Genomic DNA, 56,580 nt, shown 5'->3' on the forward strand with positions numbered 1-56,580 from the left:
ATGAACTTCGTGCTGAGCAATTGCCGTCAACACGTTAACTGCTTGCTGACGGCACTCATCATCTCGGCGCAAATCAAGTTCCTTGGTCGCCAACAGCATTTTAGTACGTTCAATATTTGTTTGAGCTTGTGCCGAAAGCGCTGTGAGTTCGTCAGCACTCTCCAAACCTACCCGTTTAACCTGATGCGTAGCCAACGCAGCAGAACGGTCAACTAACACACTCTGGCAATTAGTGATGTTGGTTTTCAACTGTTGAAAAAATTCGCGTTCATTGCGTATCCAATCCATATCATGTGCCAACAAAACACGTAATCTGGGAATATCCCTTTCGCTAAGTGCTTTCGTTGCTAAAGTGTGGGCAGATTGCCGCTTGTCAGACAAAATCTGAGCTTGTTGCAAATGGGTAATAGCTTGCGTCTGTGTGTGACTAAGTTGCTGATGGAACGCCTGCTGCTTACTGAACGCTTGACGAGTAGAAGAAATGTTGCTGCTTAACGCTAACTCAACTGCCTCCACAGCCCTCCCCTCAAACAGTTGCTGACGCTCAGTTTGCTTGGTTTGTAATTCCAGTGTGAGCGCATCGAAACGGCTACGTGCTTGTGCAAGCAATGCCTGCGTATTTTCAGTTAGCACATGCGCTTGCTGAAAATACGCCTGAGCTTGCAAATGGGTATGACTGGTATGCCCGTGAGAAGCGCGTTTTAGCTGATGGATTCGTTGTGCATCCTCCAGTTCACGACTCAATTCTACTTCTACTTCGGCCGCCGCCCTTCCATCAAATAATTGCTGACGCTCGGTTTGCTTGGTTTGTAATTCCAACGTAAGCGCATCGAAACGGCTACGTGCTTGTGCAAGCAATGCCTGTGTACTTTCAGTTAACACATGGGCTTGCTGCAAATTCGCCTCAGCTTGCAAATGTGTGTGACTAGCTTGCCCGTGAGAAACACGTTTTAGCTGATGGACTTGTTGTGCATCCCTCAGTTCATGATTAAATTCTGCTTCTACTTCTGCCGCTGCCCTTCCATCAAATAATTGCTGACGCTCAGTTTGCTTGGTTTGTAATTCCAGTGTGAGCGCATCGAAACGGCTACGTGCTTGTGCAAGCAATGCCTGCGTATTTTCAGTTAGCACATGCGCTTGCTGAAAATACGCCTGAGCTTGCAAATGGGTATGACTGGTATGCCCGTGAGAAGCGCGTTTTAGCTGATGGATTCGTTGTGCATCCTCCAGTTCACGACTCAATTCTACTTCTACTTCGGCCGCCGCCCTTCCATCAAATAATTGCTGACGCTCAGTTTGTTTGGTTTGTAATTCCAGCGTAAGCGCATCGAAACGGCTACGTGCTTGTGCAAGCAACGTCGTAGATTGCGCAGATTCTGCTGCCAACGCATTGCTTTTTATTTCTAGTGTTCCGATCTCCACATTTAGCCTACTCGCCGCTTGTTGCTGCTCTTGCCAATCTGACGCCTCCACTTGGCGGGCGCAATAAAAGGCCTGAGCATCAAGCATCCAATCCATTCTCCAATCAGTATTGGAAAATGCAGCATCCAATGCAGCTAGACGTTCTTCACACTGTTTTTCTTGCTCCGCGACAGTGCTTGATAACGCATCGTAGGCATGTTCCGCCTGTTGCCGCGCCTGTAACGCTTCATTGAGTAAATTTTTAGCTTTACCATGCTCATCATTGGCTTTGTTGACGACCTGTTGAGCAGCATCACGCTGTTGGGCGGCAATATGCAAAGCTTCTTCTTGCTCAAATAACGTTGCCAAAGTTTGTTCTGTAAGACTTTTATTGGTGTTCAGCCATTTGAACCAATCTCGATCCGTATCTTGATTTTGAGTGGCGACTCGAACAAGCTCGCGATTATTCCAATCAGAATCCTGAATTTCAATTTCACGATCCAACGCTATTAACGCCTCAGTACGGAGCATGTGATCTGCTTGAATAGACGCTAATTGCACCTGATATTTCGACAACTGTGCCTGTACAATATCACGCTCATGGCGACAACGGGTTGCATCGCTGCGCAAATTTTCTAGTAGCGCATCAAAATGCGGATTCATTTGCACATAAGGGTGTTCGGTTGCACCACAAACCGGACAAGGTGCATCCGGCGTCAAAACGGCGCGTAAACTTTCAACATTTCCATGACAAGCCAATTCAGCCAAGCGCAGTGAACGCTCAACTTGTAGCAACACCTGCTCTACAGCAGGTTGCTGCGCGACCGCAACACTATGTAACGCTTCAGTAGCAACACGTGTTTCTGTTAATTTTTGTAGTTGTTCAGTCATTAATGCGCGATTGCGCGTGATTTCATCAAGTTTTTTCCAACACTGAATGGTGTCGATGATTTGGTTGTACTGTCGTTGATGCAACTGCTTGCGCGTAACTAAATCGGGTGCATTAAATTGATTATACCCTGCACTCGCAGTATCAAGAGCCTCTTGAGCTTGCTCCAAACTCACATTGCTATTGGTCTGACGCAATTGTGCCGCATTAGCAGCTTCACGAGCTCGTTGCAGCACACCCTGCGACAATCTCAACTGTCTTTTATTACTAAGCAATGAATGCTGAATGTTAGCTGCTTGGGTGAATAAAGTATCCCAGCGCCCCCAATCCTTGCCCAATAATACTAAATGCGAATTATCTACCAACCATGCATTTGTTTTGGCAAGTTCCACTACCGTTTGCTGGAGAGCAATTTGTTGCAATTGTAAGGCTTGCTGAACTTGCGTACTTACGATGTGTGCATCATCAAATGCCTGTTGCGCTTGTTCAAGATCAGGCAAGCTGGCAGCAATCAATGCATCAAGCGTCTTTGCTTGTTGTAGAAGGGGCTGCGCAAGTGCCTGCGTTTGTTCTGCTTGTTGTTGCCGTTGCTCGGCTTGTTGCAACTCAATGGTGGCTTGTTTCAGGGCTGCTGTGGCATTTTCCAACTCCCCTTGACATTTGGTAACAGCTAAACACCTGCTTTCCCAATCAGCACGGCAATGCTCAAGTACTTGTTTCGCTTGCTCAAGGTCAGGCAGGCTGGCAGCAATCAATGCATCAAGCGTCTTTGCTTGTTGTAGAAAGGGCTGAGCAAACGCTTGTGCTTGGTCTGCTTGTTGTTGCCGTTGCTCGGCTTGTTGCAATTCAATACTGGCTTGTTTCAGGATTGCTGTGGCATTTTCTAACTCCCCTTCGTATTTGGTAACAGCTAAACATCTGCTTTCCCAATCAGCACTGCAATGCTTAAGTACTTGTGTTGCTTGCTCAAGGTCAGGCAGGCTGGCAGCAATCAACGTATCGAGCGTCTTCGCCTGTTGCAAATGAGGCTGAGCAAGCGCTTGTGCTTGTTCTGCTTGTTGTTGCCGTTGCTCGGCTTGTTGCAACTCAATGGTGGCTTGTTTCAGGGCTGCTGTGGCATTTTCCAACTCCCCTTGGCATTTAATAACAGCTAAGCATCTGCTTTCCCAATCAGCACTACAATGCTCAAGTACTTGTTTCGCTTGCTCAAGGTCAGGCAAGCTGGCAGAAATCAACGTATCGAGCGTCTTCGCCTGTTGCAAATGAGGCTGGGCAAGCGCTTGTGCTTGTTCTGCTTGTTGATAATGCAGTTCAGCACGTGTTAAATCAGCCTCAGCCTGTGTCAGTGCAACAACCGCTTGCTCCCACTCGCCTTTAAACCGGATAACATCAACTTGGCTGATTTCCCATGCACGACTCGCACGATCAAGTTCATCCAATTGAGGGCGCAATAACTGAACTGCTTCGACACCTTGAAAGTGCAATTCACGCTCTGCTGCGGATTCTTTATCAGATAGCGCATATTCCAATGCGGCTCTAGCACTATCTTCAGCCTGTTTGAGCTGCTTCCATGTTTCATGCCAACGTAACTGCGCATTAATATGGTCATGCTGCTGAATGTGTTGCTGATTTTCCAAACGAATAACATCACGCTCAGATTCAAGCGTCAACCGTTCATCAACATCCAGCGGTTTAAGATCACCCAGCTTAGCGTGTAAACGTTGTTTAAATTCACTTTCTTGCTTTGCCCGTTGATAAGCATTTACTGAAAGCTGGCTAAATTGATCCGTACCTGTCAACGTTTCCAGTAATTCAGCACGTTCATCATCTGGGGCTTTGAGAAACGCCGCAAATTCGTTTTGCGCCAGTAATACCGCACGGGTAAACTGAGGAAAAGTCAACCCAATGCGTACTTCAACAGCGGGCAACACCTCAGTTTTTAGCTTACCACTAACAGGTGTCAAATCGGGCAAACGCAATAACGTCATTTCTACCGCTTGCAACTTACCATCGGCTCTTCCGCGAGCGCGGCGCACACTCCATCTGGAACGGTAAGCGACTCGATCATTACCAAGAAAATCAACTTCCGCAAAACCATCACCGGCACCGCGCCGCAAAATAGTGCGAGGATCACGTGATGCAATGGATTCGCCCACCACATCTGGCAAATTGCTATTTCTAGCATTGGCGTGTAGTAGACGTGGCGTGTTGTCGTATAAGGCTAAACACAAAGCATCCAATAAGGTGCTTTTACCCGCTCCCGTTGGGCCTGTAATTGCAAAAATACCGCTAGATGCCAGTGGTTCAGAACAAAAATCCACTGCAAATTCACGAGCTAGCGACGCCAAGTTCTTTCCACGAATAGCCAGAATTTTCATGCTTGCATCTCCGTATGAGCAAGTAATTCAGCAAAAGCAAGCTGTAAGGTTTCCGGTAACTCACTAGCGTATTTTTGTCGGTAAATCTGCTGAAAAATGTCCTCTGGAGTTAAGGCATTCAAAGCGTCCAATGACAAGTCGGGGCTAACATCTGGAACATTAGAAGAAGGTGTAGTAATTTCGATTTTTGCTAAACGTACTGGTTTACCTTGCAACGCCACCTCGATACGAGCGCGTAAATTAGGTTCGGGTGCTTCCAACAGAACCCGCACTGTCAAATAAGGCCAACGACTCTCCGCTACCTGAGGCAAACTCAGTTGAGCAAGGATGCCTTCAACCAGTATCAACGGCATTGGTTTAGCAGGAATACGTAATAACTCAATAGCTCTTGGCACAGGAATAGGCTGTATCGATACCAATTTCTCGCCAACAATATCTACCCGCAAAACCTGATGAGGATAGTTGATTTCGGAAAAAGATAAAGGCAGAGGGCTGCCACTGTAGCGAATGTGTTCATGACCACCTACTTTTTGAGCAAGGTGTAAATGCCCCAACGCAACGTAAGCAAGCTCAGGGTTAAACAGATTCGCAGACAAGGCTTCTATATTACCAATGACAATGCGACGTTCTGACTCCACTGACACCTCCCCACCAGTCATGTGACAATGCCCCATCGCCACCAGGGCATCTCCCTGTTGACGCAGCGAACAAGCATATTCAAAGGCTTGTCGGTAAAGGCTTGCGACACCTGCGGCATAGGTATCACCACTTGTTTCCACTTTTGGCACATCAGAGGGGCGCAAAAACGGAACCACCAAGCACCATGCCTGCACCTTCCCTGTACGGTCTTTCAGCGGAACAACCAAACGCGCCACATCCACACTACCATCTGGCAAACGACTAACTTGTCCGACCACCACCGCATCAAACCACGCAAGCAATGGGTCTGATGCCTCCAATCGCCCCGCAGAGTCATGATTTCCTGCTATCAGAACAATATTAAGATGCGGAATACGTAAACGTGCATCACTCAGAAAGCGGTAAAGCTGGCGTTGTGAAGCTGCTGAAGGATTGGCATTGTCGAAAATATCCCCTGCTATCAACAAGGCATCCACCTGTTCTTGCTCAAGAGTATTCAGCAACCAAGCCAGAAAATCAGCGTGTTCTGCGGTACGTTCAAAATGGTGTAAGACTTGACCTAAGTGCCAATCAGAAGTGTGCAATAGACGCATCGCCAATGTATTCCTGTGGTGTAGACTACACCGCAGCTTACGTGCGAGAGGCTGAAAAATCCATCATTTTATGAGCTATCATTATTTTAATTTATTAAAAAATTACTGAGACTTAGAGCCTTGTTGTCTTTTTCATTGATAGCGGGGAAAGCCTCTCTTCCCCCGCCACATAAATACTTAGATGTCGCGCAACAACTCGTTGATACCCACTTTACTGCGGGTTTTCGCGTCAACTTTCTTCACGATCACTGCGCAATACAGGCTGTATTTGCCATCACTGGATGGCAGGTTGCCGGATACAACGACCGAACCCGCTGGAACACGCCCGTACATGACTTCGCCGGTTTCACGATCATAAATGCGTGTGCTTTGACCGATGTAAACGCCCATTGAAATCACTGCGCCCTCTTCCACGATCACGCCTTCCACCACTTCAGAACGTGCGCCGATGAAGCAGTTGTCTTCGATAATCGTCGGGCCTGCTTGCACTGGCTCTAACACGCCGCCGATGCCTACGCCGCCGGACAAATGCACGTTCTTACCGATTTGTGCGCAAGAACCGACCGTCGCCCAGGTATCCACCATTGTGCCGCTATCCACATACGCGCCGATATTCACGTAAGATGGCATCAATACACAGCCGGGAGCAATGTAAGAGCCACGCCGCGCAATCGCATTCGGCACGACGCGCACGCCACCCGCAGCAAATTCATCCGCGCTCATGCCCGCAAATTTGGACGGCACTTTGTCGTAGTAATTGGTGCAACCGCCGTCCATCACTTCGTTGTCATTCAAGCGGAATGACAGCAGCACGGCTTTTTTCAGCCACTGGTTCACTTCCCAGTTACCCACGCCGTGTTGGGTAGCAATGCGCAATTTACCGGCATTCAGCAATTCCAACGCCTCATTGACGGCATCACGGGTTTGCGCTTCAGCATTGCGTGGGTTGATGTCGGCGCGGCGCTCGAAGGCTTCTTCGATAATGCTTTGCAGTTGGCTTACGTCTGACATTCTTTTCTCCATATTTTTAGGAAATACTCAAAGGGTTTCAACGACGCGCCGGATACGTTGCGCCGCTTCAATACATTCATCCAACGGGGCAACCAAGGCGAGGCGCACTCGCCCCGCACCCGGATTCATACCATTCGCCTCCCGCGACAAATAACTGCCGGGGACAACATTTACATGCGCTCGTGCAAACAATTCGCGGGTAAAAACGGTGTCATCCACTGGCGTTTGCGGCCACAAGTAGAAACCTGCCGCTGGTTGGGAAACCTCCAGCACCGGCGCGAGTATCGCCATCACCGCCGCGAATTTTTCGCGATACAAGGCACGGTTGGTTTGCACATGGGTTTCATCCGCCCATGCAGCAGCACTCGCTGCCTGAAACGGGGGTGGCATCGCACAGCCATGATAGGTGCGGTACAGCAAAAATTGTTTGAGGATTTCCGCATCGCCTGCCACAAAACCGGAGCGCATTCCCGGTGCATTGGAACGTTTCGACAAGCTATGAAAGACCACACACCGCTTCCATGCCGTGTTCCCCATCTGCGCTGCGGCTTGCAGTAAGCCCGCTGGTGGCTGGGTTTCATCGGCATACAGTTCGGAATAGCATTCATCTGCCGCGACAATAAAGTCATAGGTTTCCGCGAGTTGCAGCACTAATTGCAGCGTTTCCAACGGCATGAGCGCGCCCGTGGGATTACCGGGGCTGCAAATGTAGAGCAATTGGCAACGCTGCCACACTGCTGCGGGTACGGCGGCAAAATCGGGGATAAAACCATTCGCAGCGGTGCAATTCAGAAACACGGGTTCTGCCCCGGCTAGTAACGCCGCACCTTCGTAAATCTGGTAGAAGGGATTGGGCATCACCACCGCTGCATCGCCAGTGCGCGTCACCACGGCTTGTGCAAACGCAAACAGCGCTTCGCGGGTACCATTCACGGGAATGACGTGCTGTTCGGCATCCACCGATCCCACCGGAAGTTGAAAGCGTTGTGTCAGCCAAGCAGCAATGCTGTCGCGCAACGCTGCTGAGCCTTTGGTGAGCGGGTAATTGGCTAAACCACCCAAATTTGCCGCAATCGCTTCATGAATGAAAGCAGGGGTTGGGTGCTTGGGTTCCCCCATTGCCAACGAAACCGCAGGCAAATCAGCGGGGCTGATGCCTTGCAGCAAGGTGCGGATGCGTTCAAACGGGTAAGCTTGCAAGCGGGCAAGATCAGGATTCATGGAGCGCGGCTATCCCAAATTGGCTGAAACGCCAGAGTATACCGGAAAACCCAAAAGCGTCACAAACTCCAGCAATCCCGCTATTTTTTCTGCATCTTCGCTTTCAAATCGGCAAACGGGTTATGCGTTGCTGCCGCAGGGCCACTGGTTCCGGCAGAACCGCCGTGCTCGGCTTCGATTAACTTTTGATGTTCATTATCGTGACAGTACAAGCACAACAGTTCCCAGTTGCTGCCATCCTGCGGGTTGTTATCGTGGTTGTGATCGCGGTGATGCACGGTCAATTCGCGCAAATTGGCGTGCGTGAACTCCCGCGCACAACGCCCGCAAATCCACGGGTACAGCTTCAAGGCTTGTTCGCGGTAGCCTTTGGCGCGTTCGTCGGCATTTTTACGTGCATTCAGTACAATTTTGGCGTGGTCGGCCTTCATGGTGGTTCCTCTTGTTAGTGGATGATTGGGCTATTGTATACAAATTTGGGTGGGTAATCTCGACAACTGACTGTGGGTCACTTACAATCCCCACAAACAACTGACCAGCAGTCATTTATATGCAAATCCGTGCCACCAACCCCGAAGACAAAGAACTACGCCGCGAAGCCATCCTTGATGCTGCCGAACAACTTTGGCTCACCCACCCTGAACGCCTGTGCAATGTCGCTGACATCGCCACCGCCGCAGGGCTTGCTAAAGGCACAGTCTACTTATATTTCCGCAGCAAGGAAGAGCTATTCCTCGGCATTCACGAGCGGCACGTTGGCACGTTTTTCAGCCGCATGAAAACACGCGCCCAACAAGCCACACCGATGACCCTAGACGATTTGTTCAGCGTCAATCGGCAATTTCTGCTGGACTTTCCCGCTTTCCTGCCACTTGCCACGCTGTGTCATGGGCTATTAGAACGGCAAATCCCCCTAGACATCGCCTTTGCCTTTGAACAACGGACTTACACCAAACTCAATGAAGTCGTTGAGGTGTTACGTAACCATTTCCCGCAAACCACGCAAGCATTAATGCTACAAAGCTATGCCCTCTTCCTCGGTTTATGGCAATTAATGCGCCCAACGCCTCTGAAAGAACTGATGAAAGAGCGCTCACTGCTATGCGCTTGCACCGACGATTATTTACAAATGCTCGAATCCGCCCTGACATCCCTTTGGCGCGGCGCACTCACCCCGGAGATTCATTGATGAAACCCACGTTACTATGGTCAAGCATTGCACTCCTGCTCACCGTGAGTGCCTGTAAAGAGCCAGAAACCACCACCACCGTAATCCGCCCCGCCCAAGTTTGGACAGTCACTGACACGCACACCGCCAACACGCTAACCTTTTCCGGCGAAACTCAAGCACGTCTGGAAGCCGATCTCGCTTTCCGTGTCGGTGGCAAAGTCATCAAACGCCAGGTTGACCCCGGCGATACCGTCAAAGCCGGGCAAGTCCTCGCCAGCCTCGATACCTCGGACGTAGCGCTGAATCTGAGCAGCACCCGTGCCAATCTCGCCGCAGCAGAAGCCGACCTCACCAATGCCCAAGCAGAATTAACCCGCATCCGCGAATTGCACCGCAAACAATTCATCGGACAATCTGCATTAGATAACGCCCAAGCTGCCCATGATGCGGCTAAGGCACGAGTCACCGCAGCCCAAGCCCAACTCAAACTCAGCGGCAATCAAGCAGGCTACACCGAACTCGTCGCGGATCAAGACGGCATTATCACCCAAGTCCACACCGAAGCGGGGCAAGTCGTTGCCGCTGGCACACCCGTTGTACACATTGCTTACGCAGGCGAACGCGAAGTCCACATCCGTGTCGGTGAAACCACCGCACAAACCTTGCAAACCGGCACGCTGACCGACATTACCCTATGGTCACAGCCTGATAAGGTATTGCAAGGCAAAGTACGCGAAATTTCCCCCGCCGCCGATGCCACCCGCAGTTTTCTGGTCAAAATCAGCTTGCTGAATCCGCCTGATGCCTTGCGTTTAGGTGTCACCGCCGATGTGAAACTGCCCATCAGCGCCATGCAAGCCGCTCGCTGGTTGCCCGCTTCCGCCTTATTTCAGCAAGCGCAACAAACAGCGGTGTGGGTCGTAGGCGCGGATAATCAAGTCACACTACGCCCCATCACCGTGCTGGCGTATCAGCATGACGGCATTAGCGTCAGCGACCTCCCCGTTGGCACGACAGTGATTGCTGCCGGGGTTCACAAACTCAGTGCTGGGCAAGTGATCAACCCGATTCCTTACGATGGGGCAGGCTCATGAGCAGTTTCAACCTCTCGGCTTGGGCGTTACGCCACCGCAACTTCGTGCTGTACCTGATGGTACTCACATTAGGGCTGGGTGTTTTCGGCTACACCAAACTGGGGCAATCGGAAGATCCGCCATTCACTTTTAAAGTCATGCTGGTGCAAGCCTACTGGGCGGGGGCAACCGCACAGGAAATCGAGTCACAAGTCACCGAACGCATCGAAAAAGTCATTCTTGAAACCGCGCATGTCGATATTGTGCGCAGCTTTTCACGCCCCGGCGAAACCAATATCTTCGTGATTGCCAAAGATGATGCGCCTTCTGCCGCCATGCCCGATATGTTTTACGACATTCGCAAACGGGTGAATGACATGCGCCATACCTTGCCACAAGGCGTGGTGGGGCCACTGTTCAACGACGAATTCGGAGAAACTTACGGCAATATCTTTGCCCTGACGGGTGACGGTTTTAACTTTGCGCAATTACGCGACGCTGCGGATAACATTCGTAAAGAACTGCTATTGGTCAAAGACGTGGCAAAAATCCTCAGCATTGGCGAGCAAGAAGAGCGCGTCACCATCACCCTTGCCAACAGCAAGCTGGCAAACCTCGGTTTTAGCGTGCAACAACTGGTCGATGTGCTGCAAGCTCAAAACGCCATCGCTGCCGTCGGTGCTTACAACACCGCTACCGACCGCATTTACGTGCGCCCAGCCGGTACATTCAGCGACCTTGAAGACATTCGCAACTTACCGATCACGATTGGCAATCGCACTCTGCGCTTGCATGAAGTCGCCGACGTCACACGCGGCTATGCCGACCCGCCCCATTCCACGTTCCGCTATCAAGGGCAGGAGGCATTGGGAATTGGTATTTCCATGCGCAAAGGCGGCGACATTATTGCACTGGGGAAATCGCTGGATGCGGCACTGGTACGCATCGAAAGCCAATTGCCGGTGGGCATGGAATTGCACCGCGTCAACGACCAACCCACGGCGGTGAAGCGCTCCATCAATGAATTCCTCAAAGTCGTGGCGGAAGCGGTGATTATCGTATTAGCAGTCAGTTTTTTAAGCTTGGGAATGCGGGCAGGGGCAGTCGTGGCTCTCTCGATTCCGTTAGTATTGGCAGCCACGTTTTTCGTCATGCACTTATTCGGGATTGGCTTGCACAAAATCTCATTGGGGTCGCTGGTACTCGCACTGGGCTTGCTGGTGGATGATGCGATTATTGCCATCGAAGTCATGCTGGTAAAAATGGAAGAAGGCTGGGATCGGGTCAGAGCCGCCAGCTTTGCCTACACCACCACCGCGTTTCCAATGTTAACGGGGACGTTAGTCACTGCCGCCGGGTTCTTGCCGATTGCTACCGCACAATCGTCCGTGGGGGAATACACGCGCTCGATTTTTGAAGTAGTGACGATTGCCTTGGTGATTTCGTGGTTTGTGGCAGTGATCGTGATTCCGTATTTGGGGTATAAGTTGTTGCCAGAAAAGCAGCACCAGCACCATGAATCCAAACTCGCCACCCGTTTCTATCGTTGGTTTCGGGGCTTGATCAAAGCCTGTGTTGCCTATCCATTAATCGTTATTGTGCTGACGGTTGCGACCTTTGCCGGGTCAATTTTCATGTTTCAGTTCGTGCAGCAGCAGTTTTTCCCCGATTCCACCCGCATGGAATTGGTGGTGGATTTGAAATTGCCCGAAGGTTCTTCGCTGCAAGCCACCGAAGCCGAAACCCGCAAGCTGGAGCAATACCTCAATACGCAACAGGAACATATCGAAAACTTTGCTGCGTATGTCGGCAATGGCTCGCCACGTTTCTATCTGCCGCTGGATCAGCAATTACCTGCCGCCAGTTTTGCGCAATTCGTGATTACCACCAAAAGCATCGCCGACCGCGAAGCGTTGCGCAGCAAACTCATTGACCTGTTGGACAATAGCCCCACCTTTGGCTTAGCTCGCGGGCGGGTGATTCGTTTGGAAAATGGCCCGCCGGTTGGCTACCCCGTGCAATTCCGTGTATCCGGTGACGATTTGTGGCAATTACGCGAACTCGGCGAACAAATCGCCACCGTCATGCGTGCCAATCCGCACTTGGTGAATGTGCATCTCGACTGGAACGAGCGCAGCAAAGCGATTCGCCTGAAACTCGATACCGCCAAAGCCATCAGCCTTGGGGTCACGCAATCCGCGCTCTCGCAATTGCTGCAAAGCACCTTGAGCGGCACACCGATTGGCGAATTCCGCGAGCAAGATCAAACCATCCCGATCCTGTTACGCGGAACGGAAGGCGAACGTGATTTGCTCTCGCGCCTTGCGGGGCTGAATGTACCCACCAACACCGGCAACACCGTTCCGCTCTCGCAACTGGCAACCATCGACTACGTGCAGGAAGAAGGCATTCTCTGGCATCGTAACCGCACCCGAACCATCACGGTGCGAGGCGATATTTACAGCAAGATTCAAGCACCGACAGTGACAACGGAAGTTGAAGCGCGTTTGGGTGAGATTCGTGCCAACTTGCCACTGGGCTACAAACTCGAAATCGGCGGCGCGGTGGAAGAAAGTGCTAAAGGCAACGAATCCATTGGCGCTGGTTTTCCACTCTTCATCATCGTGGTGCTAACACTGCTAATGATTCAACTACAAAGCTTCCAGCGCGTCATTATGGTGGTGTTGACTGCACCGTTTGGTTTGATTGGGGTTGCGTTGTTCTTGCTGCTGTTTGATCGCCCGTTCGGGTTTGTTGCCATGCTGGGGACGATTGCGCTTTCTGGGATGATTATGCGCAACTCGGTGATTTTGGTGGATCAAATCGAGCGCAATATTGACGCAGGCTTTGTGCCGCGTGAAGCCGTGATTGAGGCAGCCGTGCGCCGTTTCCGCCCCATTATGTTGACCGCATTGGCAGCGATTTTGGCGATGATTCCCTTATCGGAAAGCGTGTTCTTTGGGCCGATGGCGATTGCGATTATGGGCGGATTATTGGTGGCGACGGTGCTAACGCTGCTGTTTTTACCAGCGCTGTATACGGTGTGGTTTAAACTGAGCAAGGGCAAAGCGGCGTTTGATGAAGCCGTTCAGCCCAGCGTGAGCGGATAAAGATCATCACACGCCAATGCCGCCCGGCAATCTGCCAAACTGCGCCCATCCGGTAACACCCGATGCGGCGCAAGATCCAGCAACGGCAACACCACAAACGAGCGTTCGCCGATACCGGGGTGAGGAACACACAAATCAGGCGAGTCAATCAGCGCATCGCCGTACAGCAATAAATCAAGGTCAAGGGTACGCGGCCCCCAACGCAACGTTGCATTCCGTACCCGCCCGTGCGCCCGTTCCACCGCGAATAAGGTTTGTAATAAAGCGTGGGCGGGAAGCTGCGTCAATACACTAGCCACCGCATTCACGTAATCCGGTTGGTCTTGCGGCCCCATTGGTTTGCTAGTGTAAAAGCGTGAAACACCGCGCAATTCCACGCCTTCTGCATCCGCCAATTGCTTCAGTGCCGAGTGCACATTCGCCACCGGATTACCCAGATTGCTGCCTAAACCAATGTAGCAAAGCACCGGTGTCATGAAGCGGGTGAAGCGGATTTACTGGCTGTGGTCGGTTTACGACGTTTTTTACGGCGGCGCAAACTGCCTTTAATGGCTGCACCTTTGCACATGGCTTCACGCTCTTCGTGCGTGGCGCTCTGGAAGGCTGTCCACCATTCGGCATCATCCTCCACCGGCTCACCGGATTGGGCGCGTAAACACAGAAAATCATACGCTGCTCGAAAACGCGGATTGCTCAACAACGTTGCGGCACGGCGAATATCACGGTAACGGAAACGCGACTGCAACAACCAAATTTCGCGGGTAATATTGCTGTAACGGCGTGGCACAGCGGTAAAATCCACCTGATCGTGCAAGGCATCGCCGGACGCCTGTGTCATTGCCTGAAGTTCCGGCATTCCACGCGCCTGCAACTCTTCAGCCACCACGGAAACCTCGTGCCACAATAACACCGCGTACAAAAATGCGGGCATCACCGACTTGCCTTCTGCCAAACGCTGATCGGTATTCTGTAGCGACAAGGTAATCATGCGCTCGAAATTGCCGGTGTCATCGTCCTCAAGGCTTTCGTAAGTCAGCGGTAATAAGTATTCCAATAAAGCGTATTCGCGCAATAACAGGAAGGTGTTCCAGCCATAACCACTGTGCAATAGCTTGATGATTTCATCGAATAAGCGGGCGGACGATACGCCTTCCAGCAAAATCCCCATCGGACGCACACACGCCAAGGTAGCTGGTTCAATCTCAAAACCTAATTTTGCCGCAAACCGGATGGCCCGCAGCAAGCGCACCGGGTCTTCACGAAAGCGCTGTTCCGGGTCGCCCAGCAAACGGATTTTGCCGTTACGCAAATCATCCAAACCGCCGACAAAATCCAGCAACTCATCGCCAATCGGGTCGTAAAACAAGGCATTAATGGTGAAATCGCGCCGCCACACATCCTCTTCCAAGGTGCCGTAGACGTTATCGTTGATAATGCGCCCCGCATCATTGACCTTGCCGCCATCCTCACTGTCATCGTGGGGTGCGCGGAACGTCGCCACCTCCAGATAATCGCGCCCGTAATAAATGTGCGCTAAGCGGAAGCGTCGCCCAATCAAACGGCAGGAATTGAATAAACGCCGAATCTCTTCAGGGTGCGCACTGGTCGCAATATCAAAATCTTTGGGGACTAAACCCAGCAATAAATCGCGGACGCAACCGCCCACTAAATAGGCTTCGTAACCCGCTTTTTGCAAACGCCGAATCACATCTTTGGCACGCCCGCACACTTTATCAGCGGGGATATGATGCACGGCAGGCGGTACATGCACCGCGTTGTCTGGAATCAGCATTGCCACTGACCCTTAAAATTCCGTTTTACCCACACGTTCACTCAAGCTCCTGCCATAAAAGCGGCAATAATACTACTACAAAGCGGCAATACCTACCCTATCCGCAACTTTTTTACAACACGTTAGAATAGCGTTTTTGCCATGACCATGCCATCTTCACGCCCAAACTCAGTTTGGTAATAGCCTTTACGTAACCCGATCTCGTTAAAACCCAGGTTTAAATACAAGCGAATTGCTGCAAAATTTGACTGGCGCACTTCCAAAAAACAGGTTTCCGCATGGGCTGTCCGCCCAATGTGTTCCAACGTTTTCAAGAGACGGCTGCCCAAGCCTTGACCTTGATGCTCAGGCGCAATGCAAATATTCAGCAAATGCATTTCATCCAACACAAACATCAGCATGGCATAACCGTGTAACTGCCCATCTTGCTCATATAACCAGCCGGAGTAGCCGTGTTTTAAGCAATCGCTGAAAATAGCGCGTGTCCACGGGAAGGGATACGCCCGCAACTCCAGCGCCATAACCACATCCAAATCGTTCAAGGTCATCGGGCGTAGCGGCAAAAAATCCGACTCAATTGGGCTGGACATGACGGGTAAAAACCTCGTGGGCAAACAGTAAATCCTGCCAGGCTTTACGCTTGTCAGAGGGTTGGCGCAATAAATACGCTGGGTGATACGTCACCACGACTGGTGTGCCGCTAACCGGCGCTCGGTGTTCTTGCCCACGCAAACGCGCCAAAGGTGCGGTGGTTTGTAACAGGTTTTGCGCAGCAATACGCCCGACCACCAGAATTAACGCGGGGTTCACTAGCGCAATTTGACGTTCCAAATAGCCTCGACAATTGGCAGCTTCGTCGGCTTGTGGGTCGCGGTTATTCGGCGGGCGGCATTTAAGCACATTGGCGATATAGACGGTTTCACGCGGCATTCCAATCGCCAGCAACATATTGTTGAGCAATTGACCGGCTTTGCCCACAAACGGTTCACCTTGACGGTCTTCTTCCGCACCGGGGGCTTCGCCGATGACCATCCACGCAGCTTGTTGATTACCCGCGCCAAACACCGTTTGGGTGCGGGTTTTGCTGATGGCGCAACGGGTGCAAGATTCGACGGCAGTGCGGAGGTCTTGCCATGAGAGGGTGGAGAAGTCGGAAGCCCCCCCCATCCCCAGCCCTTCCCCCGCAAGGGGTGAAGGGAGCGAAGAAGGAGAAAGAAGTGCGAAGTTAGTAGTAGGTGCCACCTCTTGTTCCTTCCCCCCCTGCGGGGGAAGGTTAGGATGGGGGGAATCTTCGACGGCGAAGCCGCGCATCTCTTTCGGCATCCACACCGGAATCCCCATTGCGTGCATGTAGCGATTGCGTACCTGCAAATCCACCCGCGTTTACACTCCCTGATGGTGCTGGGGGTGTTCGCGCAGCGCTTGGCTGGCGAGTTTGTTCCAAGCATCCACATAGGCTTTGGCGGAAGCGATTACGATGTCAGTATCCGCGCCGTGACCGTGGATAATACGCCCGCCTTTATCCAGTCGCACGGTCACTTCGCCTTGCGCATCTGTGCCGCTGGTAATGTTGTTGACGGAATACAGCGCCAGTGTCGCGGTTTCCCCGACAATGCTTTCGATAGCTTTGTAGACCGCATCGACCGGACCACCACCGATAGCCGTGGCAGTCTGTTCTTTGCCGTGAGCTTTTAGGGTAACACTGGCGTTTGGTGCTTCGCCGGTCGTGGAGCAGACATTCAGCGAAATCAGTTCATACGCCAGATCTTCTTGCGCAGAACGCGCATCCATCATCAACACCATGATGTCTTCGTCGAAGATGTCGTGTTTGCGGTCAGCCAAGTCTTTGAAGCGCGAGAAAGCGATATTGAGTTCTTCTTCAGACTTCAGCTCGATATTGAGTTCCTGCAAGCGGGTTTTGAACGCATTGCGCCCGGAATGCTTGCCCAACACGATTTTATTGTCTGACCAACCCACGTCTTGTGCTCGCATGATTTCGTAAGTTTCGCGGTGCTTTAATACACCGTCTTGGTGAATGCCGGATTCGTGTGCAAACGCATTCGCGCCCACAATGGCTTTGTTGGGCTGTACCGGGAAGCCGGTGACGCTGGAAACCAAGCGTGAGGTTGGCACGATATGCGTGGTATCAATGCGGGTTTCAACGGGGAATACGTCGGGGCGTACCCGAATCGCCATCACCACTTCCTCCAAAGAAGCGTTACCGGCACGTTCACCCAAACCGTTGATCGTACACTCCACCTGACGTGCGCCTTGCATCACTGCTGCCAAGGAATTACCCACCGCCAAACCGAGGTCATTGTGGCAATGCACCGAGAAAACCGCCTTGTCAGCGTTCGGAATATGCGTAATCAAACGCCCGACCATATCGCCAAACACCGAGGGAATCTGATAGCCCACCGTGTCGGGAATATTGATGGTACGTGCCCCCGCATTAATCGCAGCTTCAATCACGCGACACAGGAAATCGAACTCAGAACGCCCTGCATCTTCACACGAAAATTCCACGTCATCGGTGTAATTCCGCGCACGTTTCACCGCAAATACCGCCTGCTCAACCACCTGATCGGGTGTCATGCGCAGCTTGTTTTGCATGTGGATTGGGGAGGTGGCAATAAAGGTGTGAATACGCCCGGAATTCGCGGGTTTAATCGCTTCAGCCGCACGGTCGATGTCCTTTTCCAACGCACGCGCTAGACCGCACACGGTGCTGTCTTTGACGAGACGGGCAATCGCCCTGACCGACTCGAAATCGCCAACGCTGGCAATCGGAAAACCACCTTCGATCACATCCACGCGCATTTTTTCCAGCATCAGGGCAATGCGGATTTTCTCTTCTTGCGTCATGGATGCGCCGGGGCTTTGTTCGCCGTCACGCAAGGTGGTATCAAAAATAATCAAACGGTCTTTAGACATATTCCTGCTCCTAAAACACGGCTGCGCTGGGTGTGTGGCTGGCAACCGTTGTATCAATCTGAAAGTGGGAGTAATGATAGCGCGTGTTGCGCCGTAGAGCGTAGGAATTTACTCTACTTCAAGCGTCGACGCCTTTCTTACGCCGCTGAAACTTCCGCCAGCGCCGCCAAACCCAAAACAACGGCCCCGACAACGCATACAATAAAAACACCCCAAACAACACTTTAGGCGGGTCAATCGTGGTCAACGCCAACACCAGCACTACCGCCAAAACCACCACGAATGGCACACGATTACGCAAATCGAAATCTTTGAAGCTGTAAAAACTGATATTGCTCACCATCAGCAACCCCACCGCCAAGGTCAGCAACAACGCCGGGATTTGCACATTGCGCCCCATCACATCGAGGTCATGGAACACCCACACCATGCCCACCATCACCGCAGCAGCAGCCGGGCTAGGCAAACCCACAAAGAAACGCTTGTCGACTTTGCCGATTTGCGTATTAAACCGCGCCAACCGCAAGGCAGCACACGCCACGTAAATAAAAGCAGCTAACCACCCGGCTTTCCCCCACGCATCACCGGACGTTTGTAAATGCACCAATGCCCATTGATACATCACCAGCCCCGGCGCAACGCCAAAGGAAATTAAATCCGCGAGACTGTCATATTGCGCCCCGAATTCTGTCTGGGTATTGGTCATACGCGCAACACGCCCATCCAACCCATCCAAAATCATGGCGATGAATACCGCGATAGCGGCAGCCTCAAACTTGCCCTGCATGGCGGCGACAACCGCATAAAAACCACCGAACATTGCGCCGGTGGTCAACAAATTGGGCAGTAAATAAATACCCCTACTGGGTGGTGCTTTGGTGTTTAGTTGTTGCTCTTCCACTGAATACTTCCGTTTAGCTACTTATCGGTGCATAGTAGCCAGCATTGTGCCACAGTGGAATGCGTTTATGTTACCACAACCTATTCACCCGACTTTTTAACAAACACCCATGCAAAGTAACCCATCATTCCCAACACAAACAGAATGACTAACAGACTTAAGATACCCATCCAACTTCCAAATAATAGCTCAGACATGGCAACCTATTCTCCTACACTAATGCCAATAAACGTGTACAATCCCAAGTCTAGGCGAATACGCTTGCATTGTTTTGATTTACATCAAAAAACATGAACTTAGATGGCAAGAGAGACCATCGCACCAAAACTAAACAATCCTTAGAACATCATCACAGCTTGGGATGACGCATGAAGACAGTTGCTTTACACAGTGCCAAAAAATCAGCGGTTGCTTGCCATAATTGCAGTTTGAGTGAACTCTGCCTACCCCGTGGTCTGAACCGTGACGAGTTGGAGTTATTGGAAAACTCCATCAACAAAACCATCAAAATCAAGAAAAAAGACTACTTGTTCCACCGCGATGACCAGCAGCAATCCATTTACGCCGTCAAAGCCGGAGCCATCAAAACCTCGTTATCCACCCCCGATGGCGAAGAACAAATCCTTGGTTTCTACCTGCCAGGTGACTTATTGGGGTTCGATGCCTTTGCCCGTGACCGCCACACCTGCGATGCCCAGGCACTCGATGACACCATGGTTTGCGAACTCAGTATGAATAATTTTCAGGAATTATGCGGCAAATTGCCCATTATGCGCGGGCAAATGATGCGCCAAATCGGTGCAGAGCTGGAACGCGAACAGATGCTACTGCTGACATTGGGGCAAATGCGCACCGAAGAACGCCTTGCCACCTTCCTTTCCAGCTTGTCGGAACGCAATAAAGAGCGCGGTTTTTCCAGCAATGAATTCAACCTGCCAATGGCTCGCCATGACCTTGCCAATTACCTCGGCATGGCGGTTGAAACCCTCAGTCGCATGTTTTCGCGCTTGCAGGATGAGAATATCATCGCAGTGCAACACCGGCTCGTCAAAATCGCAGATATGAACCGCCTGAAACAACTAGCACACCACACCTGCCGCCCCGCCAGTGACGTGCTGTAGGCGGATATAAAAGCAGACGGATATTAAATCACCCGTGAAAAACGCTGTTGCACACCCTGTTTGCGCAGGCTGACATCAAACACCATGCAGATATTGCGGATCAAAAAGCGCCCGCGTGGCGTGACATCCAAACCCACCCCGGTAAACCGCAACAGGTCATCAGCCGTCATGGTTTGCAGCAATTCCAATTCTCGGCTGAAATAGTCTGCAAATTTCAGATTAAATAAACGTTCAACCTGCGTAAAATCCAGCGTAAAGTGGCAAGCCAATTGCTGAATGATGTAGCGCCGCAGCACATCATCTTCATCCAAGGTCAGCCCCTTGATCACCGGCAAATGCCCCGCATCAAGTGCCGCGTAATACTCATCCAGCGTTTTTGCATTCTGGCTATAACATTCCGCCACACTACTGATCGAACTCACCCCCATCGCCACCAAATCGCAATCCGCGTGAGTGGTATACCCCTGGAAATTGCGATGCAAAGTTCCGTTACGTTGAGCAATTGCCAACTCATCATCCGGCTTGGCGAAATGATCCATCCCAATGTACTCGTAACCGGCAGCAGTCAAATGCTCCACCGCAAGCTGCATGATTTCTAACTTGGTTTCGGGTGAAGGCAAATCCGCCTCATTGATGCGCCGTTGCGGTTTGAACAAATTCGGCATGTGTGCGTAATTGAACACCGAAATACGATCCGGCGACATCTCAATAATGGTATCCAAGGTCTGACGGAAACTTTCCATCGTTTGGAATGGCAAGCCGTAAATCAAATCCACGCTAATCGACTTTGCCCCCTGCGCCCGGCAGGCTTCAATAATCGACAGAGTTTGCGCAATCGGCTGGATGCGGTTGACCGCAATTTGCACCCGCTCATCCACATCCTGCACACCAAGACTGAAACGGTTGAAACCGATTTCACGCAACACGCCAATCGTTTCCGGCGTCACCGAACGCGGATCAATTTCGATGGAATAATCACCTTCATCGGTAATATGCAGGGAAAAATGTTCGCGCGTTTTATCCATCAACGCCCGCATCTCATCGTGATTAAGGAACGTTGGTGTGCCGCCGCCCCAATGCAACTGCTCCACCATACGGTCACGGTCATACAGCTTGGCTTGCATCTCGATTTCACGGAACAAGTATTGCAGATAAGTCTCCGCCTTGGAGTGATCTTTGGTCACAATCTTATTGCAGGCACAATAGAAACACACCGTATCGCAAAACGGCACATGAAAATACAAGGATAAGGGCAACGGAATGGGGTCTTCGTTGCTCATATAAGCGTGCGCTTTGTACTCATCTTCGGTAAAAGGCCCGAATGCAACCGCCGTCGGATAAGACGTATAACGCGGTCCCGCCGTGTCATAGCGACGTATCAAATCTGCATCAAATTGAATTGCACTCATACCAACCTCTTCTTTTAACCCAAAGCTAAGCAGCACACATAATCGCTGCATCTGACCTCCCCTGACAAGCACTTGAAACAAAACATTAAACTTAGTTGACTTGTATCAAGAAACTGGAAGTGGACAGATTGTAAACCACATAAAAAACAGGTGTAATGACTCTCGAAGGTTGCTGATGTCGATGTTTCGTTACCTCCTCTGAGTCGGCAACCTTCAACGCTCTACATACCCTAAAGCACTTAGGCTCTCCTTCGGGAGAGCCTTTTTTTATTGGGAAATATCGCCTGCCAACAAATACCTACTGAGCGGGCTGTAATGCCAGTGCAGTAGCGGCAGCGGTGGGTAATACGCCATCCAAACGCCAGCTTGCATCCAGCGGCAACAACTGCGCATACCACTTCCCCGCAGACAAGGCATGGATACGCCCCGTCCACTGACCTGTGGCACTCTTGCTCAACAGCACTTCCTGATCACGGTCAGGAAACGTGGCATGGAACACTTTCAGCACCAATTGCTGCTGATCTTGCACCACGGCATTATCCAGCGTCAGGGTGACCGTTTGCCCGCTCAATGCCATATTGCCTTGCAAACCCAGCTCGGTAGCTTTGTGCCCCTTCGCCAGCGAATAGTTAATAGCTCTGCCCACCTTATAGTAGTCATCCACCACCAAGCCACTGCTGCCAGAAGCCGCCAGCGAGTACGTGTACAACCCCGCCACCACCGCAGTGGCAGGCATAATCATTAGTAGCCAAGGCCACGGTTGCTTGTACCAAGGGGTGTTATCTTTCACATCAACGTACATACGCTCTACCTCTTAACTAGTTTGGCCCTAGGAAACGGGCTTTCTGGGTTTGTGCCACGGCTGGGTCATCTTGCGCTTCGATATGGAACATCACTTCCTGACTACGGCTGCTCATTTTGTCAGGGTTGACCACCACCTTGACCGGTACTTCCGCTACCCTGCCAGAGCCGAGATGCACCTTTTCTGCACCTTGCAGCCGGATGCCGTCAATGCCTGCCACGCTAATGGTATAGTGATGTTCGCGCTCATCCATATTCATGATTTTTAAAGTGAAAACATTCTCGATATTACCATCGCCAGTATCACGGAACAGCGCGTTACGGTCACGGATAATATCCATTTCCAGCGGCACACGTTGCATCACGGAATACACCAATGCCCCCGTAATCGCCAGCAACAAACCGGCATAAATAAAGGTACGTCCACGCAGAATCTGGGTTTTGCCACCGTGTAAAGCATGTTCGGTGGTGTAACGCACCAAACCACGCGGGTAGCCCATCTTGTCCATAATACTGTCACAGGCATCAATACACGCCGCGCAACCGATGCACTCGTATTGCAAGCCCTTGCGGATGTCGATCCCGGTCGGGCATACCTGCACACACAACGTACAATCGACGCACTCACCTTTATCAGCGGGCTTTTCCACCCCGCGTTTACGCGCACCGCGTGGCTCACCGCGTGCCTCGTCATACGACACGATCAGGGTATCATTGTCAAACATGGCACTCTGAAAACGGGCATACGGGCACATGTACAAGCAAATCTGTTCACGCAGGAAACCCGCATTGCCGTAAGTCGCCAGCCCATAAAACAGAATCCAGAACAATGCCCAGCCACCCATAATGCCGCTGCTGAGTTCAAACCACAGTGCTTCCACTGGCACAAAGAAGCCAACGAAAGTAAAACCTGTCCACAGTGAGAAAAACAACCAGAGTGCGTGTTTAATCGCTTTCTTGCCAATTTTGACCCGATCCCACGGAGCATTATCCAGCTTGATTTGTTGCGGGCGGTCGCCTTCCACCCACCGCTCAATCCAGATAAACACCTCACTCCACACCGTTTGCGGGCAAGCGTAACCGCACCACACCCGCCCTGCCAGCGCGGTGACAAAGAACAGCAACAATGCCAACAAAATCAGGATAACCGCCAGATAGAAAAAGTCCTGCGGCCAAAAGGTCATGCCAAACAAATAGAATTTACGCGCAGGCAAATCGAACAACACCAGTTGCTGATCATTCCATTTCAGCCAGGGCAATAAATAGAATAACCCCAACAAGCCCCACACCGAAGTCTTGCGCAAGGTGGTAAACAAACCTCTGGTTTGGCGTGGGTAGATTTTCTGGTGTTCTTTGTAGAACCCGCTACTTTGCTTATCGCTGGACATACCAATACCCTTCAACCTGAATGAGTCACAAGACCCGTAAACTAGCACGCAACACGGTGAATTTATTTGATAAAAAGCGGATTGGAAAACAGTTTTTTGCTTTACAAACCACTTTTCGGATATTTGTCAAAGATTACCCCTCACCCCCTAACCCCCTCTCCCTCAAGGGGCGAGGGGGAACAAGAGAATTCTTAGCCCCTCTCCCCTTGAGGGAGAGGGGTTGGGGTGAGGGGTTCTCACCTACTTCTGCGACAACCCATACACATAAGCTGACAACAAGTGCACCTTGTCTTCCCCAAGGAAGTCAGCGTGCGCAGGCATCTGCCCCATACGTCCGTTGGCGATAGTTTCCTTGATGGCATCAGCCGAAGAGCCATACAACCAGATGTTGTCAGTCAGATTCGGACCACCCAAGGCTTGGTTGCCCTTGCCGTCCATCCCGTGGCAAGCCAGACAGCCGTTCGCGGTGTACAATTGCTGACCTTGAGCCACTTTCGCAGCATCGGCTTCACGACCGCTCAGGCTCATGACGTAATTGGCTAGTGCATCAATACCGGCTTCATCCACCCGGTCTTTGTGCGGTGGCATGACGCCATTACGCCCAGCAAGGATGGATTGCTTGATCTGCTCCGGTGAACCGCCGTACAGCCAATCCGCATCCGCAAGGTTAGGGAAACCCTTAGCACCTTCCGCATCCGACCCGTGGCATTGAGCGCAGTAGCTCAGGAACATACGCCGCCCCATGCCTTGGGCTTCTTCGTCTTTTGCCACATCCGCAATGGGTAATGCCGCAAACTTCTTGAAGATAGGATCGTAAGTAGCCGCTGCATTCTCCATTTCAGCGCCGTATTGACTGCCCTGTGAAGACCAGTTCAACAAGCCTTTGAAGGAACCCAAACCGGGGAACAGTGCCAGATAAACCAGCCCGAAGATAATGGTGATGTAAAACAACCACAGCCACCAACGCGGCATCGGGTTATTGTACTCTTCCAGACCATCCCATTGATGGCCTGTCACGTCACCCTGTGCTGCTTCACCCGGACGGGTTTTCGTTGTCCAGCGAATCAGCCAGTAACAGGCAAAAATATTGCCCAATGTGATCAGGATAATCCAACCACTCCAGAAACCACTCATTTGTCTACCTCCTTAACTGACGCACTGTGCATTTTCTCCTCTTGCTCGTCGAAAATGGAGTTTGCAGCACTGTCGAAACGCTGTTGACGCCGCTTGCTGTAAGCCCACCACACGACCGCGAAGAAAGCGATCATCACCAGTAACGTAGAAATACCTCGGAAATCACTGTATTCCATCTTGCTCACCGTTGGGTTTTGATAGCCGTACCCAAGTTTTGCAGGTAAGCAATGAGCGCATCCATTTCGGTTTTGCCCTTCACTTCGTCTGCACCCTTGGCGATTTCCTCATCGGTATAAGGAACACCCAGCACCTGCATGGTTGTCATTTTGGCAGCCGTATCACCGCCATCCAGCACGGCTTCAGCCAACCAAGGATAACCCGGCATATTGGATTCCGGCACCACGTCACGCGGGTTAATCAGGTGAACCCGATGCCAGTCATTGCTGTAACGCCCGCCAACCCGTGCCAGATCAGGACCAGTACGCTTGGAACCCCATTGGAACGGATGGTCGTAGACAAATTCGCCCGCCACCGAGTAATGCCCGTAACGCTCAGTTTCAGCACGGAATGGACGGATCATCTGTGAATGGCAACCATAACAACCTTCACGGATATACACATCACGCCCTTCAAGCTGTAACGCAGAGTACGGTTTCAACCCCGCTACTGGCTCGGTGGTATCTTTGACAAAGAACAGTGGCACGATTTGCGCCAATCCCCCAAAGCTCACCACGATCAAAATCAAAATAGCCATTAAACCGACGTTTTTCTCAACGACTGCATGGCCTGTATTGCTACTCATGGCTAACCTCCTTAATGTGCTGCGGCGGGAATCGCGTCAGTAGCAGGTTTGCTGCCCACAACGGTTTTCCACACGTTAAATGCCATTATAAACATGCCGCTCAGCACCATAATGCCACCCAGCAAACGCACGGTATAATACGGATAAGTGGCTTCAACAGACTGTATAAAGCTATAAGTCAACGTACCGTCGGCATTCACCGCCCGCCACATCAAGCCTTGCATTACCCCGGAAATCCACATGGAAGCGATATACAACACCACGCCAACCGTCATCACCCAGAAATGAATTTCGATCAACTTAATGCTGTGCATAGCTTCACGTCCGAATAATTTCGGTACTAAAGCGTAAATCGCACCAATGGAAATCATTGCCACCCAGCCCAATGCGCCAGAGTGAACGTGACCAACCGTCCAGTCCGTGTAGTGGGAAAGTTCGTTAACGGTTTTGATTGCCATCATCGGCCCTTCAAAGGTCGACATGCCGTAGAATGACAGGGAAACCACCATGAAGCGCAGAATCGGGTCAGTACGCAATTTATGCCAAGCACCGGAAAGCGTCATAATCCCGTTGATCATCCCGCCCCAGCTTGGAGCCAGCAGGATCAGCGAGAACACCATACCTAAAGTCTGAGTCCAGTCAGGCAGCGCGGTGTAATGCAAATGGTGCGGGCCTGCCCACATATAAGTGGAAATCAACGCCCAGAAATGCACGACAGACAAACGGTAAGAATAAACCGGACGGTTAGCTTGCTTTGGCACGAAGTAATACATCATCCCCAAGAAGCCTGCTGTCAGGAAGAAGCCGACCGCATTATGCCCGTACCACCACTGCACCATTGCATCAATCGCCCCTGGATAAGCAGAGTAAGACTTCATCATGTCACCCGCGCCAAACAATGCCGTTGGCAGCGCAGCACTATTAACCACATGCAGCAGAGCAACAGTCAGGATGAATGCGCCGTAGAACCAGTTCGCCACATAGATGTGCGGCGTTTTGCGCTTCATGATCGTACCGAAGAACAGGATGGCATAAGCAACCCACACCACCGTAATCAGCAAATCAATCGGCCATTCCAGTTCCGCGTATTCTTTGGAAGACGTGATACCCAACGGCAACGTAATCGCCGCCAGCAGGATGACCAATTGCCAACCCCAGAACACGAAGGATGCCAAACCATCAGACAGCAGCCGGGTGTGACAAGTACGCTGCACCACATACAGCGAGGTCGCAAACAGGGCAGAACCCCCGAAAGCAAAGATAACTGCATTGGTATGCAGCGGACGTAAACGGCTGTACGTGAGCCACGAAACATCAAAATTGAGTTCCGGCCAACGTAATTGCGCGGCAATGAGCACGCCTACCAACATGCCGACGATCCCCCAGACCACCGTCATAATGGCAAACTGCCGCACGACCTTGTAATTGTAGGTCTGCTGGTTTTGCATAAGATCCTCCGAAAGAGTTGAACACCTCGCGGAAGTGGTAAATTACACACAAACTACTGCGTGAAATCACACACCTCCGGTATCCGAAGCATCCACCAGAAAGGCAGGCTCATGCTTGATTAAAGTCAATATATGTCACCGCAATCTGATCAAAAATCAACAGACGCAATGCGTATTGACATATATCAAGTAAGCGGCATCATTAGTCTCTATTCATACAGTTATCTGGCAAATACCCTTCTCTATCCAGCGCAACCTTCCTGCCTACGCCAATCTGTAACAGGATTAAGCCCATACACATGAGGGAGAGTTTGCCTAATGACATACAACACACAAAAAATCCGAGTCATCCACATCATTGCCCGTTTAAGCACTGAAAATACGGATGGCGCATCCATGATGTTATACAAACTCATGGCACATACCGACCGTACCCGCTTCGAGCCAGTCGTCATTTCACTCGATGGTGAAGCCGAACTCAGCAACCGTATCCGGGCGCATGGCATTGATGTTTTTTCATTGGATATGCACAACAATATCACCGCAGGCTGGCAAATTTTCAAACTGACACGCTTATTACGCACGCTTGAACCCGACATCATCCAAGGCTGGATGTACCAAGGCAATCTCGCCGCATCACTGGCAAACTTATCCCTTGGCAACCGTTACCCCGTGCTATGGAACATTCACCACACCTTGCCCGATCTCAATAAAGAAGCACGTACCACGCGCTGGGTTATCGAACTCGCTGCCAAACGCTCGGCCAGCCCTGAACATATTATTTACAACACCTACCTGAGTGCTGACCAACACACCGCGATTGGTTACGATAACCAGCGTAACTTGGTCATTCCTAACGGTGTTGATACCCAACTGTTTTCACCCAACCCTTATCAGCGCAACGGTATGCGCCACAGTTTGGGTATTCCTGAGGATGCTTTCGTCATTGGTTTATTTGCGCATTACCATCCGGTGAAAAATCATGCCTTATTTCTGGAAGCAGCTCGCTTATTGTTACAACACCAAGCGAATGTTCACTTTATATTGGCGGGACGCGGGGTAACGGCAAATAACCCTAAATTGCAGTATTTACTGGATAAAATACCGGCTCAACAAAACCTGCACCTGCTAGGCGGGCGCAAAGATATTCCCCACCTCATGAATGCGCTGGATCTATACACACTAACCTCCAGCTATGGCGAAGGTTTCCCCGAAAGTGTTGCCGAAGCCATGGCGTGCGGCATCCCCTGCGTCGCCACCGATGTCAGTGATGTAGCCAAAATTATGGGCAACACCGGGCAATGTTTGCCGGTACAGGAAACCACCCCCTCTGCACTCGCCTTTGCCTGGCTGGAATGGATGAATGCTGGGGAGGCATGGCGACAGGAGGTAGGCTCACGCGCCATGCAGCGCATTCACCATACCTACAATATTCAGCGCATTACCGAACAATATCAAAAAATCTATCAGAATCTCGTGAATGACGCACAAACGGAAACCATGACAATGCTGGTTAGCGGCTAAGAGCCATCACACATCTTCCATAAAGAAGTTTTCGTCAAACATTTCAATGAAACGCTTGGCCTGCGGGGTAAAAAACTTACCCCGCCGCACAATCAAACCATAACTGCGCGAGGGAAAATAATCACTGAGTGGAACCGCTACAATATTCTCATGCCCGGTTAAACACACTTCGGTCACGATCGAAATACCCAAGCCCATTTCAACGTAGCGCTTGACGATTTCCCAGCCACCCGCCTCCATAGCCACCGAATACGCCACTTCATGCTGACGAAAAACCGTGTCAACCATCCGCCAGGTACTCATATTGCGTGGCGGCAAAATCAAACCATAAGGGCTAATATCATCCAGCGTCACCTTACGCTTTAACTCAGCCAAAGGATGATGTTCCGGGGTAATCAGGATCGAACCAAACGCAGCAAACGGCTTATAAACAATCGTCTCAGGAATTTGCAATAAAGGACCGACTGCCAAATCCACCTGATCTTCCAGCAGTTTTTTCATGCCACTCTGGCCTTCAACATTGTGCAAGTTGATGCGGATACCGGGATAAGCCGCACAAAATCGCTCCAAATATTTCGGCAACACATACAAAGCCGTGGATTGACCCGCAGCAATGTTTAACTCCCCCTGCTCCATCTTCCCCAAACTCGCCGCAAAGGTTTCTTTGAGGGAATCGATCCCAGCGGCAATCGGCTGCACCAATTGGTAAAGAATCCGCCCTTCTGGGGTTAAACGTACACTAGGACCACGCCGCTCCAGTAACTTCTCACCCATTTCACGCTCAAGTGCTTGAATTTGCAATGAAACCGTGGGCTGACTGATATGCAACTGATCTGCTGCATGGGTGATATTTTCTTTTTGCGCCACCACGCAAAAAGTCCGCAATAATTTATAGCGCGTTTGCTTGTAGTAGTGCATTGCCACGATTATTTATCCTCCTCCATTATGACATTATTGTGCAATACAATAGTAATAATTGAAACAATTGATTTTTTACAATGCATTATTTTCGGTATCTTACGCCGCAGTTAAGCACTCACCACGAGTGCTTATCTATGCTAACTGTGGTGCTTGCGGCGTTCGCTATAGAACGCCGCTCTTTTTATCCCCCGCCCCCTATGAAACAATAACCCTTCAACCTTAAAACAACTAAAATATCAACATCCAAACTTCCAACTTCGACTGACGGAGATCGCGCAATGGCAGATTACATTCTTTGGTTCGACCAATTGGGGATGCACGATGTTAACATCGTCGGCGGCAAAAACGCCTCCCTTGGGGAAATGATCAGCAACTTGGCAAACGTGGGCGTTAGCGTCCCGAATGGTTTTGCCACCACCACAGAAGCCTATCAAGATTTTATCCGCGCTGACGGTCTGGCTGACCGCATCAACGCGCTCCTGAATTCCCTCGACGTAGACGACATCCACGCCCTCACCAACGCAGGCAAAACCATCCGTGGCTGGGTCATGGATACACCATTACCCGAAAAATTGCTGGAAACCGTGCGCGAAGCCTATGACACACTGGCTGCGGGTTCAGGCGATACTGCCTCGTTCGCAGTGCGTTCTTCCGCCACGGCTGAAGACTTGCCGGATGCATCCTTCGCCGGTCAGCAAGAAACCTTCCTCAACGTGCGTGGGCTGGATAACGTTATCGCCGCCATCAAGGAAGTATTCGCCTCCCTCTATAATGACCGTGCGATTGCCTACCGCGTCCACCAACACTTCGAGCATGACAAAGTGTTCTTGTCCGCTGGCGTGCAAAAAATGGTACGCAGCGACATCGGCGCAAGCGGCGTATTGTTCACCCTCGATACCGAATCCGGCTTCCGTGATGCCGTCTTCGTGACTGGCGCGTATGGCTTGGGCGAAACCGTAGTACAAGGCGCGGTCAACCCCGACGAATTCTACGTTTACAAACCCAATATTGAAGCCGGTCGTCCGGCGATTTTGTCACGCCGTTTGGGTAGCAAAGCGATTGAAATGGTGTACGCCGCATCGGCTGGTGACGCACACAATAAAGCCACTTTGACTCGTGAAGTCGATGCAGCCCGCCGTGAACGTTTCTGCCTGAGCGAAGAGCAAGTCGAATCCCTCGCTCGCCAAGCCATGATTATCGAAAAGCACTACCAGCGTCCGATGGACATTGAATGGGCACTCGATGGCGGCGACGGCAAGCTCTACATCGTGCAAGCCCGCCCTGAAACGGTCGAAAGCCGCGCTTCTGCCACCATTATCGAACGCTACCAGCTCAAAGAAAAAGGCACAGTGGTTGCCGAAGGCCGCGCTATCGGTCAAAAAATCGGTCAAGGCCCAGCTCGTATCATTATGAGCATCAGCCAGATGAACGAGGTGAAAGAAGGCGACGTACTCGTGACCGACATGACCGACCCCGACTGGGAACCGATCATGAAACGCGCTTCCGCCATCGTCACCAATCGCGGCGGACGTACCTGCCACGCGGCGATCATTGCGCGTGAAATGGGCATCCCCGCCGTCGTCGGCTGTGGCGACGCAACCCAACGCATCAATGCTGGCGACGAAATCACCGTTTCCTGTGCAGAAGGTGACACCGGTTTCATCTATAGCGGCTTGCTGCCGTTTGAAGTACGCACCGCTGACACTGGCAACCTGCCTGATTTGTCGGTGAAAATCATGATGAACGTGGGCAACCCGTCCCGCGCCTTCGCGTTCTCGCGCCTGCCGAATGCGGGTGTTGGTCTGGCACGCTTGGAATTCATCATTAACAATACTATCGGTATCCACCCGAAAGCCTTGCTGGAATTCGACAACCTGCCTGCGGATCTGAAAGCCAAAATCGGCGCGAAGATTGCCGGTTACGCCAGCCCGGTTGATTTCTACGTGGAAAAACTGGTCGAAGGCATTGCTACCCTCGCCGCAGCTTACGCGCCCAACAAGGTCATCGTGCGCATGTCCGACTTTAAGTCGAACGAATACGCCAACCTGATGGCAGGCGACCGTTACGAGCCGCACGAAGAAAACCCGATGATCGGCTACCGTGGTGTTTCGCGCTATTTGTCTGCCAATTTCCGCGACTGCTTCGAGCTGGAATGCCGTGCGTTGCGCAAAGTCCGCAATGAAATGGGCTTAACCAACGTCGAAATCATGATTCCGTTCTGCCGCACCTTGGAAGAAGCGCAGCAAGTCACCGAATTGCTGGCAACCCAAGGCATTAAACGTGGCGAAAACGGTTTGCGCCTGATCATGATGTGCGAAATTCCTTCCAACGCAGTGCTGGCGGAAGAATTCCTCGAATACTTCGACGGCTTCTCCATCGGCTCCAACGACATGACGCAGTTGACGCTGGGTCTGGATCGCGATTCCGGCTTGATTGCACACCTGTTTGATGAGCGTAACCCTGCGGTGAAAAAGCTGCTAAAAATGGCGATTGATGCGTGCCACAAGCACGGTAAATACATCGGCATTTGCGGGCAAGGGCCTTCGGATTACCCCGATTTCGCGGTGTGGTTGCATGAGCAAGGCATCAGCAGCTTGTCATTGAACCCGGATACCGTGGTAGATACCTGGCTGCATTTGGCTAGCTTAGATGGAAAATAACCCCGGAAGACAGCGGCGGACGGTGTTTTATCTGTCTGACCGCACAGGGATTACCGTCGAAACACTGGGTCACAGTTTGTTGACCCAGTTTGACGGTGTCCAATGGCGCAAAGTTAGCATCCCGTTTCTCGACTCCGAGGCAAAAGCACGGGAAGCTGCTGAACAAATCAACCTGATGGCGCAACAGGATGGTTGCCGCCCGCTGGTGTTTAGCACCCTGATTAACCCCGACGTGCGCCAGTATATCGAAGCGGCGGATTGCGCGATTTACGACTTTTTCGACAGCTTTATCGGCTCGATGGAAAAAGAACTGGGGCAACCCTCTTCCCACGCTATCGGGCGATCGCACAGCTTGCACAACGATGCGTCGTATTCCAAACGGATTTCCGCGATTAATTTTGCGCAAGCCAACGACGATGGCATCAGCGCGAAAAGCTTTGCCGAAGCTGACATTATTCTGATCGGGGTATCGCGCTCCGGTAAAACGCCAACGTGTTTGTATCTGGCAATGCAGTACGGCATTTACGCTGCCAATTATCCGCTTACCGAGGAAGACATGGATGCGTCGGGCTTGCCTAAAATCCTGCATCCCTTCCGCAATAAACTGTTTGGTTTGACGATTGCTGCGGAACAATTGCAGCGTATTCGTCAAGAACGCAAACCCAACAGCCGTTACGCCTCCTTGAGTCAATGCCAACAGGAATTGGAGTGGCAACAAAGTTTATACCGCCGCGAAAATATTCCTTACATCAATACGACTGCGATTTCGATTGAAGAGATTGCCACGACTATTTTGAACCGCAGCGGGTTGAAACGGCAGTTGTACGGGGAGTGAGTCCAGTGCGACAATACGCGCTTTTCAAAGCCCCCGCAGGAATGCCATGACAGCCCAGATCATTGATGGCAAAAAAATTGCCGCCGAAGTCCGCACCGAAGTCAAACAAGGTGTGGATGCCCGCTTACAACAAGGCAAACGCCGCCCCGGTCTTGCAGTCATCCTGATCGGTTCCGACCCTGCATCACAAGTTTACGTCAGTCATAAACGCAAAGCCTGCGATGAAGTCGGCATTATGTCGCGCTCGTATGACCTGCCCCCGCAAACCACCCAGCACGAATTGGTCGAGTTAATTAACGAGCTTAACCACGACCCCTTGATTGACGGCATTCTGGTGCAACTGCCACTGCCCGCGCATCTGGATGCGTCCCTAATCATTGAGCAAATCAACCCCAGCAAAGACGTGGATGGTTTTCACCCTACCAACGTCGGCAGATTGACGTTACGCATTCCCAGCCTGCGCCCCTGTACCCCTTACGGCGTGATGCGCTTACTGGATAGCACGGGTGAAGTTTACAAAGGTCGTCATGCCGTCATCGTTGGCGCATCCAATATTGTCGGTCGTCCAATGGCATTGGAATTATTGCTGGCGGGTGCAACTGTCACTGTCACGCACCGTTTTAGCGGCTGCATGACCCCCGAATTGGTACGCCAAGCTGATATTGTCATTGCCGCAGCGGGCAAACCGGGGCTAGTCAAAGGCGACTGGATTAAACCGGGCGCAACCGTGATAGATGTGGGCATCAACCGGCTGGAAAACGGCAAACTGGCGGGCGATGTGGAATTTGACAGTGCGGCTGAACGTGCGGCGTGGATTACCCCAGTGCCGGGTGGTGTAGGACCAATGACCGTTGCCATGCTGATGAAAAATACGTTAGAAGCGAGTGCAAAACATCCATTCTAAAATAAGGTAGGGGCGAAAAATATTTCGCCCCTACCCGCATTTACTTAGGAGCCTGTTCCAACAGCTTTTTGACAGTTTCGGCATCCAATGCACCGGATTCTTGCAAGCGACGAATCACGGGGGCTGGTAGACAAACCACTTCAGATGCTTTGAAATCTACTCCGCCGGAAACACCACCACATTTTTGGCGTTTCGCATCACCGTATTGAGTTTTTGCTTCGTCGAAAGACATTTTAGACGCATCTATCCAGCCATTTTGACCCGCCCAACGCACCCGTTCCATCGCGAATGCACCGGCTTCTGCCCGCTGCCCTAGCTTGACGATATTGGTACCATTGTGGGGAATCTCCACTGCAATCGCATCCTCGCCGTGATCCACGTACATCATCAGGCTTTCACCTGCTGACAAATCCTGCACAGCGTAAACCGGAATGGATTTGAATAAACCACCTTTTGCTGCTTCTGGGTAGCCGCAGCATTCCTTGTCGGCTACCGCAGGGTCAACCAAACACTGGCGGCGGGCATTCGCGGCTTCAGTCGCCTTGGGATCTTCTTCCAAGGCATCGGATAATACCCAACCGGTTTGATCATCCCAGCTCACCTTTTCCCAAACTTTGTCACCAATGGTCATTTGCGCATTACGCCGCGCAATCCAGGTGGCATTGTGGGGAAGGTTTACAATGACCTCTTTACCCGGTTCTTTGTACATTTTCAAAACATTACCCGCATCCAAGCCATGAACACGGTAAATCAGGGAATTATCAGCAGGCATCGGCAACGCCGCCATACCCAACAGCGGCACGGCTAACAACATAAAGCCACTCAGCAACGGCAAGGACATTTTTTTGAAGACACTCTTTTTGTTCATAATCAATCTCCGACGCATTCCCGACTGACAACGGGCGCATCATCTCGCAAGTTAAATAGCACAGCAGATGTTGGGGATAAAACAAACTGCCAGCTCGATCAAAAACTAATCAACCATAGACTTGATTAATCTTTGATAAACATAGATTTACGTTACATGATTATGATCTTACAGTTGCAAAAAAGTCACAACCCTGACAGACGAAATAGCTATTTATTCTGTCTATAGGTCATAAGCATTGCGTCACCGTAACTAAAGAAGCGATATTCCCGACGAACGGCATGTTGGTAGGCTTGCATAATGTTTTCATACCCAGCAAACGCCGACACTAGCATCAATAAGGTCGATTCAGGCAGGTGGAAATTGGTGATCATGACATCCACCACCCGGAATTGATAACCGGGCGTAATGAACAGGCGCGTATCCCCCTGAAACGGTTTTAACATGCCATCGCGAGCAGCACTTTCGAGGCTACGCACCGACGTTGTGCCAACTGCCACCACACGCCCACCGCGCTCACGGCAAGCCGCCACCGCATCACACACTTCTTGAGAAACATCCGCATATTCCGCGTGCATCACATGTTGTGACAAATCCTGCACCCGCACTGGCTGGAATGTACCCGCCCCCACGTGCAATGTAACCGCAGCGGTTTGCACACCTTTTTGCCGCAACGCATCCAGTAGCGGCCGATCAAAATGCAAACCAGCGGTTGGTGCAGCTACCGCCCCCGGTTGTTGCGCAAAGACCGTTTGGTAACGCTCCCGATCGGCTGGCGTATCCGCACGTTCGATGTAAGGTGGCAGGGGAATATGCCCGTATTGCTCCAGCAAGTTCAGTGCCGAATCCGTATGCAAAAATTGCAGCTCAAACAAATCGTCTTGTCGCCCGGTTACTTGCGCATCAATCACCTGTTCTAAACGCAAGCGCGTACCGGGCTTGGGTGCTTTGCTGGCACGAATATGGGCAAGCGCGGAGTGTTCGCCGGTAATGCGTTCCACCAGCACTTCAACCTTGCCGCCCGTGACCTTTTCGCCATGCAAGCGAGCGGGAATCACGCGGGTATTATTGAAGACCAGCAAGTCTTCGGGCTGGATCAAATCGAGCACATCGGTAAACTGACCGTCACGGCATTCACCGCTGGTGCCGTTCAAAATCAATAGGCGACTGGCTGTCCGTTCCGCTAACGGTTCGGAAGCAATCAGGGCTGGAGGGAGGTCGTAATGGAAGTCACTTAATTTCATGGGGCAGAGTGTAACATTTTGAAAAAAATGTTTCGACAAACCGCAAAGCTTATGTATAATCACCGCCTTCACATCCTAGCCGGGATGGCGGAATCGGTAGACGCAGCGGATTCAAAATCCGCCGATGGTAACATTGTGCGAGTTCGAGTCTCGCTCCCGGCACCACTTGTGACGAACCAAACGCAAGTGAGAACATCTAACCCGCCAGTAGCGGGTTTTTTTGTGCCTGCCTCCTCCTGAATCTTCAACAATGAGGCTTAACAATCACCATGCCACACCACGCAAAAGACCTACTCGCCCTTGCGAAAGCCGTCATCGACACGGAAATCGCAGCCCTCGCTGCCCTGCCCTCACGTTTAGACTATGACTTTTTGCACGCCTGCGAAGCCATCCTCGCTTGCAAAGGGCGTGTCATTGTCACCGGCATGGGTAAATCCGGGCATATCGGCAACAAAATTGCTGCCACGCTCGCCAGCACCGGCACTCCCGCGTTTTTCCTGCACCCCGGCGAAGCCAGCCACGGCGACCTCGGCATGATTGTTAACGGCGATGTGATTATTGCGCTCTCCAATTCCGGTACGAGTGCTGAAATTCTTGCAATTCTGCCGGTTATCCGCCGCCTTGACGTGTGCATTATCGCCATGACCGGCAACCCGCATTCACCAATGGCGGAAGCCGCCGATTTTCACATCAATATCGGGGTCGACAAAGAAGCCTGCCCCTTGGGGCTTGCGCCCACCTCTAGCACTACCGCCACTTTGGTAATGGGCGATGCGCTCGCGGTAGCCTTGCTGGAAGCACGCGGCTTTACGGCGAATGATTTCGCCCGCTCCCACCCCGGTGGACGTTTAGGCAAGCGCTTGCTAGTACATGTGCGTGACATTATGCATACCGGCGCTGACATTCCCCAAGTTCGACCGGCTGCCAGTTTGCAACAAGCGATTCTGGAAATGACCCGCAAAAAACTCGGCATGACCGCCATCACCACCGATACAGGCAAATTATTGGGCATTTTCACTGACGGCGATTTGCGGCGCTCGTTTGAAAAAGGGCAACGTTTGCACGAGCAACCGATTTCAGCCCTGATGACCACGCCATTTCGCAGCATTGATGCGCACAGTCTCGCGGTCGACGCACTCAATTTGATGCAAGAACACGCCATCACCGTGTTGCCGGTCGTGCAGGATGAGGCGGTTATCGGTATCATTCACATGCATGATCTTTTACGCGCAGGAATTGCTTGATGATAGTCACTTTCGACAACCTATCCGCTGACGTGCTGGCACGCGCCCGCAACACCCAACTGGTCATTTTCGACATTGACGGGGTATTGACCGACGGCAGTTTGTTTTACGGCGATGACGGGCAGGAATACAAAGCCTTCAACTCCAAAGACGGGCACGGCATCCGCATGTTGCTGGAAAGCGGGCTGGAAATGGCACTGATTACCGGACGACAGTCCGAACTGGTATTACACCGCGCCGACAACCTGAAAATTCCCCGTGATCGTATTTGGCAAGGCTACCGCGACAAACGCCCAGCCTTTGTGGATTTACTGGCTAAAACCGGTTTAAAACCAGAAAACATTGCCTATGTCGGTGATGATGTGGTCGATTTGCCAGTCATGGCACAAGTTGGCTTAGCCATCGCGGTCGGCGATGCCCATTACTACGTCAAGCAGCACGCGCATTGGGTCACGCAAACCAATGGCGGGCGCGGTGCAGGCCGTGAAGTGTGCGAAATGTTGCTACACGCTCACGGCAAATTGCACAGCAAACTCGCCAGCTACTTGACATGAAACGCCTGCTGACGCTGATCACGGTATTGCTGCTGATCCTGCTGATTACGCAGTTAGAGGACTATTTAGGCAAAACCGACTTCAGCCGCCTTACCCTGCAAAAAGACCAGATTGACTATTACTTATCGGATTTTTCGATTATGGCAGTAGCCGCCGATGGCACAGTCAGCTACGAAATTGCGGGGCGGCATTTGTCGCATTGGCAAGGCAAACGCCAAAGCCGAATTATTGCGCCTGAAGTGAATACCAGCCAAGGATTCAAGTTGCATACAGACCACTTGTTGTACGATCAAGTCACACGGGAAATCACTACCGATGCCGAAGTGTTCATCACAGCACCCAATGGTACGATGCAATCCACTGGGCTTACCGCTAAACTCGATGATAATTTACTGAGATTTGATTCCAATGTGCGCTCAACCTACCAAGTTAAATAAATGGCTGCTGTGCTTGCTGCTAGCAGGCATGACATCCAGCGCTTACGCCCTCAAAGCGGACGTGGCAGCGCCCGTGCAAATTGAAGCCGATTCAGCGGTCTTCGACAAACTCGCCGGTACTGCCAGCTACGATGGCAATGTTTCCATTATTCAAGGCAGCTTAGAAATCCGTGCTGCTCACATTGAAATCAACGCGCCCAATAATGAAATCGTCAGCATTATTGCGAGAGGTACACCGGTCAGCCTTAAGCAAAAAATGGAAAATGGCAAACTTGCCAGCGGCAAAGCGCGTGAAATGCAGTATTGGGTGAAAGAAAAGCGCTTGGTTCTCAGCGGTGAGGCGGAATTGCTGCAAGATCAAGACCGTTTCACCAGCAACCATATCGAGTATTTAACCGATACAGGTCAACTCAAAGCCGGGGGCAAAGGCAAATCCGGGCGCGTCTCTGCCGTGTTTTACCCCACCAATAAAGTTGCCGAATGAATACCTTAGCCGCGCGTAACCTGCAAAAAAGTTACAAAAAACGTCAAATTCTCAAAGGCGTGGATTTGCACGTCAATAACGCCGAGGTGGTCGGCTTATTGGGGCCAAACGGCGCGGGCAAAACCACCTGCTTCTACATGATCGTCGGCTTAGTGGGCGCAGATGCAGGACAAGTCTTGCTCAATGACAAAGACATTACCGCTCAAGCCATGCACGAACGCGCCCGCGAAGGCATTGGCTATCTGGCACAAGAAGCCAGCATTTTCCGCAAACTGACCGTGGCGCAAAACATTATGGCAGTCTTGGAGTTGCGTAAAGACCTCAACCGCAATCAACGCCAAGACAAAGTGGATAGCTTGCTGGAAGAATTTCAGCTCACCCATTTGCGCGATAGCCAAGGGATTAGCCTCTCTGGTGGGGAACGTCGCCGCGCTGAAATTGCACGGGCGCTGGCAAGTGACCCCGCCTTTATTTTGTTGGATGAACCGTTTGCCGGAGTTGACCCCATTTCGGTCTTAGACATTCAAACCATTATCCGCCACCTCGTTACCCGTGACATTGGCGTGCTGATCACCGACCACAATGTGCGCGAAACACTGGGCATTTGCCACCGGGCTTATATCCTCAGTGAAGGTAAAATTTTGGTGGAAGGTTCACCCGATGCCATCTTGCAAGACGAACAAGCGCGGCGGGTTTACCTCGGTGAAAACTTCAAACTGTAAATCAGGTTTAGTCAGGCGGCATTCACCCCGACTATCGCATCTTTGCACCAGCAAACGATTAGGGTAGTATGAAAGCGTAGAACCTTAGGATTCATGGCTTATCGGCACAAGGAACAACAAGAACAATGCTCAGACAGGGATTCGATCTCAAACTTGGTCAGACACTTTCCATGACACCGCAGTTGCAGCAAGCCATTCGCTTGTTGCAATTGTCATCACTGGAGTTGCAGAACGAAATCCAGCAAGCCTTGGAAGAAAACCCCTTGCTGCAATTAGCCGAGGATACCGACGACTCACGCCCTGAGCCTGTTACCGAACTTGCTAACCTTACCGACCACAGTAACGACAGCAAACCCGACAACGAGGCTACCGTTGACGCACCCGATGACGCCTCCCCGTTTGACCAAGACATTCCTGACGAATTGCACATGGATGCCGAATGGGAAGATGTCTACGACACCCGCAGCAGCAACAGTGACGGCAATGGCGATAACAGCGGTTTCTTAGAAAATCAAGGTGATACCGCCGACAGTGGCTTGCAGGAACATCTCCTGTGGCAAATCCGCATGAGCAACCTCACCAATATCGACAAACAAATTGCCACCGTGATTATTAGCTCGCTGGATGATGCGGGGTATTTGTGCGATCCGCTGGAAGATATTCTAGAATCGCTCAGCGCGGAACTGCCCATCGACCTTGACGATGTGGAAGTCGTGCTCAAGTTCATCCAACAACTTGACCCGTTAGGGGTGGGTGCACGCAACTTACGCGAGTGCCTGCTGATTCAACTTGCACACCTACCCGAAAGCCGTTTACTCTTCAAAGCCCGTCATTTAGTTGAAAAACATCTGGACTTGATGGAACGACGCGACTATAAAGAAATTAGCAAGCGGTTGAAAATAGAACAGGGTGAGCTAGAGGAAATCCTCTTATTGTTGCGTAGCTTACAACCGCGTCCGGGGAGTGCTTATTCGTCATCGGCGGCTGATTACATCGTGCCGGATGCGTATGTCCGTAAGATCAAAGGAGACTGGGTGGTTTCACTGAATGCACAAGTCACACCAAATCTGCAAGTTAATCAGTACTATGCAGACATGCTGGGTCAAGTAAAGAGTGAACGGGACGCCACTTATTTCAAGTCCAACCTGCAACAAGCTAAGTGGTTAATTCGCAGTGTGGAGAGCCGCAACTCAACCTTATTAGGTGTTGCCAAAGCAATAGTTGAACGCCAAAGCGCTTTCATGCAATATGGAGAACAGGCGATGAAGCCACTCATTCTCCGGGACATTGCAGAAGAGCTAGAAATGCACGAATCCACCATTTCCCGCGTCACCACCAACAAATACCTGCATACCCCGCGTGGTATCTTTGAATTCAAATACTTCTTTTCCAGCCAAGTAGACACCGATACCGGGTCTAGCTGTTCCTCCACGGCGATTCGCGCCATGCTCAAAAAACTAATCAACGAGGAAAATCAGAGTTCGCCTTTGAGTGACAATCAATTGACTGCTTTGCTGAATCAGCAAGGCATTAATGTAGCGCGGCGCACCGTCGCCAAGTACCGTGAAGCCATGTTGATTCCGTCATCGCATGACCGGAAAGCATTGCTTCCGACCTAAGCCTCGCACCATAATGGGGCGTGGTTTTTTCCATGACCTGAACAAGGAGCTTGCATTATGCAATTAGAAATCACTGGTCATCATCTTGAAGTGACAGATTCCATGAATAATTATGTGCGCGAAAAGGCTGAACGCCTGAAGCGCCACTTCGACCAGGTAATGAAAATACATTTCATCCTGGAAGTCGAAAAACAACGTCACAAGGCGGAAGCGACCTTCCATGTCAATGGCAATCACTTCTTTGCAGATGCCTACGCTGATGATATGTATGCAGCGATTGATGCGCTGACGGATAAGCTCGACAGACAAATTGTCAAACACAAGGAAAAAGTGAAAGACCATCATCGTCAGGAAGCAGCTCAACTGATCGCTGCGGCTGAAACAACGGACTGATAACACATGGACATAACCACCCTGCTTTCTCCCACCCGGATTGCCTGTAAGCTTGATGTTTCCAGCAAGAAACGTGCTTTTGAACAATTGGCAAACATGCTTGCCGCCGATCAGGCAAGCTTGGGAGCTGAGGCGATTTTCGACGCCCTGACCAATCGGGAGAAACTGGGTAGTACCGCTATCGGCAATGGCGTCGCCATTCCCCATGCGTGCATGTCCATCCATCAACCTTGTGGGGCTTTGTTGTTGCTGGAAGATGGCGTTAAAATGGATACACCGGATAAAAAACCCGTGCAATTATTCATGGCAATCCTCGTACCCGCCAACCAAGCCCCTGATTATTCTGAACTGATCACCCAACTGACCAGTACCCTGATGCAAAAATCCCTGATCGAGCAGATTTGCTGTTATCACGACGCGCAAACCGTGCTGGATCGTTTCCTCGACCTTTTTAATCAACCCAGACACCCGTTTGTGGGTGCAATGGCAGCTTAATACCATGCACTTAGTCATTATCAGCGGCATGTCCGGCGCGGGCAAAAGCTATGCGCTGCACACCCTTGAAGACAACGGCTATTACTGTATCGACAACCTGCCCTCGCAATTATTGGAAGCACTGCTGGGGACACCGCAAATAGCCAAGCAACCATACCTAGCGGTGGGCATTGATATTCGCGGCGGTCGTGACAGTTTGTTGGACACCCCCGCGATTATCAAACGGGTACGCCAACGTGTTCCCAGCACTCAAGTCGTCTACCTGTATGCCGAACAAGACGTTTTGCGCAAGCGCTATAATGAAACACGCCGTCGCCACCCCTTAACCAGCGAAACCCAAGAACTCGACAAAGCCATTGCGCTGGAAGCCTCATTATTAGAACCCCTCGCCACGGATGCGGATTTACGGCTGGATACTTCGCACATCGGTGTGTATGAATTAGGGCGAATGCTCAAAGCTCGCATTTCGCAAACCGAACAGCAGCATTTATCCCTAATGATCCAGTCCTTCGGTTTCAAACACAATCAGCCGACGGATTCTGATTTCCTATTTGATGTGCGTTGCTTACCTAACCCGTATTGGGAACCAGACCTGCGCTCACTTACCGGGCGCGATGCGGGCATTATTGAATGGCTGGAACGGCACGACGACGTGCAACGCATGTACGCCGACATTCGTGATTTCCTCAGCAACTGGCTTCCCAGCCTCGACAGCAATTGCCAACGCGCTTATTTAACCGTCTCCATCGGCTGTACCGGCGGACGGCACCGTTCAGTCTATCTGGCTGAGCGCCTTTATCAGCATTTCCGCCAAAGCCTAGGGGAAAATGTTATCTTACGCCACCGTGAACTCAACTACGTGCGCTAAATACCCCACCTCACCGGAGACCAGCAATGTTACGATTTTTCGGCTTTGCGGATGGCAAACTAGTCGAACATAAACTCGGCGACAAACTCTTGGATTACGCCATTTCCCACACTGGCTGGATTGACGCGCAAGATACCTCGGATGAAGAACGCGAGCGTTTAGAAGTCCTGCTGCACACCGAACTGCCGGAATCGGATGATGTTGAGGAAATCGAATCGTCTGCCCGTTATTTCACCGATAGCAGCGGTATTCACGTGCACTCGCTGTTTGTGACACAGAGTGAAGGGCGCATGGATACCACCACGGTTGCTTTCATTTTACAAGCGGATCGCCTGATTACGGTGCGGGAACAAGAACTGGCTGATTTTCGTCTACTCAGGATGCGGGCGCGGCGCGGGCAAGTGGAAGTACGTACACCTCGGCACTTATTGCTCACCATGTTTGAACAAAAAGTGGAAAACCTCGCCGATACCATCGAAGACTTGCACCATGAACTCGAAGTCATCAGCCACAAAGTACTGGAAGAAACCGACACCGATTTAGAAAGCGCCATCGACGACTTAGCAGCTTTAGAAGACAGTAACGGCAAAGTGCGTCTGTGTTTGATGGATACCCAACGCTCCATTTCATTCCTGCAACGCCAATTGCGCGATACCCAAGCGGGGCAGGAAATTATCCCCGAAGTCATTCGCGATATTGACACCTTAATGTCACACACCACATTTCTGTTCGACAAAATAAACTTCCTGATGGGAACCACACAAGGTTTCATCAATATCGAACAGAATAAAATCATTAAGATGTTTTCGATTGCAGCGGTGGTATTTCTACCGCCGACATTAGTTGCCAGCTTGTACGGGATGAATTTCCGGGTCATGCCGGAGCTGGATTGGGTGTTTGGCTACCCAATGGCGATTGGTCTAATGATTCTGGCAGGGGTAACGCCCTACTGGTTCTTTAAACGTAAAGGCTGGATGTAGGGGTAGGGGCGAAAAATCTTTCGCCCCTACGGTAGAGGACAATGTTTTACTTACCGACACGCTCACGCACGGCTTGTGACAATAAATGTACGGTCATCGCGTAGTAATTGCTGCGGTTATAGCGGGTAATCACATGGAAGTTTTTGTAACCAATCCACGGTTCTTTATAACCATTCGGCACGGTACTGAGTGCCAATAAATGCACCGTACCCGTTGAACCCCTGCCGTATTGCGGGGTAACACCAATGCGCTGCAAATCTGACATGGAATACTTAACCTTAAAACCATCCGGCACACTGGCGTACTGGTTAGAGGTTACTTGCGCTGGCACGGCAACTTCGCCACCCTGCTGCCAACCGTGCTGCGCAAAGTAATTCGCCACACTGCCAATGGCATCGACGGGATTCCATAAATCACGCACCCCGTCGCCATCGAAATCCACCGCGAAGGAATGGAAACTACTCGGCATGAATTGCCCATATCCCATTGCGCCCGCAAACGAGCCTTTTGGTGCCAGCGGATCCATGCGTTCACTGCGGGTCATCAGCAGGTAGTTTTTCAATTCATCAAAGAAGAATTGGCTACGGCGTTGGTTCACAACGGCAGAAGTCGCCAATGCATCAATCACCCGATGTTTCCCCAGAATGCGCCCCCAGCGGGTTTCCACCCCCATGATGCCGATAATGTATTCAGCGGGAACCCCGTATTGCTGTTGCGCCCGTTGCAAATGCGCGGAATGCTGCTGCCAAAATTCTGCACCGCGTTGCACATTCGCAGCGGTTACGAAGCGGTCACGGTAAGCGTACCAACCTTTCGGGCTACCGGGGTCTGAACTCGAACCTGCCCAGAGGCGAGCAACATCATCACGGTTACGGGTTTGTGAAAATACACCGTACAAATACTGGCGATTAAACCCATGACTATTAACCATCTTTTCGATGAAATTCAATAACTGAGCATTTCCGGCAAAATCACCGCCCAAACTGGCGGCAGCATAATTGCCAACCCCTTTGCCGCCATAGCTGAGGACTTGTGCTTGATCCGCTTGCGCTGTTACTGGCGCTTGCACTTGTTCACTCACTTGCTGAGCACTGTTGTTATCCGCAGTTTCGGATTTTTCCGGTGTTGAGCTGCACGCCCCCAAACTCAATACCAGCGCTGTTGCTGCCCCATAAGCCAACAGGTTTTTCGGCAAATACATTCAAGCCTCCAATTATCATTTACTGTTATTTAACTTAAAAAATTGGCTGATAGCTTAGCACAGTTGGGGCATTATTTAAATGGCATAATATTACCCACATCATCCGCTGGAACCATATTACCGGCTTCTTCCGCAAACGGCGGTACTTGATTGGCAATTGCATCACTCACTGTTACCGGGTCCGGCATACTGATCGACGGAAATTGCCAGCCGCCCGGCATCCTGCCCATGTCGTAAGGCGCATTAATCATTTTATCGAAGGCATCGCCGGTAAAATCGGTGTAAAAATCAGGCCAGATATAACGGGTATCGCCCCACGGCTTGACTTCCTTTTTCTTCTGCTGGACAGGCGGGCGTTGCGGGTATGGCATCATGCGTTGCGCGGCATAAGGATTATACTGCTGCGCATACGGGTTGTAAGCGTTGTAAGCGCCGTATGTCTGTTGTTGCGGCATATACGGGTTATAAGTGTTGTAAGCCGGTTGTTGCTGTGCATACGGGTAATAATAACCGTAAGGATAGGCAGAATAACCATAGTTGCTGTAATTATAGCTGGGGTAATTAGCATACGGGTAAACCACTGGCTGCTGCGCCTGTGGTGGAAATGTCAATGCATTCGGCACTGCGGGTTGTGGTGCTGTGGTAGGTGGCTCTTGCGCCTGCACCTGACTTGCTGCTAAACAAGCGGCTGATAGCATGATGCCTTGTAGTCTTTTCATGAGAGTGATACCTGAGAAAATGAATCATGAGAAGAATACCAGACCTCCCCCATAAAATCGCGACCATACACGAAAAGAAAGGATGTAATATGACCGCCAAACTCGACCCGATTGCCGCCAGCCACGCCCTGCACGCCGATATGCAACAATGGCGGCGCGATATTCACCAACACCCCGAAACCGCTTACGAAGAATTCCGCACCAGCGCCCAAGTCGCCGCACGTTTGCAGGCGCTGGGTTTAGAAGTTCACACCGGTATCGGTGAAACCGGCGTAGTCGGTGTACTACACGGCAAGCAACCCGGCGCTAAACACATTGGCTTACGCGCCGATATGGATGCGCTACCGCTGACCGAATTGAATACCTTCGCTCATGCCTCCTGCCATCACGGAAAAATGCACGGTTGCGGGCATGACGGTCACACCACCATGCTGCTAGGAGCTGCTACGATTTTGGCGCAACACCCGGATTTTACCGGAACGGTGTATTTCATTTTCCAACCCGCTGAAGAAAGCAATGCCGGGGCAAAACGCATGATAGAAGCAGGCTTATTCGAGCGCTTCCCCATCACCGAAGTGTACGGAATGCATAACTGGCCGGGGATTCCTACCGGGCAGTTTGCGGTGCATTCCGGTGCGGTCATGGCATCGACCGACAGTTTCGACATTGACATCCAAGCGCAAGGCGGTCATGCCGCGATGCCGGATACGGTCATCGACCCGGTATTGGTTGCGGGGCATATTATTACGGCAACCCAAAGCATTGTGGCACGTAACCTGAAACCCACCAGCGGCGGCGTGATTAGCATTACCAAAATGCTAGGCGGCAGTGCTTACAATGTGATCCCTGAAACCGTGAGTTTACACGGTACTATCCGCAGCCTTGACCCGCAAGATCGCGCCTTACTGAAACAACGCTTGCAACAATTGGTGGAACACACCGCGCAAGCGTTCGCTGCCAGTGCCAGTGTGCGTTTTATGGAAGGCTACCCCGCGACCATCAACCATTCCAGCAATGCCGAAGCGTGTTATCAGGTCACGACCGGTTTAGTAGGCGAGGCATGTGTGCAATGGAACCCGCCACCGAGTATGGGCGCGGAAGATTTCGCCTATATGCTGCAACACCGCCCCGGTGCGTACATCTGGATAGGCAATGGCGACGCGACCGAAAGCCGCGCTTTGCATAATCCGTATTACGATTTCAATGACAATATCTTGCCGCTAGGGGCAAGTTACTGGGTGCGTTTAGTACAACACCTGTGCCATTAAGGCTGTACCAGCAACGGCTTGTATTTGCCAGTCCCGGTGCGCAGGGTCTGGCGAATCGCTTTCAAGAGTGGGCGATAATTACCGTCGCCAGAAACACACTGGTCAACAGAACCGCCACCTGCCCCCGGTGGCAAACATTCACGCCCCATTTCCCACAGCATCACGCCGCCTAAGCCTTTTTCCTTAACATACTTCACTTTTTCCGAAACAGAGCGGGGGTCATTGTAAGAAATAAACATATCACTGGCTGAGCCTGTTTTATTAATGCTGAGATAAGGCATTTTGGCTTGATCATCCCAACGGTAATACTCCGGCTTGTAACTGCAATCATCAGTAGAGCCTGTAATGCAGCGATAGCCCGGCTTCATCAATTGAGCATAACGCCCACGGTCGACCCCGCTACTCATCCACCACAGTGGCTCTGTTGTCCATGCTTGCAATGGTGCGGTCACGCCATCAGTAGAGCCTGTTACTTTACCGCCACGCCACACCCGCGTTTCAGCACTGATACCGAGACCTAATTTGCTGGGTAACACCCCACCACTAATAAATTGCTGAATAGCACGATTCGCAGAGACCACCGAGCGAGCAGAATTGGTAGGATATTTATTACCACCGTCATACAATGCCCCGTCGTGCCACACGATCCCTTCATTGATCGTAGACAAGTCATACGCCATCACGTTGATTTGATCCAATTTATCTTGCAGTTTAGCCAAGAGCTTACGCAAATCCCCGCCACCATTATCAGCCACAACCTCAATACCCGTCGCAATGGCTAGTAAAGGGCGATCCACCAACATACCGGGGTTGTTGGTTTTATTAATCGTCTTCATTTGAGTGTGCAAGTCATTGATGAAGGCTTCGTAATTGGGGTTATTGCCGGAACTGTCCGCAGTGACGGGTTCAAGGTCAATATCAAGCCCGTCATAACCGGGGTCAGTTCCATTTTTCAGCACATTAATGAGTTGAGTAACCAAGGTTTGCCGCTTCGCCGGATCGGCTAATACCGGTGCATACCCGCCGAAATTCACGACACTAAACAAAACTTTTACATCTTTAGCGTGAGCCTGCTCAATCAATGCAGTACGCCGACTTTGGCTGCTAAGCTGCCAACCACCATAGTTCATGTCCAGTGAACCATCACTGTTAAGACCCGCCGCATGGTGAATAACATGAGTCAAGGTATTCCAGTCCTCATCATTCAGGATACCAATAGTTCCATCACTGCGATGCCATTCACCAGTGATATATCCCGTTACCCACGGCTTGGTAATTTTTTCACCTGCGCAAACAGTATATGGTGCCGCCAACGTCATCAATGCCAGTAGCCAAGCGGCAACCATCCGATTAACGTTAGCCATTGTCATTCTCATGGCGTGTTCTCCCAAATGCTTCAGCCCTAAAACCTTTATATTAGCTTAATATTCTTTATCATAAAACCATTGAATAAATGTTGTACGTTCAACACGAAAAATAATGAAATTTTCACTGAACTACCTAACATAGACCTACTCTAATTCTACACCAGAGTTTGGGAAAACGTGGCGACAGCCAAAAACATAATTATTTACTAAGGAGCTATACATGAAAACCGTTATTTATTCACTGGGGACTTTGGCACTAGCAGCGGCATTGACTGCTTGTGGCACACCGGTGAACAATGCACAAATTGGTTCTGCGACCGGTGCTGTGTTAGGTGGCGTAGCCGGTCATCAGTTTGGTAAAGGCGATGGCAAAACGGCTGCTACCGCCGTAGGTGCTGCGCTTGGCGCTGTGGTTGGTGGTCAGGCAGGCGCACAACAAGACCGTTACTACCAACAGCCGCAACCGGCACCGTATTACAACAACCGGGGCTACTAAGCCTTGCATAGACTCGCAGCCGCACACACAAGCTGCGAGTCTTTTCCTCGAAACCATCAGAACAGGAGTGTCCCGATGAAAACTTTAATTACCTCTCCCCGCCTTGCCACAGTGTTAGTGACGTCCCTCTTATTGGGCGGATGCGTCGGCACTACCCCCATCAACAATGCCCAAACAGGCTCGGCGATTGGCGCAGTGTTAGGCGGTGTAGCAGGCAACCAATTTGGCAGTGGCGATGGTAAAACCGCCATGACCATTCTGGGTACTGCGATGGGCAGCTATCTCGGCAGCCAATGGGGAGCGCAACTGGATGCACGTGACCAGCAAAACCTCGGTCAATCCATTTACAGTGGTCGCCCTGCCACATGGCAAAACCCGAATACCGGCTACCAATACAACGTCAACCCCGGTCAGGTTTACCGTGCCAGCGTCAATAACCAAAGCACCATTTGTCGCCCCGTCACCATTATGGGTACGATTGATGGCAGAAACCAAAACATTCAAACTCAAGCCTGCCAAGACAGCCGAGGTCAGTGGCAACTCACGCGCTGATACTTTGTCGGCACACTAATTCCTTTAACCCGTAGCCTCTTTCACAGGTTGCGGGTTTCTGTATTACAATCCATGCCTGACACTGACAACAAGAGCAAGGTATGGATATAGTCTATGTACGCGACCTGCGCCTCGATGCCCACATCGGCATTTACGAGTGGGAAAAGCGCATTCTGCAAAAAATTCGCATTGACCTAGAAATGGCTTGGGATAACCGCATCCCTGCCGCCAGCGACAATATTAAAGACACCCTCAACTACAAAACCGCTGCCAAGCGCGTCATGCAACTGGTTGAAAGCGCTCATTACGAACTGGTGGAACGCCTCGCCGAAACCATCGCCGAAACCCTCATGCAGGAACTGCATATGCCCTGGATACAAGTCACCGTCGGCAAACCCGGTGCAGTACGTGGCTCAAGTGAAGTCGGGGTTAAAATTGAACGAGGCAACCGGCAATGGCAGACGTCTACTTAAGCCTCGGCAGCAATATCGAGCGCGAAGCCCACCTTTGTGCCGCCATGCAACGTTTACAGCAAGATTTCGGTCAGGTGGTCTTTTCCCACGTCTATGAAACGCCCGCAGCCGGGTTTGTGGGCGAACCCTTCTTCAACTTAGCGGCAGGTCTCACCACTACGCTAAGCCCTACTGACCTGAAACACTATTTACGGGAATTGGAACAAGCACACGGACGTTTGCACGGTGAGGAGAAATTCAGCTCACGCACCTTAGACCTTGACCTGTTACTTTACGCTGACTGGAACTTGCAACCGCACAGCAATGTGCCGCACCATGACGTTCTCACGTACCCATTTGTGCTGTTTCCGTTAGCGGAAATCGCCCCTAGCGTCATGCACCCTGTGTTACAACGCACGATTGGGGAAATTGCACGCGAGTCAACACTGTCAGATGCCGAGATGCGCCGCGTTACCTTGGATTGCAGCCATTAAGCCACAAAATGGGCTTTCAATTGTTGAATAAAATGATCCAAGCGCTGATCAAGGCTGCTGCCCATCCGTCCCTTGATACGCCCTAAAGGACTACGGGTTTCCAACATTTCAGTAAACGTTACGCGCGTACCGCCGGGAACCGCATTCATACGGGCATGGCGAGTACCCTTGCTACTGCCCTGGGTCATCTCGACCAGTAACTCTTTCAAGGGCAACTCTTTCACTTTACGCAGCACCAACGGGCGCTGATTAGCGATTTGCTCAATCCAGCGCAAGCCATCGTCATCATCCAGCATTTGCATACTTTTCAGGTCAGTACGCCACTGTGCTTGCTGCGAAAAATCACTGAGTGCATTCCACACAGCTTCGGCAGGCGCTTTAATCAATTCGACCCGCGTTACCTGTTGATAAGGTGAAATCAACAACCCCACCAATACCGGCAGCAACAGCAGGAGGATAACCAGCGTCATTACAATCCACATCATACTGTGTCCTATCGCCTTTTCCGTAAACGCAAAAACCCGGCGAAGCCGGGCTTTGGAAAGAATCGCAAGTAAGTAAGCAATTACTTGATCTTGGCTTCCTTAAACATAACATGCTTACGCACAACCGGATCGTACTTGCTGAACTGTAATTTGTCCGGCGTAGTACGCTTGTTCTTAGTTGTGGTATAGAAAAATCCAGTTCCTGCGGAAGAAACCAGCTTGATTTTATCACGACCGCCTTTCTTAGCCATTCGCTGTTACCTCCGGTAGATTAAACTTTTTCGCCACGGCCGCGAATATCAGCAAGAATGGTATCAATACCCAACTTGTCGATAATACGCATACCTTTTGCAGAAACGCGCAGGCGAACCCAGCGTCCTTCGTTTTCGACCCAAAACCGTTTCGCGTGCAGGTTAGGCAGGAAACGACGCTTGGTTTTATTGTTAGCGTGCGACACATTGTTACCTGTGACGGGACGCTTACCTGTTACTTGACATACACGAGACATCGGGATACTCCAGATCTGCGATTCTTGAACTCTAAAGGCGCGTGAGGATACCAGAAGCCCCCCCTGCAAGCAACCCAAGCACTTATTTTTTTACAGCACCGCTTACAATAACGGGGCAAGCAAGCGGGCAATACTCTCGGCTAAACGCTGCCGCTTACTGATTTTGCAGCGCTGGGCTTCGGTCACTTCCTGCGTATTCGCACAGGCGTTCAGAAAATCCTGCTCCATCTTGCTGGCGATCTCACTACTGTAAAAAAAGATGTTGCCCTCGAAATTGAGGCGAAAACTGCGCTGATCCATATTCGCCGACCCCAGCGTGGCAAAGTTACTGTCAATCATCACCGCTTTGGCATGAGGCATCGCCTGATACATTTCAAACACGCGCACGCCTGCCGCCAGCAAATCATCTATAAAGGAACGCCCCGCGTACAACACCAGCGGATGATCCGATTTTCCAGGCAATAGCAACCGCACATCCACGCCGCGCAACGCTGCCGTTTGCAACGCCATCAGAATCGGGCGATCCGGTACGAAATACGGCGTTTCAATCCAAATGCGCGTATTCGCCAGATTCATCGCCGCGAATAACACCGTATGAATCGCCTGCCAACGCTCATCCGCAGGCCCGCTGGCAAGGAATTGCGCGTGAATGGTTCCCGCATTCGCAATCGCAATCGCCGGAAAATACACCTCGCTCACCAAATCCTCACCGGTCGCGTGATACCAATCCTGACAAAACACTTCCTGCAAGGTATACACCACCGGTCCCTGAATCCGTGCGTGCAAATCTTGCCAAGGCTCGCCCCTGCCCGCGTACACATCGCCGACATTCATTCCACCCGTGAAAGCCAGCGTGCCATCAATAATGACCACTTTACGGTGATTGCGATTGTTGAGGTTAAGCTGGCGGCTTAACACATTCACTTTCAGAAAACGTTCGACTTGCCCGCCTGCGACTAACAGCGGCGCGAAAAAGCGGGCATTCGCTTGACGTGAACCCACATCATCCACCAGCAAACGCACCGTGACCCCACGCTGTGCCGCCTGCACCAAGGCATTCCGCAAGCGTTCGCCGGTATAGTCTGCCTCCCAGATATAGTAGATCAGATGAATATGCTGAGTGGCGGCGGCGAAAGCCTGTTCCAAGGTATCAAATAACTGTTCACCTTCGCGCATAATGTCGACGGCATTGCCACCTACTGGCCCGATTTCATCCAGCTTATTGACCAACTTGAGTAATGACGGCGGAATCCCGTGAATATGTTGCTGACCATTCAAACAAACTTGCACTTGTTGCAGCGTATTCGCCAACTTTTCTTCGACGCGACGGCGTTTACGACGGCGTAAGTGCAAGCGCGTCGTGCCAAACACCCAAAAGATTAGCAGCCCAATAAACGGTAAAAAGACAATCACCAACACCCATGCCAAGGTCGCCCCCGATTCACGGCGTTGCTGCACCACCGTCGGTAATAAGGTAGCGACAATCACAATGTCCAACAATAATAAGCCAGTACTGAACCAGCTTGTCAGATAAGCCGTCACGAGCATTCCTTCCGAGTGACGTTAACCGGGGGTATTGCGATCAACCCAACGTACCGTGCCATTGCTCAGGGTTTCACGCTTCCAGAAAGGTGCAGTGTGTTTGAGCGTTTCCATCAAATGACGGCAGGCTTCAAATGCAGCCGCCCGATGTGCCGACCACACCGCTACCAACACAATCGGTTGCGCGGGCAAGATTTCGCCCACACGGTGCACCACCAACGCCGCATCCAGCGACCAACGTTGCGCGGCTTCTGCCACCAGTGTTGCCAATTGGCGTTCGGTCATGCCGGGGTAGTGTTCCAAATACATCCCCATCACGTCATCGCCTTCGTTGAAATCGCGCATCGTGCCGACGAATACAGCGGTTGCCCCGGAATGCGCATTTTCCGGCAACTGTTGCGCTTGCCAAGCGGCGAGGTATTGCCAAGGTTCAAACGGCGTTTCCCGCACGTCAACGTATTGCATGGTTAACCTCCGGTAACGGGTGGGAAAAACGCCACTTCATCGCCCGGTTGCACCAGACTATTGGCATCCACATACGTTTGATTAACTGCCATCAACACATTATCTGGCAAATGCGCTTCACCGCTGCTGCGCTGCCAGATTTCTTGCAAGGTCAATGGCGCATCGGTTTCCAGCAGCCGTTGGCTTTGCCCGATACGTTCCCGTAGGCTGGCAAAAAACAGTACTTTAATGGGCATTCAAACCTCCCGGTGTTGGGTTTTGATGGGCTTCTTCCAGTAACCATTCCACAAACACATCGCAAGCGCGTTGATTCAATGGCGCGGACTGCGGGCGAAACACGTAATAAGCATGTTCCAATGGCATCGGTAAATCAAAGGGGATACACAATCTGCCCGCATCAATGTCAGCTTGCGCCAATGGCTTGATGCTCAACAGTACGCCTTGCGCATCGACAGCCGCATCCAACGCCAATGACACATGGTTAAAATGTAAACCCCGATTCGCATTAATGCCTTCCACACCCTGTAATTTTAGCCATTTTGACCAACTGGGGTGTCCCACATAATTCGTATCATCATGTAATAAGGTATGAAACGCCAAATCCGCTGGTGTGTTCAAGGGGTGCGGATGTTGCGCACTCAATAAGGCTGGGCTGCAAACCGGCACGGCAGACACCGCAAACAACTTGATTACACTGTCACCGGGGTATTGTCCTGCACCGAAGCCGATGACCACATCCACCTGATTTTGGCGAAAAAAGGTATCCATCGCACGATTATCTTGCTGAAGATCCGCATCCACCAGTCCGACATTGCTATTGATTTGCATATCAATCTCAGGGTGTTGCCGGGAAAAACGCGGTAGGCGCGGAATCAACCATTTGGACGCAAACGACGGGGCTGCGCATACAGTAATGTGTTCGCGGTGAGTTTCATTGCGCATCAAATGCACTGCATCGGCTAAATAATCAAAGGCTTGACGCAGTTTTGGCAATGCTGCCTCTGCCCCCTTGCTGAGCACAATGGTGCGATTTTTACGTTCCACCAATGCAAAGCCGAGGTAATCCTCCAGAAATTTAATCTGGTGACTAATCGCGGCGCGAGTCACATGAAGTTCTGCGGCCGCTTTGGTAAAACTCAAGTGGCGGGCAACGGCTTCAAAAGCTCGCAAAGCATTCAGGGGGGGCAGTTGTTGTGACATGGGGCAATTATGCCTGAAGTGGGTTGCATCTCGCAGTGATACTTTAAGAATAACTGTGCTAGACTTTTTCCCCTTATTTAACCTGAAATGCACACCATGAATCAGGACATCTTTGATACCTATATCGCCCAAGGCTACAACCGCGTTCCTGTCCGCCGTACCATTCTGGCTGACCTTGATACCCCGTTAAGTGCCTACCTCAAACTCGCGGATGCGCCCTATTCCTACCTGTTCGAGTCTGTACAGGGTGGGGAAAAATGGGGACGTTATTCCATGCTTGGCCTGCCTGCGCAAACCATCATCAAGGTGTTCGGCTTGCAGGTGGAAGTGCATCGCGCTCATCAGCCGATTGAACGTTTTGACGTGGCTGACCCGCTGGCGTGGATTACCGCATTCCAGCAGCAATACCAGGTACCCGACATCGAAGATTTGCCACGATTCAACGGCGGGTTGGTCGGCTATTTCGGCTACGAAACCATCCGCTACATCGAGAAAAAACTCGCCACGGGGCGCGACAAACCCGACCCGATTGGTACACCCGACATTGTGCTAATGGTGTCGGATGAAGTCGTGGTCTTCGACAATTTGCGCGGCGAATTGCACTTAATCGTTTTGGCGGAAGCCAACGGCTACCAGCAAGCCCAGCAACGCCTCAATGCGCTCGAACAGCAATTGCAGGAAGCCCGCCGCCTTTACCAACCCGCCCCCAAAGCCACACAGGTAGAGGAAAGCGACTTCATTTCCGGCTTCACCGAAAACGGTTTCAAACAAGCGGTGCTGGATGCCAAGGAATACATCAAAGCAGGCGACATTATGCAAGTGGTGCTGTCGCAGCGCATGAGCATTCCGTTTGCCGCCCCACCACTGGATTTGTACCGCGCCTTGCGCCGCCTCAACCCGTCGCCGTACATGTATTTCCTCAATCTGGGCGATTTCCACATCGTTGGTTCGTCGCCGGAAATTCTGGTGCGCCTCGAAGACGACGTGATTACGGTGCGCCCGATTGCCGGAACGCGCCGTCGTGGTGAAACCGAACAGCGTGACAAGGAACTCGAAACCGAACTCCTCAACGACCCCAAAGAACTCGCCGAACACCTGATGTTGATCGACCTTGGGCGCAACGATGCGGGGCGTGTCAGCGAAATCGGCTCGGTCAAACTCACCGACAAAATGATCGTGGAACGCTATTCGCACGTCATGCACATCGTCTCCAACGTCACCGGCAAACTGTTGCCGGGGCTGGATGCGATGGACGTATTACGCGCCACTTTCCCCGCAGGCACAGTCAGCGGTGCGCCGAAAATCCGCGCGATGGAAATTATTGACGAACTCGAACCTGTGAAGCGCGGCGTGTATTCGGGCGCGGTCGGTTATTTGGCGTGGAACGGCAATATGGATACGGCGATTGCGATTCGTACTGCGGTGATCAAGGATGATGTGCTGCACATTCAGGCGGGGGCTGGCGTGGTTTACGATTCTGTGCCGCAGTCGGAATGGGATGAGACGATGAATAAAGGGCGAGCGGTGTTTCGGGCGGCTAGTGCGGCGTTGTCTGGCTTGAACGGCAAACATAAGTAATGTCTGAACTAAGATTTGTAGGATTAAAGGATTACAGGATGAAGAAAGAGGGACTCCCTCTCTTCATCTTGGTAATCATTTAATCCCAAAAATCCTAGTTCAGACAAAAGAAAACCAGCAGCAGACAAAAAACAATAACAAAGGAACACACGATGCAAACCCTCAACGCGCTGACGCACACGATCATTGGCTCTGCCATGCAAGTTCACAATACACTGGGCAATGGTTTCAAAGAGGTCATTTACCAACGTGCTCTTTCGCTGGAGATGCAGCATCAGGGGTTGT

General features: G+C 51.4%; 57 protein-coding genes and 1 tRNA gene (2 of these 58 cut by a window edge). 26 read left to right on the top strand and 32 right to left on the bottom strand.

What is annotated here, in order from left to right; genetic code table 11:
• From L2Y54_RS19520 to L2Y54_RS19540, 5 genes are all read right to left on the bottom strand, one after another.
• Positions 1–4,668, bottom strand: the 5' portion of a protein-coding gene (locus L2Y54_RS19520; RefSeq protein ID WP_236498383.1) for an AAA family ATPase. The gene continues 498 nt to the left of window position 1, outside the view; only the first 4,668 of its 5,166 coding nucleotides appear in the window; its start codon is at positions 4,666–4,668; its stop codon lies off the left edge, out of view.
• Positions 4,665–5,900 carry an exonuclease SbcCD subunit D C-terminal domain-containing protein gene (locus L2Y54_RS19525; RefSeq protein WP_236498385.1) on the bottom strand — a complete coding sequence of 412 codons (1,236 nt, stop codon included), beginning with the start codon at positions 5,898–5,900 and terminating at the stop codon, positions 4,665–4,667. Before L2Y54_RS19525 ends, L2Y54_RS19520 begins: the two co-directional genes overlap by 4 nt.
• 177 nt (positions 5,901–6,077) lie before the next feature.
• Positions 6,078–6,911 carry a 2,3,4,5-tetrahydropyridine-2,6-dicarboxylate N-succinyltransferase gene (dapD, locus tag L2Y54_RS19530; protein WP_236498387.1) on the bottom strand — a complete coding sequence of 278 codons (834 nt, stop codon included), beginning with the start codon at positions 6,909–6,911 and terminating at the stop codon, positions 6,078–6,080.
• 27 nt (positions 6,912–6,938) lie between these two features.
• Positions 6,939–8,132 carry a succinyldiaminopimelate transaminase gene (dapC, locus tag L2Y54_RS19535; RefSeq protein ID WP_236498389.1) on the bottom strand — a complete coding sequence of 398 codons (1,194 nt, stop codon included), beginning with the start codon at positions 8,130–8,132 and terminating at the stop codon, positions 6,939–6,941.
• An 80-nt stretch (positions 8,133–8,212) separates the two neighbouring features.
• Entirely contained in the window at positions 8,213–8,563 is a 351-nt protein-coding gene (locus L2Y54_RS19540; protein WP_236498390.1) for a YajD family HNH nuclease, read from the bottom strand.
• Positions 8,564–8,682: 119 nt separating this feature from the next.
• Between L2Y54_RS19540 and L2Y54_RS19545 the strand changes: the two genes are divergently transcribed.
• From L2Y54_RS19545 to L2Y54_RS19555, 3 genes are read left to right on the top strand one after another with little or no spacing between them, the layout of a single operon-like run.
• Positions 8,683–9,321: a TetR/AcrR family transcriptional regulator gene (locus L2Y54_RS19545; RefSeq protein WP_236498391.1), complete on the top strand. Its 639-nt coding sequence runs from the start codon at positions 8,683–8,685 to the stop codon at positions 9,319–9,321.
• Positions 9,321–10,397 (top strand): efflux RND transporter periplasmic adaptor subunit, encoded by a 1,077-nt coding sequence (locus tag L2Y54_RS19550; RefSeq protein ID WP_236498393.1) that lies wholly within the window; start codon positions 9,321–9,323, stop codon positions 10,395–10,397. The genes L2Y54_RS19545 and L2Y54_RS19550 overlap by 1 nt, the downstream gene beginning before the upstream one ends.
• On the top strand, positions 10,394–13,486 hold the full coding sequence (locus L2Y54_RS19555) for an efflux RND transporter permease subunit (protein WP_236498395.1): 3,093 nt from the start codon (positions 10,394–10,396) through the stop codon (positions 13,484–13,486). Before L2Y54_RS19550 ends, L2Y54_RS19555 begins: the two co-directional genes overlap by 4 nt.
• Here the strand turns inward: L2Y54_RS19555 and folK (L2Y54_RS19560) are convergent.
• The 7 genes from folK (L2Y54_RS19560) to L2Y54_RS19590 form a co-directional block, all read right to left on the bottom strand.
• Complete coding sequence (folK, locus tag L2Y54_RS19560; RefSeq protein ID WP_236498396.1) at positions 13,465–13,962, bottom strand: 2-amino-4-hydroxy-6-hydroxymethyldihydropteridine diphosphokinase; 498 nt, start codon at positions 13,960–13,962, stop codon at positions 13,465–13,467. The two genes, L2Y54_RS19555 and folK (L2Y54_RS19560), sit on opposite strands and share 22 nt — an antisense overlap.
• The gene (gene pcnB, locus L2Y54_RS19565; RefSeq protein WP_236498398.1) at positions 13,959–15,278 is read right to left on the bottom strand and encodes a polynucleotide adenylyltransferase PcnB; all 1,320 of its coding nucleotides are present in this window, start codon (positions 15,276–15,278) and stop codon (positions 13,959–13,961) included. Before pcnB ends, folK (L2Y54_RS19560) begins: the two co-directional genes overlap by 4 nt.
• Before the next feature lie 122 nt (positions 15,279–15,400).
• On the bottom strand, positions 15,401–15,868 hold the full coding sequence (rimI, locus tag L2Y54_RS19570; RefSeq protein WP_236498399.1) for a ribosomal protein S18-alanine N-acetyltransferase: 468 nt from the start codon (positions 15,866–15,868) through the stop codon (positions 15,401–15,403).
• A complete protein-coding gene (locus L2Y54_RS19575) occupies positions 15,852–16,655 on the bottom strand; it encodes a uracil-DNA glycosylase (RefSeq protein ID WP_236498401.1) in 804 nt (267 codons plus the stop codon). Before L2Y54_RS19575 ends, rimI begins: the two co-directional genes overlap by 17 nt.
• A 6-nt stretch (positions 16,656–16,661) precedes the next feature.
• Positions 16,662–18,212, bottom strand: a complete 1,551-nt coding sequence (locus L2Y54_RS19580; protein WP_236498403.1) for a 2-isopropylmalate synthase — start codon at positions 18,210–18,212, stop codon at positions 16,662–16,664.
• 118 nt (positions 18,213–18,330) lie between these two features.
• Positions 18,331–19,113 carry a CDP-diacylglycerol--serine O-phosphatidyltransferase gene (gene pssA / locus L2Y54_RS19585; protein ID WP_236498405.1) on the bottom strand — a complete coding sequence of 261 codons (783 nt, stop codon included), beginning with the start codon at positions 19,111–19,113 and terminating at the stop codon, positions 18,331–18,333.
• An 80-nt stretch (positions 19,114–19,193) separates the two neighbouring features.
• A complete protein-coding gene (locus L2Y54_RS19590) occupies positions 19,194–19,310 on the bottom strand; it encodes a DUF3149 domain-containing protein (RefSeq protein WP_236498406.1) in 117 nt (38 codons plus the stop codon).
• 171 nt (positions 19,311–19,481) lie between these two features.
• Between L2Y54_RS19590 and fnr the strand changes: the two genes are divergently transcribed.
• Complete coding sequence (gene fnr, locus L2Y54_RS19595) at positions 19,482–20,234, top strand: fumarate/nitrate reduction transcriptional regulator Fnr (RefSeq protein WP_236498408.1); 753 nt, start codon at positions 19,482–19,484, stop codon at positions 20,232–20,234.
• Positions 20,235–20,257: 23 nt separating this feature from the next.
• On the opposite strand, the gene hemN is transcribed toward fnr, so the two are convergent.
• The 7 genes from hemN to ccoN all read right to left on the bottom strand — a co-directional run bounded on the left by hemN (position 20,258) and on the right by ccoN (position 27,216).
• Complete coding sequence (hemN, locus tag L2Y54_RS19600; protein ID WP_236498410.1) at positions 20,258–21,643, bottom strand: oxygen-independent coproporphyrinogen III oxidase; 1,386 nt, start codon at positions 21,641–21,643, stop codon at positions 20,258–20,260.
• Between the two features lie 298 nt (positions 21,644–21,941).
• The gene (locus L2Y54_RS19605) at positions 21,942–22,445 is read right to left on the bottom strand and encodes a FixH family protein (protein WP_236498412.1); all 504 of its coding nucleotides are present in this window, start codon (positions 22,443–22,445) and stop codon (positions 21,942–21,944) included.
• A gap of 16 nt (positions 22,446–22,461) precedes the next feature.
• Entirely contained in the window at positions 22,462–23,832 is a 1,371-nt protein-coding gene (gene ccoG, locus L2Y54_RS19610) for a cytochrome c oxidase accessory protein CcoG (protein WP_236498413.1), read from the bottom strand.
• Positions 23,833–24,072: 240 nt separating this feature from the next.
• Complete coding sequence (ccoP, locus tag L2Y54_RS19615; protein ID WP_236498415.1) at positions 24,073–24,966, bottom strand: cytochrome-c oxidase, cbb3-type subunit III; 894 nt, start codon at positions 24,964–24,966, stop codon at positions 24,073–24,075.
• Positions 24,963–25,142 (bottom strand): cbb3-type cytochrome oxidase subunit 3, encoded by a 180-nt coding sequence (locus L2Y54_RS19620; RefSeq protein ID WP_236498417.1) that lies wholly within the window; start codon positions 25,140–25,142, stop codon positions 24,963–24,965. The genes ccoP and L2Y54_RS19620 overlap by 4 nt, the downstream gene beginning before the upstream one ends.
• A 5-nt stretch (positions 25,143–25,147) precedes the next feature.
• A complete protein-coding gene (gene ccoO / locus L2Y54_RS19625; protein WP_236498418.1) occupies positions 25,148–25,768 on the bottom strand; it encodes a cytochrome-c oxidase, cbb3-type subunit II in 621 nt (206 codons plus the stop codon).
• Positions 25,769–25,779: 11 nt separating this feature from the next.
• On the bottom strand, positions 25,780–27,216 hold the full coding sequence (gene ccoN / locus L2Y54_RS19630) for a cytochrome-c oxidase, cbb3-type subunit I (RefSeq protein ID WP_236498419.1): 1,437 nt from the start codon (positions 27,214–27,216) through the stop codon (positions 25,780–25,782).
• 318 nt (positions 27,217–27,534) lie between these two features.
• On the opposite strand from ccoN, the gene L2Y54_RS19635 reads away from it, so the two are divergent.
• On the top strand, positions 27,535–28,740 hold the full coding sequence (locus tag L2Y54_RS19635; protein ID WP_236498420.1) for a glycosyltransferase: 1,206 nt from the start codon (positions 27,535–27,537) through the stop codon (positions 28,738–28,740).
• Between the two features lie 6 nt (positions 28,741–28,746).
• Here L2Y54_RS19635 and L2Y54_RS19640 read toward each other — a convergent pair whose 3' ends face one another.
• Positions 28,747–29,658 (bottom strand): LysR family transcriptional regulator, encoded by a 912-nt coding sequence (locus tag L2Y54_RS19640; RefSeq protein WP_236502073.1) that lies wholly within the window; start codon positions 29,656–29,658, stop codon positions 28,747–28,749.
• 281 nt (positions 29,659–29,939) lie between these two features.
• Between L2Y54_RS19640 and ppsA the strand changes: the two genes are divergently transcribed.
• The 3 genes from ppsA to folD are packed head-to-tail and all read left to right on the top strand — an operon-like array spanning position 29,940 to position 34,060.
• Positions 29,940–32,321, top strand: coding sequence for a phosphoenolpyruvate synthase (gene ppsA, locus L2Y54_RS19645; RefSeq protein WP_236498421.1), 2,382 nt, complete (start codon positions 29,940–29,942; stop codon positions 32,319–32,321).
• On the top strand, positions 32,311–33,156 hold the full coding sequence (ppsR, locus tag L2Y54_RS19650) for a posphoenolpyruvate synthetase regulatory kinase/phosphorylase PpsR (RefSeq protein ID WP_236498422.1): 846 nt from the start codon (positions 32,311–32,313) through the stop codon (positions 33,154–33,156). The genes ppsA and ppsR overlap by 11 nt, the downstream gene beginning before the upstream one ends.
• Positions 33,157–33,202: 46 nt before the next feature.
• The gene (gene folD, locus L2Y54_RS19655; protein WP_236498423.1) at positions 33,203–34,060 is read left to right on the top strand and encodes a bifunctional methylenetetrahydrofolate dehydrogenase/methenyltetrahydrofolate cyclohydrolase FolD; all 858 of its coding nucleotides are present in this window, start codon (positions 33,203–33,205) and stop codon (positions 34,058–34,060) included.
• Between the two features lie 40 nt (positions 34,061–34,100).
• On the opposite strand, the gene L2Y54_RS19660 is transcribed toward folD, so the two are convergent.
• Both L2Y54_RS19660 and queA read right to left on the bottom strand, forming a co-directional pair.
• Entirely contained in the window at positions 34,101–34,928 is an 828-nt protein-coding gene (locus L2Y54_RS19660; RefSeq protein WP_236498424.1) for an SH3 domain-containing protein, read from the bottom strand.
• Between the two features lie 209 nt (positions 34,929–35,137).
• Positions 35,138–36,172: a tRNA preQ1(34) S-adenosylmethionine ribosyltransferase-isomerase QueA gene (gene queA, locus L2Y54_RS19665; protein WP_236498426.1), complete on the bottom strand. Its 1,035-nt coding sequence runs from the start codon at positions 36,170–36,172 to the stop codon at positions 35,138–35,140.
• A gap of 78 nt (positions 36,173–36,250) precedes the next feature.
• Between queA and L2Y54_RS19670 the strand changes: the two genes are divergently transcribed.
• From L2Y54_RS19670 to corA, 11 genes are all read left to right on the top strand, one after another.
• Positions 36,251–36,337 (top strand) — tRNA-Leu (locus L2Y54_RS19670).
• A gap of 104 nt (positions 36,338–36,441) precedes the next feature.
• Positions 36,442–37,416, top strand: a complete 975-nt coding sequence (locus L2Y54_RS19675; protein WP_236498427.1) for a KpsF/GutQ family sugar-phosphate isomerase — start codon at positions 36,442–36,444, stop codon at positions 37,414–37,416.
• Entirely contained in the window at positions 37,416–37,970 is a 555-nt protein-coding gene (gene kdsC, locus L2Y54_RS19680) for a 3-deoxy-manno-octulosonate-8-phosphatase KdsC (RefSeq protein WP_236498428.1), read from the top strand. Before L2Y54_RS19675 ends, kdsC begins: the two co-directional genes overlap by 1 nt.
• The gene (gene lptC, locus L2Y54_RS19685) at positions 37,967–38,407 is read left to right on the top strand and encodes an LPS export ABC transporter periplasmic protein LptC (RefSeq protein ID WP_236498429.1); all 441 of its coding nucleotides are present in this window, start codon (positions 37,967–37,969) and stop codon (positions 38,405–38,407) included. The genes kdsC and lptC overlap by 4 nt, the downstream gene beginning before the upstream one ends.
• A gap of 28 nt (positions 38,408–38,435) precedes the next feature.
• Entirely contained in the window at positions 38,436–38,891 is a 456-nt protein-coding gene (gene lptA, locus L2Y54_RS19690) for a lipopolysaccharide transport periplasmic protein LptA (RefSeq protein WP_236498430.1), read from the top strand.
• Complete coding sequence (lptB, locus tag L2Y54_RS19695) at positions 38,888–39,613, top strand: LPS export ABC transporter ATP-binding protein (protein ID WP_236498431.1); 726 nt, start codon at positions 38,888–38,890, stop codon at positions 39,611–39,613. Before lptA ends, lptB begins: the two co-directional genes overlap by 4 nt.
• Before the next feature lie 125 nt (positions 39,614–39,738).
• Complete coding sequence (locus L2Y54_RS19700) at positions 39,739–41,232, top strand: RNA polymerase factor sigma-54 (RefSeq protein WP_236498433.1); 1,494 nt, start codon at positions 39,739–39,741, stop codon at positions 41,230–41,232.
• 57 nt (positions 41,233–41,289) lie between these two features.
• Positions 41,290–41,625, top strand: coding sequence for a ribosome hibernation-promoting factor, HPF/YfiA family (gene hpf, locus L2Y54_RS19705; RefSeq protein ID WP_236498435.1), 336 nt, complete (start codon positions 41,290–41,292; stop codon positions 41,623–41,625).
• A 6-nt stretch (positions 41,626–41,631) separates the two neighbouring features.
• Positions 41,632–42,120: a PTS sugar transporter subunit IIA gene (locus L2Y54_RS19710; RefSeq protein ID WP_236498437.1), complete on the top strand. Its 489-nt coding sequence runs from the start codon at positions 41,632–41,634 to the stop codon at positions 42,118–42,120.
• A gap of 4 nt (positions 42,121–42,124) precedes the next feature.
• A complete protein-coding gene (gene rapZ / locus L2Y54_RS19715) occupies positions 42,125–42,988 on the top strand; it encodes an RNase adapter RapZ (RefSeq protein ID WP_236498438.1) in 864 nt (287 codons plus the stop codon).
• A 26-nt stretch (positions 42,989–43,014) separates the two neighbouring features.
• Positions 43,015–43,968, top strand: a complete 954-nt coding sequence (corA, locus tag L2Y54_RS19720) for a magnesium/cobalt transporter CorA (RefSeq protein WP_236498440.1) — start codon at positions 43,015–43,017, stop codon at positions 43,966–43,968.
• Positions 43,969–44,014: 46 nt separating this feature from the next.
• Here corA and mltB read toward each other — a convergent pair whose 3' ends face one another.
• Both mltB and L2Y54_RS19730 read right to left on the bottom strand, forming a co-directional pair.
• Positions 44,015–45,169 (bottom strand): lytic murein transglycosylase B, encoded by a 1,155-nt coding sequence (gene mltB, locus L2Y54_RS19725; protein ID WP_236498442.1) that lies wholly within the window; start codon positions 45,167–45,169, stop codon positions 44,015–44,017.
• A 71-nt stretch (positions 45,170–45,240) separates the two neighbouring features.
• A complete protein-coding gene (locus tag L2Y54_RS19730) occupies positions 45,241–45,888 on the bottom strand; it encodes a hypothetical protein (RefSeq protein ID WP_236498443.1) in 648 nt (215 codons plus the stop codon).
• Between the two features lie 89 nt (positions 45,889–45,977).
• Between L2Y54_RS19730 and L2Y54_RS19735 the strand changes: the two genes are divergently transcribed.
• Positions 45,978–47,156: a M20 aminoacylase family protein gene (locus tag L2Y54_RS19735; protein ID WP_236498444.1), complete on the top strand. Its 1,179-nt coding sequence runs from the start codon at positions 45,978–45,980 to the stop codon at positions 47,154–47,156.
• Here L2Y54_RS19735 and L2Y54_RS19740 read toward each other — a convergent pair.
• A complete protein-coding gene (locus L2Y54_RS19740) occupies positions 47,153–48,532 on the bottom strand; it encodes a glycoside hydrolase family 18 protein (protein ID WP_236498445.1) in 1,380 nt (459 codons plus the stop codon). The two genes, L2Y54_RS19735 and L2Y54_RS19740, sit on opposite strands and share 4 nt — an antisense overlap.
• A 211-nt stretch (positions 48,533–48,743) precedes the next feature.
• Between L2Y54_RS19740 and L2Y54_RS19745 the strand changes: the two genes are divergently transcribed.
• From L2Y54_RS19745 to folK (L2Y54_RS19760), 4 genes are all read left to right on the top strand, one after another.
• Complete coding sequence (locus L2Y54_RS19745; RefSeq protein ID WP_236498447.1) at positions 48,744–49,019, top strand: glycine zipper 2TM domain-containing protein; 276 nt, start codon at positions 48,744–48,746, stop codon at positions 49,017–49,019.
• Between the two features lie 75 nt (positions 49,020–49,094).
• Positions 49,095–49,571 (top strand): glycine zipper 2TM domain-containing protein, encoded by a 477-nt coding sequence (locus tag L2Y54_RS19750; RefSeq protein ID WP_236498449.1) that lies wholly within the window; start codon positions 49,095–49,097, stop codon positions 49,569–49,571.
• Between the two features lie 101 nt (positions 49,572–49,672).
• Positions 49,673–50,044: a dihydroneopterin aldolase gene (folB, locus tag L2Y54_RS19755; protein ID WP_236498451.1), complete on the top strand. Its 372-nt coding sequence runs from the start codon at positions 49,673–49,675 to the stop codon at positions 50,042–50,044.
• Entirely contained in the window at positions 50,026–50,517 is a 492-nt protein-coding gene (gene folK, locus L2Y54_RS19760) for a 2-amino-4-hydroxy-6-hydroxymethyldihydropteridine diphosphokinase (RefSeq protein ID WP_236498452.1), read from the top strand. The genes folB and folK (L2Y54_RS19760) overlap by 19 nt, the downstream gene beginning before the upstream one ends.
• Here folK (L2Y54_RS19760) and L2Y54_RS19765 read toward each other — a convergent pair.
• The 7 genes from L2Y54_RS19765 to gcvA all read right to left on the bottom strand — a co-directional run bounded on the left by L2Y54_RS19765 (position 50,514) and on the right by gcvA (position 54,717).
• On the bottom strand, positions 50,514–51,002 hold the full coding sequence (locus L2Y54_RS19765) for an SRPBCC family protein (RefSeq protein ID WP_236498454.1): 489 nt from the start codon (positions 51,000–51,002) through the stop codon (positions 50,514–50,516). The two genes, folK (L2Y54_RS19760) and L2Y54_RS19765, sit on opposite strands and share 4 nt — an antisense overlap.
• An 80-nt stretch (positions 51,003–51,082) precedes the next feature.
• Positions 51,083–51,253, bottom strand: coding sequence for a 50S ribosomal protein L33 (rpmG, locus tag L2Y54_RS19770; RefSeq protein WP_236498455.1), 171 nt, complete (start codon positions 51,251–51,253; stop codon positions 51,083–51,085).
• Positions 51,254–51,273: 20 nt separating this feature from the next.
• Positions 51,274–51,510, bottom strand: coding sequence for a 50S ribosomal protein L28 (gene rpmB / locus L2Y54_RS19775; RefSeq protein WP_236498456.1), 237 nt, complete (start codon positions 51,508–51,510; stop codon positions 51,274–51,276).
• Positions 51,511–51,612: 102 nt separating this feature from the next.
• Positions 51,613–53,052 carry a cardiolipin synthase gene (cls, locus tag L2Y54_RS19780; RefSeq protein ID WP_236498457.1) on the bottom strand — a complete coding sequence of 480 codons (1,440 nt, stop codon included), beginning with the start codon at positions 53,050–53,052 and terminating at the stop codon, positions 51,613–51,615.
• Between the two features lie 21 nt (positions 53,053–53,073).
• Positions 53,074–53,517, bottom strand: coding sequence for a molybdenum cofactor biosynthesis protein MoaE (locus tag L2Y54_RS19785; RefSeq protein ID WP_236498459.1), 444 nt, complete (start codon positions 53,515–53,517; stop codon positions 53,074–53,076).
• Positions 53,518–53,519: 2 nt separating this feature from the next.
• Positions 53,520–53,753: a molybdopterin converting factor subunit 1 gene (gene moaD, locus L2Y54_RS19790; RefSeq protein ID WP_236498461.1), complete on the bottom strand. Its 234-nt coding sequence runs from the start codon at positions 53,751–53,753 to the stop codon at positions 53,520–53,522.
• Entirely contained in the window at positions 53,743–54,717 is a 975-nt protein-coding gene (gene gcvA / locus L2Y54_RS19795; RefSeq protein ID WP_236498463.1) for a transcriptional regulator GcvA, read from the bottom strand. The genes moaD and gcvA overlap by 11 nt, the downstream gene beginning before the upstream one ends.
• Before the next feature lie 96 nt (positions 54,718–54,813).
• Here gcvA and trpE point away from each other — a divergent pair, with 96 nt between their 5' ends.
• Both trpE and L2Y54_RS19805 read left to right on the top strand, forming a co-directional pair.
• Positions 54,814–56,295, top strand: coding sequence for an anthranilate synthase component I (gene trpE, locus L2Y54_RS19800; RefSeq protein WP_236498464.1), 1,482 nt, complete (start codon positions 54,814–54,816; stop codon positions 56,293–56,295).
• A 152-nt stretch (positions 56,296–56,447) separates the two neighbouring features.
• Positions 56,448–56,580 carry the beginning of a GxxExxY protein gene (locus tag L2Y54_RS19805; RefSeq protein ID WP_236498465.1) on the top strand. The gene runs 272 nt beyond the window's last position, so 133 of the gene's 405 nt are visible here — the first part of the coding sequence; the start codon lies at positions 56,448–56,450; its stop codon lies beyond the right edge, outside the window.

Origin of the sequence: Thiothrix winogradskyi, assembly GCF_021650935.1 — a bacterium.
Taxonomy (GTDB): Bacteria; Pseudomonadota; Gammaproteobacteria; order Thiotrichales; family Thiotrichaceae; genus Thiothrix; species Thiothrix winogradskyi.

What these genes read in the sequence shown, in the direction of transcription:
- L2Y54_RS19525 (WP_236498385.1), bottom strand. Translation starts at nt 5,900, where the DNA reads ATGCGTCTATTGCACACTTCTGATTGGCACTTAGGTCAAGTCTTACAC.
- dapD (WP_236498387.1), bottom strand. Translation starts at nt 6,911, where the DNA reads ATGTCAGACGTAAGCCAACTGCAAAGCATTATCGAAGAAGCCTTCGAG.
- dapC (WP_236498389.1), bottom strand. Translation starts at nt 8,132, where the DNA reads ATGAATCCTGATCTTGCCCGCTTGCAAGCTTACCCGTTTGAACGCATC.
- L2Y54_RS19540 (WP_236498390.1), bottom strand. Translation starts at nt 8,563, where the DNA reads ATGAAGGCCGACCACGCCAAAATTGTACTGAATGCACGTAAAAATGCC.
- L2Y54_RS19545 (WP_236498391.1), top strand. Translation starts at nt 8,683, where the DNA reads ATGCAAATCCGTGCCACCAACCCCGAAGACAAAGAACTACGCCGCGAA.
- L2Y54_RS19550 (WP_236498393.1), top strand. Translation starts at nt 9,321, where the DNA reads ATGAAACCCACGTTACTATGGTCAAGCATTGCACTCCTGCTCACCGTG.
- L2Y54_RS19555 (WP_236498395.1), top strand. Translation starts at nt 10,394, where the DNA reads ATGAGCAGTTTCAACCTCTCGGCTTGGGCGTTACGCCACCGCAACTTC.
- folK (WP_236498396.1), bottom strand. Translation starts at nt 13,962, where the DNA reads ATGACACCGGTGCTTTGCTACATTGGTTTAGGCAGCAATCTGGGTAAT.
- pcnB (WP_236498398.1), bottom strand. Translation starts at nt 15,278, where the DNA reads ATGCTGATTCCAGACAACGCGGTGCATGTACCGCCTGCCGTGCATCAT.
- rimI (WP_236498399.1), bottom strand. Translation starts at nt 15,868, where the DNA reads ATGTCCAGCCCAATTGAGTCGGATTTTTTGCCGCTACGCCCGATGACC.
- L2Y54_RS19580 (WP_236498403.1), bottom strand. Translation starts at nt 18,212, where the DNA reads ATGTCTAAAGACCGTTTGATTATTTTTGATACCACCTTGCGTGACGGC.
- L2Y54_RS19590 (WP_236498406.1), bottom strand. Translation starts at nt 19,310, where the DNA reads ATGTCTGAGCTATTATTTGGAAGTTGGATGGGTATCTTAAGTCTGTTA.
- fnr (WP_236498408.1), top strand. Translation starts at nt 19,482, where the DNA reads ATGAAGACAGTTGCTTTACACAGTGCCAAAAAATCAGCGGTTGCTTGC.
- hemN (WP_236498410.1), bottom strand. Translation starts at nt 21,643, where the DNA reads ATGAGTGCAATTCAATTTGATGCAGATTTGATACGTCGCTATGACACG.
- L2Y54_RS19605 (WP_236498412.1), bottom strand. Translation starts at nt 22,445, where the DNA reads ATGTACGTTGATGTGAAAGATAACACCCCTTGGTACAAGCAACCGTGG.
- ccoG (WP_236498413.1), bottom strand. Translation starts at nt 23,832, where the DNA reads ATGTCCAGCGATAAGCAAAGTAGCGGGTTCTACAAAGAACACCAGAAA.
- ccoP (WP_236498415.1), bottom strand. Translation starts at nt 24,966, where the DNA reads ATGAGTGGTTTCTGGAGTGGTTGGATTATCCTGATCACATTGGGCAAT.
- L2Y54_RS19620 (WP_236498417.1), bottom strand. Translation starts at nt 25,142, where the DNA reads ATGGAATACAGTGATTTCCGAGGTATTTCTACGTTACTGGTGATGATC.
- ccoO (WP_236498418.1), bottom strand. Translation starts at nt 25,768, where the DNA reads ATGAGTAGCAATACAGGCCATGCAGTCGTTGAGAAAAACGTCGGTTTA.
- ccoN (WP_236498419.1), bottom strand. Translation starts at nt 27,216, where the DNA reads ATGCAAAACCAGCAGACCTACAATTACAAGGTCGTGCGGCAGTTTGCC.
- L2Y54_RS19635 (WP_236498420.1), top strand. Translation starts at nt 27,535, where the DNA reads ATGACATACAACACACAAAAAATCCGAGTCATCCACATCATTGCCCGT.
- L2Y54_RS19640 (WP_236502073.1), bottom strand. Translation starts at nt 29,658, where the DNA reads ATGCACTACTACAAGCAAACGCGCTATAAATTATTGCGGACTTTTTGC.
- ppsA (WP_236498421.1), top strand. Translation starts at nt 29,940, where the DNA reads ATGGCAGATTACATTCTTTGGTTCGACCAATTGGGGATGCACGATGTT.
- ppsR (WP_236498422.1), top strand. Translation starts at nt 32,311, where the DNA reads ATGGAAAATAACCCCGGAAGACAGCGGCGGACGGTGTTTTATCTGTCT.
- folD (WP_236498423.1), top strand. Translation starts at nt 33,203, where the DNA reads ATGACAGCCCAGATCATTGATGGCAAAAAAATTGCCGCCGAAGTCCGC.
- L2Y54_RS19660 (WP_236498424.1), bottom strand. Translation starts at nt 34,928, where the DNA reads ATGAACAAAAAGAGTGTCTTCAAAAAAATGTCCTTGCCGTTGCTGAGT.
- queA (WP_236498426.1), bottom strand. Translation starts at nt 36,172, where the DNA reads ATGAAATTAAGTGACTTCCATTACGACCTCCCTCCAGCCCTGATTGCT.
- L2Y54_RS19675 (WP_236498427.1), top strand. Translation starts at nt 36,442, where the DNA reads ATGCCACACCACGCAAAAGACCTACTCGCCCTTGCGAAAGCCGTCATC.
- kdsC (WP_236498428.1), top strand. Translation starts at nt 37,416, where the DNA reads ATGATAGTCACTTTCGACAACCTATCCGCTGACGTGCTGGCACGCGCC.
- lptC (WP_236498429.1), top strand. Translation starts at nt 37,967, where the DNA reads ATGAAACGCCTGCTGACGCTGATCACGGTATTGCTGCTGATCCTGCTG.
- lptA (WP_236498430.1), top strand. Translation starts at nt 38,436, where the DNA reads ATGACATCCAGCGCTTACGCCCTCAAAGCGGACGTGGCAGCGCCCGTG.
- lptB (WP_236498431.1), top strand. Translation starts at nt 38,888, where the DNA reads ATGAATACCTTAGCCGCGCGTAACCTGCAAAAAAGTTACAAAAAACGT.
- L2Y54_RS19700 (WP_236498433.1), top strand. Translation starts at nt 39,739, where the DNA reads ATGCTCAGACAGGGATTCGATCTCAAACTTGGTCAGACACTTTCCATG.
- hpf (WP_236498435.1), top strand. Translation starts at nt 41,290, where the DNA reads ATGCAATTAGAAATCACTGGTCATCATCTTGAAGTGACAGATTCCATG.
- L2Y54_RS19710 (WP_236498437.1), top strand. Translation starts at nt 41,632, where the DNA reads ATGGACATAACCACCCTGCTTTCTCCCACCCGGATTGCCTGTAAGCTT.
- rapZ (WP_236498438.1), top strand. Translation starts at nt 42,125, where the DNA reads ATGCACTTAGTCATTATCAGCGGCATGTCCGGCGCGGGCAAAAGCTAT.
- corA (WP_236498440.1), top strand. Translation starts at nt 43,015, where the DNA reads ATGTTACGATTTTTCGGCTTTGCGGATGGCAAACTAGTCGAACATAAA.
- mltB (WP_236498442.1), bottom strand. Translation starts at nt 45,169, where the DNA reads ATGTATTTGCCGAAAAACCTGTTGGCTTATGGGGCAGCAACAGCGCTG.
- L2Y54_RS19730 (WP_236498443.1), bottom strand. Translation starts at nt 45,888, where the DNA reads ATGAAAAGACTACAAGGCATCATGCTATCAGCCGCTTGTTTAGCAGCA.
- L2Y54_RS19735 (WP_236498444.1), top strand. Translation starts at nt 45,978, where the DNA reads ATGACCGCCAAACTCGACCCGATTGCCGCCAGCCACGCCCTGCACGCC.
- L2Y54_RS19740 (WP_236498445.1), bottom strand. Translation starts at nt 48,532, where the DNA reads ATGAGAATGACAATGGCTAACGTTAATCGGATGGTTGCCGCTTGGCTA.
- L2Y54_RS19745 (WP_236498447.1), top strand. Translation starts at nt 48,744, where the DNA reads ATGAAAACCGTTATTTATTCACTGGGGACTTTGGCACTAGCAGCGGCA.
- L2Y54_RS19750 (WP_236498449.1), top strand. Translation starts at nt 49,095, where the DNA reads ATGAAAACTTTAATTACCTCTCCCCGCCTTGCCACAGTGTTAGTGACG.
- folB (WP_236498451.1), top strand. Translation starts at nt 49,673, where the DNA reads ATGGATATAGTCTATGTACGCGACCTGCGCCTCGATGCCCACATCGGC.
- folK (WP_236498452.1), top strand. Translation starts at nt 50,026, where the DNA reads ATGGCAGACGTCTACTTAAGCCTCGGCAGCAATATCGAGCGCGAAGCC.
- L2Y54_RS19765 (WP_236498454.1), bottom strand. Translation starts at nt 51,002, where the DNA reads ATGATGTGGATTGTAATGACGCTGGTTATCCTCCTGCTGTTGCTGCCG.
- rpmG (WP_236498455.1), bottom strand. Translation starts at nt 51,253, where the DNA reads ATGGCTAAGAAAGGCGGTCGTGATAAAATCAAGCTGGTTTCTTCCGCA.
- rpmB (WP_236498456.1), bottom strand. Translation starts at nt 51,510, where the DNA reads ATGTCTCGTGTATGTCAAGTAACAGGTAAGCGTCCCGTCACAGGTAAC.
- L2Y54_RS19785 (WP_236498459.1), bottom strand. Translation starts at nt 53,517, where the DNA reads ATGCAATACGTTGACGTGCGGGAAACGCCGTTTGAACCTTGGCAATAC.
- moaD (WP_236498461.1), bottom strand. Translation starts at nt 53,753, where the DNA reads ATGCCCATTAAAGTACTGTTTTTTGCCAGCCTACGGGAACGTATCGGG.
- gcvA (WP_236498463.1), bottom strand. Translation starts at nt 54,717, where the DNA reads ATGTCACAACAACTGCCCCCCCTGAATGCTTTGCGAGCTTTTGAAGCC.
- trpE (WP_236498464.1), top strand. Translation starts at nt 54,814, where the DNA reads ATGAATCAGGACATCTTTGATACCTATATCGCCCAAGGCTACAACCGC.